This is a genomic window from Leptospira ryugenii, from assembly GCF_003114855.1.
Classification (GTDB): Bacteria; Spirochaetota; Leptospiria; order Leptospirales; family Leptospiraceae; genus Leptospira_A; species Leptospira_A ryugenii.
In genome coordinates, this window is sequence record NZ_BFBB01000002.1 from 57,672 (window position 1) to 115,342 (window position 57,671).

Consider the following 57,671-nt stretch of genomic DNA (forward strand, 5'->3'; position numbering starts at 1 on the left):
TATGGAGATCACCGTGGCCAATCTCCAATTATTGCAATTACCTGTTCCACCTCCATCGTATTATGCGGCAACGGGAAACGTACCATTGGCTGCGGCAAGCCTTGCTTCCTCTTTGGAAGTCAGCGGACTATCAAAAGAAATCCAAGCTGAAACGATCTTGCCTGAGTTCACTGACCGGATGGGAGACCAGGAGCTTGTGGATTACATTCTCTCTAAGGACCCTGACTTTTTAGGTCTTTCGCTTTACCTTTGGAATACTGAGAGAAGCCTCCATTTAGCAAAGGAGTTAAAAAAAAGGAATGCGGACCTAAAGATTCTGATTGGTGGACCTGAAGTAAACGAAGACAATCCTTTTGTTCTTTCTCATACTTCCTTTGATTTGGCCGTAAGAGGGGAATCGGAGCATCATTTTGGTTATGTAATGGAAGCTTTATTGGGGAAAAGAGAATTTTCCTCTTTATCAGACGTAGCCTATCGGACATTAGATGGAGGTTTAAGTCCTTTTCTTACTAGTAGGGCTGCTGACTTTCCACTGGCACAGTTCCCATCTCCTTACCTGACCGGTCACTTAGCAGTAGAAGGCAATCGATCTACCTATTTGGAAACTGTTAGAGGATGCAAATCACAGTGTACGTATTGTTTCTATCCGAAATCATCTCAAAATTTGCGAACTCTTGACATAGATGAAACAAAGAAATTGATCATAGGTTTAAAAGACAAAGGTGCGAGGGAGTTAGTCTTTCTTGACCCAACCTTCAACCATAGGCCTGGATTTGAAGCATTTTTAGATTCGATTGCGGAAGTTAATTCCGATGGACAAATGAATTTTTTTGCTGAGCTTCGATCAGAGGGTGTGAGTCCGAAACTTGCCAAAAAATTAGCCAAGGCAGGTTTCAATCGGATCGAATTGGGGATGCAGTCGATCAATCCTGAGACATTGAAACGAGTGAAGCGATATGGCGATCCCAATAAAGTTGCCGAAGTGGCAAAGATGTTAGTTGGTGAAGGCATTGAGCTGTTGTTAGATTTGATAGTGGGACTTCCTGGAGACAAACCTGAGGATGTCGAGAGGGGATTGCATTTTTTTGTCTCTCATGGTCTAGAGGAGTGGGTGCAAGTGTTTCCACTTTCTGTACTACCGGGAACTGCCATGCGGCGAGATGCACAAAAAGAAGGGATTACCTTCATTCCGTATCCTCCTTACCGTGTTGTGAAAACCCATACCTTTTCCGAAGAAGATATCATCCTTACTATGGAAAGAGCGGAAGAAATATTGGACCGTAGGGTAGATGAATACCCGAGGCCATACTTATGTTTAAGTGAAGAAACAAAAGAACCTACTTACGTTCCCTTAGATGAAATGAAACCTTCAGAAGCTATGGTCCTAGCAAGAAGACCAGGTGAGAGGCACCAGGCAGTATGGTTTGCCACAAAACATTGGGAACGACATATAGAGACCATCCTGCAATTCCTAAGCACAAGGATAGAATTGGATCCGTATTGCACCTTAGATGTGATCCTCTATACCGAAGTCGAGTTAGCTTCCCATTACTTTCAAAGAATAAAACAAGTATTAGATGGAATGAGCCCCAATTTTTTGACTAGAGCCTTGGCACACCGCGGTGAAAACCTCCAGAGGCGATTGCTCTGCATTGCAAAACCAGGATTACGTATGCAAAAACCTTGGATCAATGCAATGTTGGACCATAGTGATGTGAGACTATTTTTAGAAGCAGACTTTCACTCAATGCCAAAAGACTTGAGCCAAATCGGTATCAATCTTCCTTCCCTTTGGCTCACTGACCGGCAATTGGGAACCGAGCAGTGGCAGTATCTAAAAACAAACATTGACCCTGAAGGGATCTGTTTCAAAGAAACAGTATGGGAAAAACGCTGGTCTTTGGAAGTGTTAGGCTACGGAGAGGTTTAAGATTTTGAGGAAAGTTTCCTCATCGCTTCTACGTTTTCTAAAAATCGTTTCTTCTCTCCGATGCGGGATGAGTGACCTGCCAGGGCTAGCCCCACAGTCAAATGACCTTCCTCATCTTTTGTTATGGATTTGATATTTGCATAGGCTGTGAGAGGAGCCTGCATCTTGAAGAAAATATCAAATTGAAATCCATTCAATTTTGGAATGCTAAGGATCAGATCTGGGTGGTCAATTTTCACTTTCAAACCACCTTCTGAGATATCCAGGACTGGGTACTTTCCATCAGACTTGATTAAATTTGAGTTTCGAATTCTATCTACCATTTCAAAGGCAATCGTTTTTGTCTCTATGGCTTTCAATAGATCAAAATGTTCTGTCTTACTTTGCATTTGGATATAACCAATCGGAATGGATTCATCATCATCATTTAGATAAAGGACAGGAATGATCATTTCAGAGATGATCTTTTGGTTTCGGAATTGATTGATTTCTTTGCTGATCTCAGAATCTACTTCCTCTGAAAAAAGGATGAAATCTTCGTTTGGTGCTGAGTTGTAGGACGCTGGATTTTGTGCGTCGGAGATGAGAAGTAATTTCTTTGTCTTTTTTATCGTTCGAATTTTTTCATCATCATCATTGGTGAAGGTATTGATTTTGATAAAGTCACATTTATTTCGCAATTTATTTTCATAGTCTTGGAAATTGACCTTCACGGCAGTGGGTACATGGAACATATCTGTCTCAATTTTTGCTTTTGAAGAAACGATGTTGGTAATCCAAGCCTGACCTGGTTGTAGGTAAATCCTTTGTGCATCGCGGTCTTTTTTGGCGATTGCGATTTTATCAACGAGAAGGACATACTGAGAGTCACCTTTCTCAGATTCAACTGTGCATTCTAAGTGAAGGTACCTTCCCAAAATTTTGTAAAGAATGAGCTTTTGGCCCGGGTTCAGAGTGGTAGTGGGGCGCGTGGAGACTTGGACTTTACTTCCATCTCCGGAGACTTTTTTTAAGGTACAAACATCCCCAGCAGGTACTGAGTCTTTTATATTCAATTCTTGGTTCAGTAGAAATTTCGTCAGAACATGGAGTTTTTTCTCCTTATCAGAGAATACATCCAGAGATCTTTTGGAGCGTTCTATTGTTTCCATGCTTTTTACACCAGGCGTTTCACTACATTATCGACAGAGGAAGAGAGGAAATTCTCTTGCACGCATACTTTTCTTGCTTAAAGTAGAAAAAGGAAGGGAAATTATGTCAAATCACAGCCCATTCGGGATCGAACTCTTTGACGGAGTGAGTGGCGAGGAACTATTTTCAGTAAATATGGGCCTCACATACCGAGACTTTTTGGTTTTACCAGGCTATATCGATTTCAATCCGAGCGATGTCGAACTAGAAACCAAACTCAGCAAAAATATTTCCCTAAAACGACCTCTCATGAGCTCCCCTATGGATACGGTTACGGAAACCGATATGGCGATTGCCCAAGCATTGATGGGAGGAATTGGAATCATCCATTATAACAACAGTTTGGATGAGCAAGTGGAACTGGTTAAAAAAGTAAAGCGTTACGAAAATGGATTCATAAAAGACCCTATTCTTCTCTCACCTGAACATACGATTGCAGATTTAGATGCCATCAAAGAAAAACACGGCTTTAGCGGTATTCCCATTACAGAAGATGGAACCCAATCCGGAAAATTAGTGGGTATGGTCACCAACCGAGATGTGGACTTTGAACCAAACCGAAGCACAAAATTGGGAAAGGTGATGACAAAGGATCTCATCACTGCCTCTCAGGGAATTAGTTTAAAAGAAGCGAATGATATATTAAGAACGAGCAAAAAAGGAAAACTACCAATTGTGGACACTCAAGGTAGATTGGTTGCATTGATTTGCCGTAGCGACCTAAAAAAGAATAAAGAATTTCCATATGCGTCCAAAGACGACAGCAAAAAATTAAGAGTTGGTGCTGCGATTTCCACACTGCCTGAGTCTCGCGACCGAGTTGCCGCCTTATCTGCAGTAGGTGTTGATGTAATCACAATTGATTCTGCCCAAGGCAATTCCTCATATCAAATTGAGATGATTCAATTCATCAAAAAAAATTACCCTACGATTGATATCATAGCAGGCAATGTCGTCACCCAAGGACAGGCAGCCAATCTGATTGCGGCGGGGGCTGATGGCCTTCGCATTGGAATGGGTCCAGGTTCAATTTGCATCACGCAAGATACTATGGCAGTGGGGAGAGCCCAAGCAACGGCAGTTTTCAAAACAGCTCAATACGCGGCCAAACACAATGTTCCGGTCATTGCGGATGGTGGTATCTCAAACATTGGGGACATCGCAAATGCTTTGGCCATTGGGGCTTCCATGTGTATGATGGGCTCTATGTTTGCGGGTACAAAAGAAGCCCCCGGTGAGTATTTTTATGAGAATGGAATTCGTCTAAAAAAATACCGTGGTATGGCAAGTTTGGAAGCAATGAATAAAGGAGGAGACAAACGCTATTTCTCAGAATCCCAAAAGATCAAAGTGGCACAAGGTGTCTCTGGTTATGTTGTGGATAAAGGAAGTGTTCTAAATTTGATCCCTTACCTCATCCAAGGCCTTCGCCAATCCTTCCAGGACATGGGATACCGCACCATTCCAGAATTGCATTCAGCCCTTCGCCAAGGCAAACTACGTTTCGAACGACGAACAGAATCGGCCCAAGCGCAAGGTTCTGTACACGGTCTCTACTCTTACACAAAACCATCCATGAGAGTCGAGTAACAAGGCTTATGCGAAAAATCCTCCCACTGCTATTTCTACTCCCTCTCTTTTTTTCTGGAGAACCTCTTCGTTCACAAGAAAACACTCTATCCGCGCAAGAGTTACTGGCGAGGCTAGATAAAGAATTGGACTTTGGCAAAGGTCTTGTCAAAGGTACCTATACTTTGATCCGAAGAAATGGTCAGTCGGAAACTTGGAAGATGAATCGATTTTTCAACGGGGAAGATGCTCTCTATCTCTTTGACAGAAAGGGAAGGGGACTAGAAGCCAAATTACTTTCCAAGGAAGAAGGTGAAAACGTTTACTTTTTTAATGTTCTCTCTGCAAAGCTATTTCGCAAAACAGATGATGAAAAGTATGAATCTCTAATGGGGACTGGTTTTTTCTATGTGGACCTTTCTGGATATTCCTACCAGGCCAATTACAACCCTCTCATGAACTCCGACTTAGAAATTGCTGGAGAGACATTTTACCGTGTGGCATTGAAACCCATCCTTCCCTATTTCTATAAAAAGTTAGTCCTTTTAGTAAGCAAAAAAGACCTCAAACCTCAAAGGATAGACTTTCATGATAAAGATGGAATTCTTTTCAAAACGCTGAACCTTAAATATGGATCAGTGAAGATCAAAGAAGTTGGAAAGGTTGAGGATGTTGATAAAGTTGCACGTTGGGAAATGTTAGATTTGAATTCAGGTAGCATTACGGTCTGGGAAGTACAGGAAGTCGACAAAACAGTAAACCCAGATGCCTCTCTCTTTGCCGTTGATAATTTAGGTCGATGAGTGTCAGGCCGCCTCGTCTTTTTTCGAAATCCATTCAATCCCGAATCAAAACTTTCTCTCACTCGTGAAGAGGCTAGCCATGTGAAAGCCAGACGGTTGTCACCTGGTGACCAGATTGAATTCAGAAATGGTTTGGGTAGGTCCTTTCAGTATGAAATCCAACATGAGACTCTCGCAGTACGCCTATTAGGGCAAACAGAACATGCACTGCCTCCAAAACGAGAGATAGCCATTGCTCTGCCCAAAGGGCAACGGCTGGATTTCCTAATAGAAAAGGGCACAGAACTTGGTCTGACTCATATTTACTTTTTACTTCTGGAAAGGTCGATCCGAAAGGAGTTCAATCAGGAACGCGCCGAACGTTTGGTACGGGAAGCAGCATCGCAATCAAACCAACACCACCTTTTGCAATTCAGCCTTCTTTCCTGGAAAGATTTGGTCCAAGCCAAAAGGGACTCGCTTTTGGTCTTACACCCTCAGGCGGAAGAATTTGTAAAGCTTTCCGATTGGAAAGGAGGTATGATCCCTGTTGTTGGCCCAGAAGGTGGCTGGTCGAAAGAGGAAGAAGCATTGTGGAGAGGGGAAAAGATCCCTGAGAGGGCTTTGCCTGGAGGGATATTACGTACCGAAACTGCCGGCTTGGCAGCAGCTTCGTTTTTGTTGCTCTCGGGATAGTGCCTACCGATTTACGTAGTAGATGTAAAAACCAGTTAAACTGCAATAATTGCTACAGTTGGAATTGCAATTGGAGAGGTTGTTGAAGTTCTCTCCAGTCACAGTCGGGTAGGTACTTGCACAATTGGATTGGCAAGATGCTAGACTTCCCCCAGTGCAGCCTGCAATATAAGTCAGAAGGTTTCTTTCTAAAGAGCGATCTTCTCGTTTTTGACAACCGATAAACAAAAAGAGTGTAGCAACTAAGACGACGAAGCGGAACGAAAGACTCATACATCTACTCTCAGTTTGGGGTGGATTTCGTCAATCTTTCGATAAAACTCTTGACCTTAGAAAAAATCCCTATGCTCTGGAAGGAACGTTTCCTATGCCTGAGAATGCAAAGAAAGTATTAGAAAAAGTGGGACAGGGTGAATATGAATTTACCTCGTACGGTGAATTTCTTTGTTATTTCCATGCGCACATAGATATCTTCAAAAGACTATTAAAGGCTAAGAATGTAGAAGCAAATAAGGCAGATGCGCTTGTAAAATCTACCAAAGCATACATGACTGCCAATGTCAAAAAGACAGACCATTTTTTTGAACATCTACCCAATTTCGCATCCATGTTAGGTGTGCCTCAAAATGAAATCCAAAATTACTTAAACACAAATTTCATCGAAGTCCTAGGTAGAGTAAAAGACAAGCTCAAACAACAAGAATTGGAAAAACAAGAACAAGGTGTTCAGTACAATTCTATTCTTGAAGAAATTGTTGAAGGATTGCAGGTAACTTTACCAGCTGATCTCCGTTTTGCGGACAAGGGGATTCTCATAGTATTAGAAAATACAAAGACAGGTGAGATGATCGAACCGCAAGGACTCATGGCTGAATCTGCGAAGGCGGCTCTCTCTGTTTCTGGTCTGGCTCCAACTGAGAAATCAAATCCACCGAGTTTAACAGAGGCTTTAGCATCTGCGAATGCTCCTCCGCAAGTTGTTAAAAAAGTATCAGTAGTCAATGCCCCTGAAAAATCTATACTCCAGGAAATTGTAGAATCTTTCGGAGACCAGCTAACGGGCGAAAAGCTAAATATCCAAATCGGTCCACCTGGTGGCGAGTCCCAAATTGAAGACACGCCTAAACCCAAACAAAAATCCTCCGAAGAAGAATACGAAATCGAAGACTTAGAATTTGAGGAAGAGACAAACCAAACGACTGAAACCATACCAGACATGGAGCTCTCCTTTGAAGATACAGAAACCGAAGGAGATTTGCCGATTCCAGAAATCCAAGACCCCATGTTGGATCTGGTAAAGACTTTTACTGTAAAATCTTATCTAGAACTTAGCCAAATGATTGGCTCCTTCCAACAAAAAAACGACCAAGTTGGTTACCAAAATTGGCTTCGTAGCCAAGGGGAATTGGAGAAAACAGTTGTAGCCTTCCGAACACAATTGATGAAAGAGCAAAAAGGCGAGCCAGTGGATTGGCCAAACATTTTTGCTGGCATCATTTCCAAAACTCAGTTCCAAGAACCGAGTTTAGATATTTTATTAAAGAATACGCGTAATTACCAATGGGTAAAGTTAACATTGGATAGAGCTATTATTGAGTTAAAAAAAGGGTCTCCAGATTTTGTAAATTTAGTGCGCTTGGCTTGGCCACATATCCAAAAAGCATTTCTCGATGTACCTAACTTTGATTTGGTGCAAAGAACCTTGAAAGGTATACTGTCACGAGTAAATGATGAAAACCATAAAAAAGAATTCACGCGGATATTTTCCATGGCAATCAATTTTTTGCAATCCAAGTATCAGGTATGATTTTTAAATGGCAATTAACTTACGTTATCTTGCCATTTTCGCTGGTTTGATTTTTTTTGACCTTTTATTAGCATCAGATTCTTTGATCGTAGATCCTCTGCTTGAAAAACCTTGGATCCAAGAAAACCTCGAAGAAGAACGACGATCCTACCACCGGTTTCTTAAGATATCTTCTCAAATTCCAAAGACTGAGTACAGACAGGATCGTTTTGGAAGAAATTACTTTATTCTCCCTTCGCTTAAACTTCAATACAGTATAGATGACAGTTATAAAAGAGAGTTCCCACTGGAATCGGATGGAGATTTAGCTTTAGCTGAAATGAAAGCGCTCATTGAGTCTCGCAAAGACTTAGAAGCATTATTTTTAGGGAAAGGGATAGGTTTGTGCCAACGAATCCATTCTAAAAAAGAGCCTGGTTTTTTTCCTCCTTGGTCAACGGAAGCCTATCAACTTAGTTCGCAATTGTATTCGAAATACGAGGATAAGATAGAAGAACTTAGCTTTCGTACAGAGCCTTATGGTTGTTATGAGGAAGACGGTGGTAAAATTATCGCACTTCATTTGGAATCCGAGACATTTCGGTATTCTGTTGCCATTCCGGCAGAGCTCAGATATGAAGGTCTCTTTAAAAAGAAACCAGGAAAGTATCGAAAATGGAATCGTTCCCATATGAGACTCGTACGATTTGTTGAGTTCCTCCAACCAGACCGAGATGAAAATTGGGATGAGTTGCAGGAAGCCATGGAACTCCAAGAAACGGGCCTAACATCAAAAGAACCCAGAAAGATTATTTTGACAATCGGAAGTACCTTTGATGAGGAACCCTCCGTGCGCACGATAGACACTTACTTTCGGTTTTGGGATAGAGAAAGAGGGATCAACACAAAATCTATGTTTGATCGAAACTTTACCAGAATCCCTGATGGAAAGGATTATCTAAGCCGTTTCAAAGTTGTAGACGAATTGGGAAAAGTATCTTACTATATGATGAGAGAATACTACTACTATAATTCCCCGCTAGGATTTATGCTCTCTCTGTCGTATCCAGAAACAGAAAAAGCATTGGGGGATGAATACTGGCAGAAAATACGAAAAGACTTTCGTGTGAGAGAAAGGTAATGTTAGGTTTTGTAGAGTCCAAACCGAAAAGAAGGCCAGAGAGGCCCAACCGACAGCCAAATGAAAAATCTATGTTCTTTTGGGGACTATTGATGATTATAGGTTTTTCTATCGCCTTAGTTCCGTTTGGTGCTTATTTACCAGTTTCTATCTCGATTTGGGCACTGATCATTTTATTTCTTCCTCTCCTTTTAATTGGAATTTCTCTAATCTCGAAATATGGATACTCAATTCTATTTTCTGTCTTTTTTGCCATTTTTGGTGGAGCTACTTCTATTCTTTTTTTGGGAGACTTTGTAGGATATATAACTCAACTAACGGTTGCTAGAGAGATCAGTCCGGAAGAAGCCATACGATATGCCCATTACAAATATATCTTTCTCAAAGATTTTGATTTAGATGAAACAAAATCAGGATCATTTTTAGCACATATCAATGTGAGAAAAAGAGGAACAGGGACATATTACGGCCCTCTCTTGCAGTTTCGCTATGCACCCATCTATGCAAAGGGGAAAGAAAAAAAAGATTTGGGATTGTATGCACTATGTTACTCCAAACCTGAGGAGTCATGTGCCTTCGCCAAAGAAACCAAGGGAGGCAATGTCTTACGGGAGGCACTCTGGGAAACAGATAAGACAGATGCGAAGGGAGAAAGCCCCAAGGAACACTCCATTTTTTTGGTTTGGAGGGGTGAAAGTGAATCCGAAATTTTCAAAAAAGGAATGGGTTCTTTGGCTTACTTAGCAGTACTCATTTTGACTTGGTTCTATATTTGCTTTCGGCAGAGAAAAAGAAACCAATCCTCCAATCCATAGACGAGAAAATCCTTCCCAAACAAAGTCCCATTTCAGATTCTTTGGAAGATATGAAATTCCGAAAGATCTCTCGTCTCAGTTCATTTCTCTTCTGCTTCTTACTCTTTGTACACCAAAGTGATTCCCAATCAAATGGACTTAGTATTGAATTGTTCTCACCCACAGAATTCACAAAACAAGTGAAACAAGTTCAGGTTCGTTTTTCGGAACCAATGGTGAGCTTAGGAGACCCGAGACCGAAAGAAGATTTATTTGATATTGATTGTCCATTGCCTGGGAAAGCTCGTTGGTTAGATTCTTTGACTTGGGTCTATGAATTTGAACAAGAATTACCTGGAGGTGTTGTCTGCAAGTTTCGAGCAAAACAAACTGTCCTCTCACTCAAAGGAAAAGCACTAGTAGGGCAAAAGGAGTTTGGCTTTCATACTGGTGGGCCCTCCATCCAGTATACCCATCCTTATTCTGGAAATTCAGTTGATGAAGACCAGTACTTTGTACTACAGCTAGATGCGGAACCAGTGATTGATACTGTATTAAAGTATGCCTTTTTTTATTTACCAGAATTGAATTCACAAATTGGGATAGAGATGGTAGGCAAAAAAGAGAGAGAACTTGCTTTAAAAAGCCATGGATTCACCAATGATGCGAAGACTCTTGTCATCAAAGCAAAACAAAACTTTTTACCGGAAAAACCAATTCAATTGGTTTGGGGAAAAGGGATCAAAGCAAAATTAGGTGGAGAGGTCTCTCAAGAAGAAGTCCACCAATTCACTGTTAGACCAGCTTTCTCAGTAAATTTCTCATGTGAACGAGTTAATGCAAAAGCAAATTGTATACCGATTTTGCCAATGAGCCTTTCCTTTAATGCATCGGTACTTAGGAAGGATCTTCAAAAGATAAGTTTACGAGGAGCTGATGGTACAATGTATCCATCCTCTGTCTCAAAAGAGGTTCCAGGAGAGGAAGGTTCGTTTTATGTCAGTTTTGCGGGACCATTCCCAGAATCATCCGAATTTACAATTGAGATCCCAAATGAATTGCGTGATGAGATGGGCCGCAAATTGGCCAACCAAGAAAGTTTCCCTTTGAAAGTAAAGACAGGGGAGTTTCCCCCTTTAGCTAAATTTGCAGCACAATTTGGAATTTTAGAATCCAAAGCAAATCCTGCCCTTCCCGTAACAGTCCGAAATTTGGAAGCCCAACTTCCTCTCAAAAAACTCGGATTAGTTGTGAACGCAGCCAGCCAAAAGAGTTTAGATCCGCTTGAGATCATGAAAATGTTCCAGGCCATGAGTAAACACAAACGGGAACAAAGTATTTTTGCAAAAAAACTCTTTAAAGACAACCCGGAAAACCAAACCCTTCCCAAACCGAACGGAAAGAAACCCATGGAAGTTGTTGGAATTCCGCTTCCTGGCCCAGGTTTTTATCTCTTCGAATTGTCGAGTGATGTATTGGGAAACAATCTCTTAGAAAAAAAAGGGAAGATGTATGTTATCTCATCCGCTCTTGTTACCAATTTATCCATTCATTTCAAATGGGGTGGAGAGAGTTCTCTTGTGTGGGTAACGAGTTTAGACAAGGCAGAACCTGAGGCTTTGGCCATTGTGAAGGTAATGGACTGTAAAGGCAACATTCGTGCCAATGGAGTCACAAATAAAGATGGTATCTTCAAGTTTGGAAAGATAGTTGGTGAGATTCCCTACTGTGGTTACCATGAATTGGGAAGTGGTTTGACAATCTTTGCCGAGAAGTCTGGCGATATTTCTTTTGCTTCCAGCAATTGGGATAAAGGAATCGAAGCTTGGCGTTATAATCTACCTTCTTATTCATACCATGACGGAAGTGAAGTACAAACCGTTGTATTGGATAGGACTTTATTTCGATCTGGCGAAACTGTTCATTTAAAGCACATTAGACGCTCACATTCCATCCAAGGCTTATTAGCATCTGACCCAAACCGATATCCGAAAAAGGTTGTGATCAGCCATGAGGCTTCAGGAGAAAAGTTTTCGAGTCCATTGGTTTGGTCATTCCCAGGAAGTGCAGAATCAGAATTTCAAATCCCTAAAAAAGCAAAATTGGGAACGTACAGAGTCTACTATCCTGCTTCTATGGATGATGATAGCTACGGTGAGACGGTCGCCAGTTTTAAAGTAGAGGAGTTTCGATTGCCTGTCTTGAAGGGGGGCATACAAGTAATAACTGACAAAGCACATCTTGTCTCGCCTAACCAAATCAAATTGGATCTAAACCTTCAATACCTTTCAGGAGGTGGTGCTGCAAACCACCCCATCAAACTCCGCGCTCAAATCAATCCAAGTTATTTTCGTGTGAAAGATGAATATGAAAATTTTCACTTCCAACCAGAAAAGATCGAGGTGGGAAAGGTAAGGCTAAGTTCTTATGAAGAGGAAACAGAAGAAAGGACTGAAACAAAAAATGAGTTAAAAACCGAATCTTTTAACTTGGATGAGAAAGGATTTCTTTCCCATACCTACAAAGATTTAGGTCCATGGGAGGAAGAAAAACACTTCGACGTGGAGATGGAATATTTAGATCCGAATGGAGAAATACAGACCATTGCAAGACGATTTGAAGTACATGCAAATGATGTCCGTCTTGGTATCCAACCCAAAGGGTGGATGTTTACAAAAGAAAAAGTTGAGATGCAAATTTTGGCAATCGACTTAGACCAAAAGCCAAAAAGAAATCAAAAGATATTAGTCAAAGCTTACTCACAAGTCTATTATTCCAATCGCAAACGTCTCGTGGGAGGATATTATGCTTATGAACACTATCGAGAAGTGAAAGACTTGGGAAATTTTTGCCAGGGAAAGACAAATGAACAAGGCATTCTATTCTGTGAAGGAAAAGCACCGACTAGCGGAGAAGTTTTATTTGTCGCGGAAACAGAAGATGATCGCGGAAAGAAAACTAATTCTGGTTATTCGGTATACGTAGCTGATTCAGAAGAGATTTGGTTTGAGGCAAGTGATCACAATCGTATGGACATACTCCCAGAAAAGAATCACGCGGAGATTGGTGAAGTATTAAAAGTTCAATTGCGTTCTCCGTTTCGAGAAGCAAATGCCCTCGTAACAATCGAAAGAGAAGGAGTCATAGATTCTATGATAGTACCTGTTTCGGGGAAGGACCCTGTCATACAGATACCTATTAAAAAGGAGTATGCACCTAACATCTATATATCGGTTTTACTTTTACGAGGTCGAGTCGGTGAACCAAAACCAACAGGTTTAGTGGACCTCGCGAAACCTAGTTTTCGGCTTGGTTTAGCACCCGTACAAGTCGGTTGGAAACCCTTTCAGTTGCAAGTTCAAGTGGAGACTGAAAAAAACCAATACAAGGTGCGAGATTCTGTGACTGCCAAAATACAAGTCAAAGACTCTTTGGGTCGCATACCAAAGGCCGGTGGAGAGATCCTGGTTGCCGTTGTTGATGAAGCACTCTTAGAATTATCACCCAATCCTACCTGGAACTTAATAGAAAAGATGATGGGACTGCGTGGGCATGATGTAAGCACAGCGACGGCGCAGTCCCAAATCATAGGGAAACGGCATTTTGGTTTGAAAGCAAAACCTCCAGGTGGCGGAGGAGGCAAATCACCGACACGTTCTCTCTTCAATACTTTAGTTTTTTGGAAAGGAAAAGTTCTCTTGGACAAAGATGGTAAAGCAAGTGTCAGTTTTCCTTTGAACGACTCCTTGACTTCTTTTAAAATTGTAGCAGTTGCTAGTTCAGGGGTTTATGAATTCGGCACCGGCACAAAGAGCATCCAAACCAACCAGAACATCCAATCGTTCTCAAGCCTTCCAGAAGTGGTTAGAGAAGGGGATCGATTCCAACATGAATTTACACTACGCAATGCAGGGGAAGAAAGCCAAGCCGTGAAGGTGATTCTATCTGTTGTCGATACAAATCTTGGAACAGGAAAAAAGTCAGAAGCGAAAAAAGAGAGCCAAGAGGAGACTCTTCTTCCTGGTAGTACAAAACCTTTTGTTTGGCTATGGGAGGTTCCGAAAGGCATCCAAGAAAGAGAATTTCTCTTGGAAGTGAAGGATACTTCTGGCCAAATATTAGATAAATTATCAATAAAACAAAAAGTACAACCCGTACTCAAAGAATCAGTTTTTATGGCAGGGTTCCAACAGTGGGAGACAAAGATACAGGAAACTTTAAAATCTCCAGAGGACGCAGAAGGAGAGAGTAACTTCAAAGTATCAGTAAGCCCAACATTATTCGGAAATTTTAAGACTGTAGAGAGCTATTTCCAAACCTATCCATACCATTGTCTGGAACAAAGAATCTCTCAAGCGATTGGATTAAAAGATAAGAATCGTTGGTCATCGATCGATGATGAACTATCCTCATATTTAGACGAGAACGGCTTAGCTAAATTTTTTCCGAGCATGAACCATGGCAGCGAACTGCTCACAGCTTATGTATTAACTTCTGCAAAATTGGCCGGTTACGAATGGAAGCCAGAGGTCAGCCAACGAATGTTAGAAGGACTGAATGGGTATTTAGGAGGGTATGTACCGGGAGAGCCTTGGTCTTTTGGAGCCGATACGATTCTACGACGGATCATTGTAACGGAAGCAATTTCTCGCTACCATGTTTTAAAATGGGACCAAGTGTCCTCATTGGCAAACCAGATAGAACTATTGCCTACTTCTTCACTAGTGGACCTCTCCGAAATCCTATCTAGAACCGAAAACGTGAACCCAACTGTAAAAAGTCGTTTGGCCAATGCGCTCAGAAATCGATTGAATTTGCAAGGGAGTGAAATGGGAATCGCTGATCAAAATTTCCCATCACCATGGTGGATCCTTGGTTCTAAAGATTATACCAGTGCTAGGCTATTGATCTGGACTTTACGTGAGCCGTCGTATGAGAGAGACCGGTCACGTTTGGTCAAAGGGCTCTTAAAACGGCAGATCAGAGGTCGTTGGGATACCACTCTAGGAAATGCCTATGCGGTTCTTGCTTTAGGGATGGCAGCAAAACTTCTGGAGTCAGAAAAGGTAGAAAGTGGATTTTTGAAACTCAGAGAATCCAATCGAGAGATAGCTCTAGACCCAAACAAACGAGATAGTGTTTCCATAGCCGTAAAATCCCAGGAAAAATCTTTAGAGATAGACTATGATGGAAAAGGGAAACCTTGGGTGTTTTGGCAAGCAAGCTCTAAAATTCCACTCAAAAAACCATTGAATGCTGGTTATTCGGTAAATAGGACCATCCAAGCTGTCTCGCAGAAAACAGAAGGTAAGTTTACAAGAGGTGATGTCATTCGAATTCGTTTGGAAATCCAGGCAGACTCTGACAAAACGTGGGTGGTTTTGGAAGATCCCATCCCGTCTGGCAGCATACATATGGGACGAGGCCTTAGCCGCGAATCTAAGATGCTAGAATCTGGTTCCATTTCGCAAGTGGATACAGTCAGTCCTTCCTGGGAAGAGAGAACCTTTTCTCTGTATCGTGCTTATTTCGAATACCTTCCACAAGGCAAACATACGATAGAATACCAAATCCGTCTTGGGCAGGCAGGGAGCTACTCTTTGCCAAATGTAAGGGTAGAGGCAATGTATTCGCCAGAGGTTTTTTCGGAAAGCCCAGTTCCCGCGATGCAGATTTTACCCTAGTTTGGATTTGAAAAGTTTACGAATCTTCAGGCTCTGGAAACATGACCGCAATGGAAATGTTTCCAGCCAGATCCTTTCTAAAACACTTTTTAGTCCCTACATTCTATCTTTCCCTCTTTCTATATCTCTTCTTTTTGGCATTCAATACATCCTTTCATATCATGGGTGTAGATGTTTCCGAATACTTAAAAGAATATTTAGGTGATTTTTTTGGAGTATACTTCTTTTCCACATTACGTGTATTTGGTGCTCAGTTTTTAAGTATTTGTTTGTTAGGATCTGTTTACTATTTTGCCTTCTTTTGGAAAAAAGAAAGGATATACCTGAAAAATATAGCGCCCATTTTATTTGTAAGCTTGTTTCTCAGTTTATGCCACTCCATGGTAAGCTTTCCGCAAATTTATGGAGAATTTTTTTACTTCCGCCATATTTGGGCAAAACCTTTCTTATATTTTTTGACAAACCACTTCCACCCAAATCTGTTCTTGGTTGGACTATCACTTCTCTATCTCCTTCCTCTGCTGAAGATACTTGTCACTTTTTACCAAAAGAAAACAAAAGAATCTGCATTTTTTCTAATGCATTGCTTAGTTTCCCTATTAATCTTTAAACATGGGCAAATGGTTTTTGGAATTCTTTATGTTTTGTCTTTGCCGCTATTTTTGCAGAGGATAGAAGCCATCCACCGAAAGACCTATGTATTCTTTCTATCAGTCGTGATAGCACTCTTCTTTTTGCCATGGTTCAGTAGAAAATTAGATCGATTCACAAATTCTGGAAGTGAAAAGAATGTTCCTATCATTTTGATTTCTGCAGATTCACTGCGTTATGACAAATTAGGTTTTGTAAATGGAAATCCAAAGATCAGCCCTAGCTTAGATGCCTTTGCAAAAGAAGCTGTTGTTTTCCATGACCACCATACAACCATTCCGCGAACCTTTCCGAGTTGGACGGATCTACTCACGGGACATTTCTCAATGAGCCATTGGATTCGAGATATGTTCCCAGCCAAAGAGGAACAGATAAGAATCGGAAGGAGCCCCTTTGAAACCATTCCGCAGATTCTGAACCGAGAAGGGTATAGATCTTATGTGTTGGGTGGATTTGCAGCTGATATCTTTCCTAGAGCTAATTTTGGTTATTCGGAAACTTTGACACCAAATTTTAATGCGAGGATCATGACCGTCCAGAGAACACTAGAATCTCAACTCTTGCTTCTGCCTATCTTGACAGGTTCTTATTTCGGTATGGGCAAGTTTATAGAAGAAGTCGATGGGCTTTCGACTTGGGGTGATGGGACGAGGTATTGCCACTCCTTTGAGGAAATTCTAGACCGAAACCCCGACCATTCGGTTTTCATTACTTATTTTTCCAGTGTAGTTCATTTTCCCTATTCTCCACCATACCCACACTACCAAAAGTTTACGGACCCAGACTATTATGGAAATTATAAATACTTAAAATTTGTCGATCCATCCGTCGCCGAACATCCAAACCCGGAAGATGTAAACCAAATCCGTAATTTATTTGATTCCTCAGTGTATGCCTTTGATGAGGAATTCCGAAGGATGATGGAATCTCTGAAAGAGAGAGGTTTGTATGACAGATCTTTGGTCATAGTTACCGCTGACCATGGAGAAGCTTTGTTCGAAGACATTCATGGCCAAGGCCACGGAGAACACCTAAGAGGAGAAGCTGTCACACACATCCCCCTATTGGTTAAATTCCCCAAAGGCCACCGCTTAGGGGCTCCCAGAGATATCCATGTCCCGACTTCCTCCATCGATCTTTTCCCAACTCTCCTTGCCTTCCAAGGCTTGCCCCTCCCATCAGAACGACCCGGCAGCAATCTTTTGGGATTTTTGGAGGGAAATGAGCTACCCGCCGACCGAGCAGTGTATTCTGAAACTGGGATTTGGTTTTCCGACAAAGGAGATCATTTTTTCCAAAAACAAAGGATCCCGTATCCGAATATCCTACAACTGCACCGAGTGGTGGCAGAGGAAGACTACCAGATCATGATCACAGACCTTGGCTTTCGGGAAACCATTGCCTTTTCCAAACACCGAAGCCTCCAAACTAGCCAATACAAACTTATCTACATCCCCACCAGGCAGGGTGTGATTTGGGAACTCTACGACCGAAAGAAAGACCCTTTGAACCAAAAGAACCTCTACCCACTCGGAGAGGTGGGTCCGAAACTAAAACGCCAACTTTTTGGACTCGTGCAAAAATGGGAAGGCGGAGTCCAAGCGGGAGATTATTTACTTCCTGGATCATTGAGAAATACTGACCAATAGCGGAAAATTTTAAGAGCGGTGGAGCCATATGCCAAAACGAGAAGACCTTACATCAATCCTCATCATCGGTTCTGGGCCCATAGTCATTGGCCAAGCATGTGAGTTTGATTATTCGGGTACCCAAGCAACGAAGGCACTCCGAGAAAAAGGCCTCCGAGTCATTCTCGTCAACTCCAACCCGGCTACCATCATGACGGACCCGGAGCTTGCAGATGCAACGTACATAGAACCGCTGACTGTACCAGTACTAGAAAAAATCATCAAAAAAGAAAAACCTGACGCCATATTGCCCACAGTCGGCGGACAAACTGCACTCAATCTAGCCTTGTCCCTCCACAAGGAAGGCATTTTAGAAAAGTACAATGTAGAGTTGATTGGCGCAAAAGTTGAGGCAATCCGCAAGGCGGAAGACCGTGAGCTTTTTAAAAAGGCCATGGAAAAACTCGGTATCCGTGTGGCAAAGTCTTTCATGGTCTCCGACATGGAAGCAGCTAGAACTGCCGCAAAAGAGATTGGATTTCCCATTATCATTCGGCCAGCCTTCACCTTAGGGGGAACGGGTGGTGGTACTTGTTATACGCCAGATGAGTTTGAAGAAATTGCACAAAAAGGTCTATCTGCATCCCCCATCTCACAAATATTAGTCGAAGAGTCTGTTTTGGGCTGGAAAGAGTTTGAATTGGAAGTAATGAGGGATTTAGCGGACAATGTGGTCATCATCTGTTCCATTGAAAACATTGATCCCATGGGAGTACATACTGGTGACTCGATTACCGTAGCACCACAACAAACTCTCAGTGATAAAGAGTACCAAAGGCTTCGTGATATGTCTATTGACATCATACGAGAGATTGGGGTGGAAACGGGTGGTTCCAATATCCAATTTGCAGTTAATCCTGAGAATGGAGATGTCATAGTGATCGAGATGAACCCTCGTGTGTCTCGCTCTTCAGCCCTGGCATCAAAAGCAACAGGTTTTCCTATCGCAAAAATTGCTGCATTGTTATCCATAGGATATACACTTGATGAAATCAAAAATGATATCACCCGTGTAACTCCCGCTAGCTTTGAACCATCAATCGATTATGTTGTGACAAAGATTCCACGTTTTGCCTTCGAAAAGTTTCCTGGTTCTGATAGTACTTTGGGTGTACAAATGAAAGCTGTCGGTGAAGCAATGGCGATCGGCCGAACGTTTAAAGAAAGTTTTCAAAAAGCACTTCGCTCCCTGGAGATCGACAGGTTTGGATTTGGCAGTGATGGTTATTTAAAAGAGCTATTGGAATGGGAAAATATATCCGATGCAGAGAAATCGAATTGGTTAAAAGCAAAAATCAAAAGACCTACCGACAAACGGATATTTTATGTAAAACTTGGATACCAATATGGATTTACCAACGAAGAAATCCATGATCTCTGCAAAATAGACCCTTGGTTCTTATACCAATTTGAAGAACTCTATCTTTTGGAAAAGGAATTCAAAAATAAGGGTAGGGCAATGATACGCAAGATGAAGGAGGCAGGATTTTCAAATCGTCAATTGGCCTTCCTTGCAAAAGAATCTGAAATCATTAGCCAAATCCGTAGTGGAGCAAGCATTGATATTATTAAGGCCAAAGTTGAAAGTATTTTAAGGACAGAAGAGGAAAGCATAGAGTCATTTCTGCTTAGCTCCCAAATAAAACCTGTCTACAAGAGGATAGATACCTGTGCTGGTGAGTTCGAAGCATTTACTCCCTATCTCTATTCCACTTATGATGAAGAAGATGAAGCCGATATCACAAACAAAAAGAAGGTAATGATTTTGGGAGGTGGACCCAATCGAATCGGCCAGGGAATCGAATTTGACTATTGCTGTTGCCATGCTTCATTCGCATTACAAGATTCCAATGTGGAATCTATAATGGTAAATTCAAATCCTGAAACAGTATCTACTGATTATGATACCTCGGACAGACTCTACTTTGAACCTCTTTCCTTAGAAGATGTGATGAATATTTTCTACAAAGAAAAGCCAGACGGTGTTATCGTCCAATTGGGCGGCCAGACTCCCTTAAAATTAGCCAAATCACTCGAAAAAAGAGGAGTTCCCATTTTGGGAACAAGCCCTGACTCCATTGATAGGGCAGAAGATAGAAAGCGTTTTTCAGAAGTACTTGAAAAACTCAAGTTACTCTCGCCTGCCAATGGAATAGCTTCTTCAAAGGAAAAAGCAAGAGAGATTGCCTCACGTATTGGCTATCCCGTTTTGGTTAGACCCTCATACGTATTAGGTGGTCGCGCTATGCTTATTGTCAATGAGGAGTCAGAATTAGATAAGTATATGGAGGAAGCTGAAGAAGTTTCTGAAGATAGGCCACTTCTAATTGATTCCTTTTTGCAAGATGCAACTGAAGTAGATGTGGATGCGATCTGTGATGGAAAAGATGTCTTCATCGCAGGCATTATGGAACATATCGAAGAAGCTGGAATCCATTCGGGAGACTCAGCATGTGTTCTACCGCCACAGTCGATTTCTGAGAGAATGATCCAAGAAATTGAGGCAGCTACGCATTCTTTGGCTTTAGAATTGAATGTAAAAGGACTCATCAACATTCAATTTGCTATCAAAGAAGAAACACTATATGTTTTGGAAGTAAACCCAAGGGCATCGCGAACAGTTCCTTTTGTCGCAAAATCCATAGGCATACCTCTTGTGAAAATTGCAGTTCGTGTTATGTTAGGTGAGTCTTTAGCTAGCTTCAAATTAGGAAAAAAGTTCACTGCCCCTATGGTAACCGTGAAAGAAGCAGTCCTACCTTTTAATAAGTTTCCGGGTGTTGATACCATCTTAGGCCCCGAAATGAGATCTACGGGCGAGGTAATGGGTGTGGCACATTCTAAAGGTGAGGCCTTTGTAAAAGCTCAAATTATGGCTGGTGAAGAACCTCCGAAACAAGGTACTGTATTTGTGACGATCAATGACAAAACAAAACCTGAATTGTTAGAATCGATCAGAGCCTTATCCAATTTAGGTTATATTCTAATCGCAACGGAAGGTACACATAAGTTCTTGTCAGAAAACGGCATCTTATCAAGTAAAATTAATAAAATTTACGATAACTACTTTCCGAATGTTGTCGATTACATCCGTGAAAAGAAAATACATTTGATCATCAATACTCCTCTCTCGCGTGTGACACGAGAGAACGCCTTTACAATTCGCCAAGCAGCGATTAAATACAAAGTGCCATGTTTGACAACATCCCAAGCTGCGAAGGCTTTGATTGATGGGCTTGTCGAAATGAAGGACAAAGGGTACAGTGTGAACTCTTTACAGGAAATTCACGGAAAGAAGTAAATCCCCTAGATTTCCAAATCTTTCAGTAAGGCTTCGATGCGCTTTCGGTTCACACCTAGGTCTCCCTTTCCCAGGCGAGAGGCAGAGCGGAAGTGCAGTTTTTTATTTTTTTCATCTACATAAAATTCCACATCGTCCACAAAACGGAAGAGGAGAGAGGTAAACTCTGCATAGATATAATTACTTTCCAAAGTGATGATCTCTGCTCTCGGGTAGGATTCTATTTTTTTCTTTAGGTTTTCTATCGCTTGCTTTGCGTCGCCTTTGAATGGGAGAGCCTCTCGGAAATGCTCACTGTCTTTGGGATCTTCAAATGAGCTGACACAATTCGGAGTCTTTGGACAAGCATATAGCCTTCCCTCTTTTATACCTAAGATTTGAGGTCTCGTCCCTGTGCAGGAGACGAGTGCAATGGAAAACGAAATCGTGAGAAGACAAAACTTCATTAAAAATACTCCGCCAAATGAGAAAGTCCTACCATTCTGAACAGAATCGATTAGGAAAAGAGATCTTTCTTCGTCTATTCCAGGTATGCCAGCAAAGGCTATTTACAGCAAGTGTAGTTTTCAAAGTATGATTAAAAACTTGACTGATTCCATCGGATGTCTATTTTAAAACAGGTGTTCGATTAAGACGGTATCTATATGCCAAAGATTGTCGACCATGACCTTTATCGCATTGAGCTTTTAGAGAAGTGTATGCCCATTTTTGTGAAGAAAGGGGTTTCTGCTGTTTCCATGCGGGAGTTGTCACGAGAGTTAGGTGTTTCAACGGGAACACTTTATCATTATTTTCCGACCAAAGAGACTTTGTTTGGTGCTATGGTACGGTTGTTTGTGGGAAAGGATGCTGAGGAGATTGCAAAATTAAACTCTGCCTCCAAAAGTGCTTGGGATTTATTGAATTATCTTTCGGCCAAGGAAGCACACTTCATCAATCTCATGTTACTTGCCGTTGATGTGAACCGACACCATTCCGAATCTGAGGAGCTCACAGGTTTATTAGAGGAAAGTTGGAATTCGTACAAAACAGTACTGAGTGCATTCTTTTCGGAACACCTGGGAGAAAAAAATGAGAATGATGGTGAGGCATTTTTGTCCTTTGTTGTTGGTACTTTGTTTTTGAAACTATCTCGGAAACAGAATGCGACATGGCTCCATCTCTTTGAAGGATTGGGAGATATTTCAGGTTATTTCAAGAAAATGAGTTAAGGAGAGCGAATGAGTTTCTGGAAAAAGATTAGTTTTACCTTCCCTTTTGTCCTACCACCTGTGGGGTTAGTTTCTGCTTACCTCGGAGGGTTTTATTTACTCTCACTTCCAATTCTTATTTTTGTGATTCTACCTATCTTGGATATTTGTATGGGTGGAGACAAACACAATCCTTCCGAACAGGACGTGGAACATTTATCGGAACAAAAATACTTTAGATTCTTAACCTATGCCTGGGCCTTTTTGCAGCTATTTTATGTTATATGGGCCTGTCTCTTCCTTACGCATTCTCAATTGGCAATTTGGGAAATGGCTTTGTTTGCTTTATCCACTGGTTTAATCACGGGTGGCATCGGAATCACGGTAGGTCACGAACTAGGCCATAAGAATACAAGATGGGAACAATTTCTCTCAAAGATGATCTACATGACAGTATCTTATATGCACTTCTTTATTGAACACAACCGAGGTCACCATGTTCATGTTTCCACAATGAAAGATTCTGCTACCTCTAGGGAAAACCAATCTTTCTATTCCTTCTATCCACAAACCGTGATAGGTTCCTTCCTTTCTGCTTGGAAGATTGAGGCAAAACGACTGCAAAACCAAAACCGTCCTATTTGGTCATTGGCAAACGATATGATTGTGTATTTGCTTATCACATTTGGTTTTGTAGCATCATTGACTTTATTTGGTAGTTTCTATTCCGCAAAGTTTGTTTGGCAAATACCCGTTTTTTTCTTTCTTCAATCCTTCGTAGCCACTCTACTACTTGAACTCACAAATTACATTGAACACTATGGGCTTGAGAGAAAGGAAATCAGCCCTGGAAAATTTGAGAAAGTGGATATCACCCATTCTTGGAATCAAAATTTCTTTGTCTCCAATGCGTTTTTATTTCATTTGCAAAGGCACTCTGACCACCATGCGAATGCAAATCGTCGGTACCAAGTGTTAAGACATGTAAATGAAGCGCCTCAGTTACCATTTGGCTATGAGGTGATGATCGTAATCGCTTTGGTTCCTCCCTTGTGGTTTCGCTTGATGAACCCACGCCTAGAATCATGGCGAAAGTCCCTCCAACATTCGTAATCAAAAGCGAATTCCATGACTCCCTTTTTTAGTTCTAACATTTTCTTTTATTCCTTACTCTACGCATACATCGGATGTGTAACCAATTGGTTGGCTGTACAGATGATGTTTTATCCACTTCACTTTCGTGGATTTTTTTCCGTAATCGGATGGCAGGGTGTAATCCCCAAAAAAAGCCAAACAATGGCCTCCCATCTATGGAAGATAATCCAAAATTCGATTGCGAAAGACTCAAAATGGGAACTAAAGATACACGAAGTCCAAGCAGAAGAAACATTGAGAGAGCCTTTGTCCAATCTTGCCTGTGAACAAATTTTTTTGCATTTAGAAAGGAATTTTCCTAAGCAAACATCGGCAATGAGCACTGGCATTCGTATGGAAATCAAACAAAGGATAGTGATGGAGACGGAAAATTGGATTAACAAATATATGTTGCAGCTTCGAACTCTAGATGAGAGAGCATTGAATCTGCAAAATATGATGGTATCCCAGCTAACGGGTGATCATGTTCAGAAATTAAACCAAATCTTCCAAACTGTGGGCAGGACTGAATTTCGTTTTATTATTTTGTGTGGAGCTTTGCTTGGGGGACTGCTTGGTTTTGTATTGAGTCTGCAAGGAAAAGAAATGATTCCGATTTGGGCATTTGTTATTTTTGGTTCACTTGTTGGTTACATTACCAATTGGCTTGCGATCCAGATGATCTTCCGTCCCATACAAAAAGTAAAACTCTTAGGAAACATCCATTGGCAAGGGCTGTTCTTAAGACGAAGATTTCAAGTGGCAGATGATTTTTCACAATTTTTTTCGGAGGAGATTTTTTCCCCCGAACATCTATTTGATTTTATTTTCCTCCATTCACCTACGAATGAATTTTTGAAAGAGTGTTCTGCTACTATCCAGTTTCAAATCCAAAAACTGCAAAGAATCCTCCATCCTAATTTTGATGATATGACAGAGGCTCCCAAAGAAATCTCTTGGGGCATTGCGGTGCAAATACTGGAAGAAATCCAAAAAAGAAAACCAAGTCTTTTGCCTTGTTTTGATTTCCAAAAGGACTTAAGGCTGCGCCTCAAAGAGTATCTAAATGCACTACCCAATCAGCAGTTTGAAACCATCCTCAGATCCATTTTTAAAGAAGATGAGTCTTCTTTGGTATGGACTGGAGCTGTTTTAGGTGCTTGTTTCGGTTTGCTTCCTATCATTTATATTTGTTAGTTCTTTTTCATCCGTCTCTATCTTTCGATAAAAACGATAGCTCAAAAATGATAAAGCCAATAAACCGATATAGAATAGGGCAGAGGCCACATATCCAGAGATAGGTGGTTCGATGAGGGAATAGCCAAACTCGGAATTCTCTTTTTGTGGAGAGATTTGTAATCTCTCCATAGATTCTGAATTTTCTTCTGGTAGAAGGTAGGTATCAAACTCAGGAAATCTAGAGTAGCGATTGCCGTAATAGATTTTTAATTCAGGGGAACTACTTTCTGGCAAAAAGAATAAAAGTTCTTCTTTGGCTTTGGTTTGGGTTAAAGACTTTAGATGTACGAGAGGGTTGTCACCAGTAAAGATATGGATTCTGTAAGTGGAATACACCATCCGATCAAAATTGATTTCAAAGTCTGGATTCTCTTCTTGGTTGTAATCTATGTTTCCTGAAAATACAAGCTGCCATTCTTTTTCATTAAAAAACTCTTCGATTTCGATGTATCGATTTAGTTTTTGTTCTTCGAATTTGAGTTTGATTTTATTGAATGGACTTTTGCTAATATTTGAGATTGTATATGTCGTTTTTTCAGATGATGCAGTGAGATTAAATTCCGAAATTTCTTTACTCCATACTTGGTTACTTCCCACTCGTTCACGAGAAACAGAGGTAAATTTTATGGGTTCATTTCCTTTTACAGCAACTCGCACAAATCGATTCTTTGTTGGTCCTATGTTGAAAACGTTTTGTGCTTCTTCTCCATAAGAATAGGCATTTAGGGTCTGGGAATCGGTAAGGGCATTTGGATTTTGGCCAGTGGATACGGTTAGTTCTGCTTCATATTTTTCTTCGGAGCTGAGTTCTAGTTCGGTATAGACAAAATCTTTCGGGAGTTTGGGTAATTCGAGAACGTAGATGGTTTCTGTTTTGTCTTTTTTCTTAAACAATAGTTTTGGTTCTATCTTTTCAGGAGTACTTTTTGTTTGTTTCAATTCTCTTCTGATGTAAGGTATGAGCTGGCCTCCCGAGACAATTCGTAAATCCTCATAAAAAGAATGCAGATAAATTTCATCATCCAATAGAATGCTAACAACTTTCCCTTGCGTATCTTGGGTTTTTGGAGGTTCTATGTCTTTCAGATAACGGAAGTTCTTTTCTTGGAAAGGAGACGCAAGAAGTGAAAGATTACAGATTAAAAAAAGAATGATATGTTTCATAATAACCTACTGTTTTTCCAATTTTTTCTTTGATCGATTGTAAAAAATACCTGCAAGTACTAAACTCAAACCCAAGCCAAATCCAGCAAAAATACGGGCTATAGTCCCCATATTCCAAAAATCATAAAGATATAGTTTTAAGATTACCAAACTTAAAAAGAATAAACCAATCTTTCGTAAACGAGCATCGTAATTTATAAAACTATAAAAAGTAAAGATCAGTCCATATCCAGATATGATAGAGGTGTAAGCCAAAGTCTTGTACGGCGATGGAATAAAGTCATACACTTGAAAGAAAGATCCAATGACGAGAATGGGTATAGACGCATACAAAAACAAAGTTTTCAATGGATCTTCTTGCTGTAGGCGTATATGCAAATAGTAAAGAAGACCAGATGTTGCCAAAAAAAGGAAAAAGTCAACATTCAGGATGATGATGGCAGTGCTAGAGGGATAGGGATGCGCAAACACTAAATGTGTGATATGGTAAAGCCAAAATACCAATGCCACGATCTTGGCTGATGCCAAGTCCATCCGTGAGCCGAAAAGACTTAAAACACCTGCAAATGCCAATAGGATGATACTCAAGACTCTGTCTTCGAAGTTCAATGAGAGTGTCGCAAGTACGAGGAGAAAGAATAAAATCAAATTTCCATTAAAGATAAGGTCTGTTTTGATTTGGATCGAGTTCTTTTGGAAAGAATATAGATAGCCTACCAAAAATGCTACGAGTAGGAACAGGAGATGGACTGTTTGGAAGTTTGGGTAAAACAAATGGGAGATATAATAGGCCTGCAAATAGGCAAATACCAAATTGAGACCTGTGGTCGCGAAGGAAAAAACGGATTGTCTCTCTGATTTGAAATTAGGTATGGAAAATTCTTTGTATAGGTATAAGAAAAAAATAGATGTCTGGAATACCAAAGGGATCCAAAAATTAGAATCCACCAAACGATCCCATGCCCAGGCCGTGTAGACCAAATGGTTGCCGAGGAGAAGTAGGAGTGGAGTGATCTGCCATTTTGTTTTCTGCGAGAGCCAAACAAACAGTAGATTCCATAATAAAAGGTAGCTAAACAGAAAAAAATAGGAATTCTCTCCGGTGGATAGCAGGATAGGAACTAAAAATGTACCGAATAGTCCCAAACCAAAGATAGCCTCCTTGCGAAGAAAAAAGGATAAAGAGACCGAAAAAAGATTTAACAAGAGTAATCCGGCAAACGTTTCTTTGGATGTGTACAGATCGTACAGCTCATACCCTAAAAAATACGAGACAAATATAAATGAGATTCCTGTGCCTATCAGGGAAGGCCCGATCAAAGGCCAACTATTGGTGATCTTCAATCCATAAAGAACCATCCCTATACCAGAAATGATTCCCAACCAAATGCGAACGGATTCGTTGATCCAATACTCTTCAAAGGCTAAATTGATGAACCAGATAGCACCCAATAAAATGGTCGCAAGTCCTAGTTTGATAAATAGATTTTCTCCAATAAATGCCTCCCATTTTTGTAATAAAAAGTTGGGCTCTGGGGCTCTGGTTGGCTCTATGATGGATTCTGTCGCCAAACGGATGTTTTTTTCGGCAACCTTTGCTTTCTCTGGGCTTGTGTGTTCCCTGAGTGAAAGTTTCAGTTCATCTAGTTCTTTTTGTAAATCTTCAACGCGAGATTGGATTTCGGAAAGGCTTAAGGGCTTCTTTGCCATAGCTTTTGAAAGTATGCTCTGTCCAAATTCCATGTATACTTTTTTTTCTTTAGGTTCTGGTTCCTCCAAAAACCTTCATTAAGCACTTAGGCAAGGGTACCGAAACTCATAAGGAGAGAACCTTTAGTGGCACAAACAGGGAAAAGAACATTTCGATTGCAATCAGTGGATGGAGAAGGGCAAGCCATCGATGAGATTAGCTTTGAAAATGAGCTAGCCATCGGTAGAGCCCAAGGGGACCTCATTTTAGAAGATCCTTCTGTGAGCCGTGTGCACTGCCTCATCAGCTTCCAGGAGGGAAAGCTCAAGATCGAAGACCTCAACAGTAAAAATGGAGTCTTTGTTCGGATCACCGAGCCTTATGAACTTAAATTAGGTGACCAATTCCGCATTGGTAGAAAGATCTACCGCATCGTTTAATTCTCCCGAATTCGCCTCCGAAAACCCCCCATTCATTCTCTGAATGAGCACTGTTGAGTGCCAATTGGCTGGTAGTACTGCCAGTGCAAAAAGGGAAAAGTAAAGATTTTCGAAAATGACTTAAGGATTTTTGTGTTTTACCGATCCTCCAATTAGCCCCCACTCGCAAATTTTTTTAAAAAAAATTTTACTGCTAAAGTTGGTAAAAAATGCCAATTATTGCTAATATAGCCTAAAAAAAGTCAATTACATACTGAAATCGTCGGATTAATTTCCCATATTCCTTGGCCGACACTCTAAGGGAAGAAATAGAGAATTTTGGGCGCACTTAGGCCTAAAAACCAGACACAAAAAACCAGGAGGGGGAATGGATTCCCTCTCTGAACGATCAAGTTTCAAGGAGGAAACAAATGATCATCAATCACAATTTAGCCGCGATCAATTCACATCGTGCGCTCAAGTTTCAGAACGAAGAAGTTTCGAAGAATATGTCGAAACTCTCTTCTGGTCTTCGCATCAACAGTGCTGCTGACGATGCATCCGGTCTTGCGGTCTCGGAAAAACTGAGAACGCAAGTGAATGGCCTTAGACAGGCTGAACGAAACACGGAAGATGCAATGAGTTTCGTCCAAACGACTGAAGGATTCCTTCAGCAGACTGGCGAAATCCTGCAAAGGATTCGTGTTTTAGCAATTCAGTCGTCTAACGGTATTTACACTGACGAGGATCGACAAATGATCCAAGTAGAAGTATCTCAATTGATTGACGAAGTTGATCGAGTTGCTTCTCAGGCTGAGTTCAATAAAATGAATCTCTTCCAAGGTGATTTTGCTCGTGGTTCACGTGCGGCATCTATGTGGTTTCACATTGGTCCCAACATGCACCAAAGGGAAAGAGTTTACATTGCGACTATGACTGCAAAGTCATTGAACCTAAAGTCACAAAACAATGTACTCATGACCTTATCGACTGCTGACCAAGCTAACGACGCAATCGGAAGGATTGACGATGCTTTGAATCGAATTAGCAAACAAAGAGCTAACCTAGGTGCTTATTTCAACAGAATGGAGCATACTGCGAAAGGTCTTATGAATGCGTATGAAAATACACAAGCATCCGAGTCTAGGATTCGCGACGTTGACATGGCAGAAGAGACAGTGGCATTCACGAAGAATCAGATTTTAGTTCAATCTGGTACCGCGATGCTTGCTCAGGCAAATGTCCGACCACAAGGCGTTTTGTCTCTCCTTAGGTAATAATCGCTTCGCCTTGCTTTTGTAAGGCGAATTGAAAAACAAGGGATTGTGTAATCTTTAGAGTTAGTAATTAGATAATCGGCCGGCCTTTCCTGCCAGGTGGCAAGAGAAAGCTCATCCTTGACACCGGACAGGGATTGTCCGGCTAAGTGCATATATATACGCACTTGGTAATACACAAAGGAGTGTAGGCCAATGATTATCAATCACAACATGAGTGCGATCCAATCACATCGCTCTCTCAAGTTTACACAGTGGGATGTAGATAAGACGATGAGAAATTTGTCTTCCGGCCAAAGGATTAACCAGGCTGGGGACGATGCATCAGGTCTTGCCGTTTCGGAAAAACTACGATCACAAATTCGTGGTTTACGTCAGGCAGAAAGGAATGCGGAGGATGGACTTAGTTTCATTCAGACTGCTGAAGGTTTCCTCAACCAGTCGTCTGAAATCGTTCAGAGAATTCGCACCCTTGCGATCCAGACAGCGAACGGAATTTACACCCCGGAAGACAGGCAGCTCGTGCAGGTAGAAGTATCTGCGCTAGTGGATGAGCTCGATCGAATCGCTTCCCAAGCAGAGTTTAACCGTTTTAAACTCTTCGAAGGAGACTTCGCTCGAAACTCTAAAAAGGCGTCGATGTGGTTCCAAATGGGAGCGAACTCTAACCAAAGAGAGCGTTTCTATATAGGAACTATGACTGCAAAGGCTTTGAAATTGGGGAAGGGAGAGGTTTCTCTTTCAACTCCAGGTAAATCCGATGCGGCGATTTCTTTTGCGGATTTTGCTTTGACGAAGATCATGAAACAAAGAGCGGATATGGGAGCCTACCAAAATAGACTCGAAAGTTCCGCAAAAGGTCTCATGGGTGCATATGAAAATATGCAAGCATCTGAATCAAGGATTAGGGACGCAGATATGGCGGAAGAGATGGTAGCGTTTACCACGAAACAAATTCTGGTGCAAAGCGGTACGGCGATGCTTGCGCAGTCCAATCTTCGGTCAAATTCAGTACTGAGACTTTTATCTAACGCATAAAAGTCATAACAGGCAAGAGTTGCCAAAACATTGGACCTCTTTCTCAACGAGAAAGAGGTCTTTCTTGTTTTTGGGGGAAACAAATTCGTATTCTCTGCCTTCTACTTCATGCCAGATTGTATTGAATGGAAAGTCGGTAGTAAAGGGAGAGGGAGAGGGGGAAGGGAAAAAGGAAGAGGAAGTTTTTGGTTCTTCCTCGAGTAGATTTTTTTGGAGGGTTTTACTTTTGTAGGCTTATGTCCAAACAAAAGCCTAGCCTGTTTTTTTGCCAGTTGGACCTGGTCCAGTTTTTGTTGTGCTCTCTTCTTCATAAAATACTCCTTTGAAGATGATTGCAGATGAGAGCACTGGTTTGTTTGTTCTATTTTTTATCTAAGATTTGATTCCAATCCTCTACATTTGCTTTAGCTACATCTAAAACAGAATCAATGTCTCCTGATAGACTGATTGATTTGATTTGATCCCCTTGACGGATTTCATCTACCACTTTTTGGTCTGTCGCATCTACAACTTCTCCAAAAACTGTATGTTTTCCATCTAACCAAGGAGTAGGAACATGTGTAATGAAAAATTGTGAACCATTTGTACCTGGACCTGCATTTGCCATAGACAATCTGCCTGGTTTGTTGTGTTTGAGATCAGATGCAAACTCATCTCGGAATTTATAACCTGGACCCCCAGTACCAGTTCCCAAGGGGCATCCTCCTTGGATCATAAAATCTGAGATCACCCGGTGAAACTTTAAACCATCGTAAAACTTTCTTTTGGCGAGGTTGACAAAATTTGCCACCGTATTCGGAGTTTTGTCAGGAAACAGGTTCAAACGAATGTCACCTTTATTTGTATGTATAGTTGCGATTACATTGCCCATACGGACTACGTTCAAGGGCAAGCCAAGGTAGGCAAGTGAAAAAGGGGATTGAGATTCTCAACTTTCTGCTTTACAATCCATTTTAAAACTCCAAACTTAAACACTTGCGGAGGAAATGTTATGAGATATATCGTTTTGCTTTCCCTTTTTCTGGTAACTTTCGGAGCGACCCACGGCGAGAAAAAAAGAAAGACTTCCAAAATTCAAAAAAAAACGCAGATCCAAAATCCTTTGATCAATTATAATGACTTTCAAAAGATTGTGGACACATCCAATGTTGAGAGGGAAAAACACCGTTTAACGGAGGATCAATTTTTAAAAATGATGTCTGACCCAGAAACCATTATCCTGGATGCAAGGTCGGAACTTCGCTATAAAATGTTGCATGTCAAGGGTGCTGTAAATCTCCCCTTTACGGAATTCACCGAAAAGTCACTACAAAAAGTGGTCCCCAATAAAAAAACAAAGATATTAATTTACTGCAATAATAACTTTGAGGGGAGTCCGGAAGCATTTGCGGCTAAGGCACCTGCAGCCTCGCTTAACCTTTCCACATATACCTCTTTAAAGGCTTACGGATATGAATCTATTTTTGAATTAGGGCCACTTTTGGATATAAAGAGCACAAAGATACCTTTTGAAGGCAATGGATCTAGTCCAGATGAAGAACTGAACCATTCAAAATGATCCTCAAAAGGTTTTTTAAGTATATTAGTCTATTCTTATTAGCGATTCTTATTGTCATATCATTACTACTCATTGGTCTCAAACAAATTTTAGAGCAATCCACGATTAAGTCCTTTGTAAAAGTAAAAGTAGAAAATATTCTCAACATTACATTAAATTTTGAAACTGTGGATACAGTGATTTTTCCATATCCAGGTATCTCAATGCATGGGATAACTGTATTCGATGGAAAAGAGATTCTCAATATTGAAAATGTTACAGTTACATTTGATATTAGCCGTGTCATCAATTCTGAATTCCAAATCAGAAGTGTATCTCTTGAAAATGGATATCTATTGGTTGAAAGATTGCCGGATGGCAGTTTTCCATTGCAGACAAAGTTTAAATCAGATGCCGATGAGATTGAGAAAGGTAAAGAAACGGTAGAAAAAGGACCGAAAGAATTGTTTCGATTCTTACCCAAAACGATATCAATTCAGAATATTAGTATCCGTTACCAAGATGATTATTTCCAACAAAAATCCAATGTAGTGATTCAAGAATGCAAGGTATTCATCGACCGCGAGGATACGGAACTTAGCTTTACTTTTCTTGGTGACCTAAATCAAAATGCCTTAAACGTAGAATCCGAACTAACTTGGACAGAAAACCATTGGAAATTAAATTCTCTCGTAGCAAAGTCCCAGATTAAGTTTGTTGAATTCAAGATCGCTAATTTGGGTGATCTTTCACAGATCTTTCCCAAGGCGCATCTATCGGATTCTGTGTTGAACAGCGAAATCCATATCGAAAAAGGATTGGGAGAAACTGTCTCCATCCCTCTTTTGCAGGTATCGTTGCAAGGGATTAAAAACAAGCGCAATGAAGCATATCCTGAAATATCTCTCGAGTCCGATCTTTCCTTAAACGAAGTAGAGAACTATCTAAAAATAAACCGATTGAATCTTATCTACAAAGATGCTGCACATTTAGCAATCCAAGGTAAGTTATTAAAAGATGAGTCCAAACCATCAGAGTTTACCATAAAATCAAATGAGCTTGATATCGATAGATTGTCCCTTTTTTCCAAAGTATTTTCGGAGATGGACCTAAATCGGTCTGTCTATTTTCAGAAGCAGAGGAAAGAGGAAAGTATCGCACATAAATCTAGTCCAGAAGTTAAACCCTTTTCACCGACTATAAATTTCCTTTTGGATACAAAAAAAATAAAAGTTACAGGTAAGAATATCTCTTATCTAAAAGGATCAATTTCCTTGCAGAATCCAGTTCTCAAATTCAATCAAGTTTCTTTGGGAATATTTGAAGGAGAGGCAAATCTCACCGGGAATTTTCATCTGAAGTCTGGTTTTCTTTCGATGAATGCAAAGTTAGCTGGTATAAATATAGAAAAGGCGATCGGCTCAGTTACTTCCGATAAGCTACTGAAGGGAAAACTACGGTCCAATCTTTCTTTAGAATTGAATACGAAAGCAAAAGAGCCCAAACGTACCGTAAAACTAAGATCCGAATTTCACATTGGAAAAGGCCAGTTGTTAGGATATGCAAATTTTATCAAACCTGTCGCAGAAGTAGGAAAGTTGTTTAATTTTTCAGGAGCTAAAGGCGAAAGTACAGAATTTGAATCAATAGATGGCTCACTTTCGATGGCAAATCAGACTTTAACATTGCATTCATTTGAGATGCAAGGCATAGGACTCAATGCCCTTGGAAATGGTGTCTACAATGAAAATGGCAAAATTGATATGAAGTTTACGGTCGGGCTCTCAGGTATGGTGGGAAAGGCAGTAAAGCTTCCTATTATTTATAAGGGATACTATGGTAAAAATTTTGCCTATATAGATCCAGTTTGGCTTACTTATGTTTACACAGGAACTATGTTAGGTGGTCCAGCGGGCACCATTCTTGGCAGTGTTGCTGGAACTCGTGCCTCAGATGGCTTTGATAAATCCATTGACTTTGCAAAGGACAAACTCGGTGACCTTGGTGGTTTTCTGTTCGGAGATAAAAATTCAGAAATGAAAAAAGAAACTTCCAAAAAAAAATAGTAAAATAAGAGTATAGAACTAAATAAAAATTGAATTGGATGAATTGGAAAATGAAAAAACCCTTGCTCTTGTTTTTATTATGTTCTGCCTGCACAACCGTAGTGACAAATGTCAACAATACCACAAATTTGTCTGAGTTTAACGTAAAACAACTATCAAACTATAAGGTAGGGGAAACCTGTGCCATCTCGGTTTTGTCAGTTGGACCATTTGGCAATAGTTCTATCATCGAGACAGCCAAAACTGCCGACATTGGCAAAATCATATTTGTGGATACCAAAACGATCAATAACTTTGTCTATAAAAAACATTGTTTGGTCGTTTACGGTATTTGATCAGTTCACTCATGCCTAGGTTTTTTTTAGTCCAGTATACGCTACTTTTGAATAAATGAACCGAAGTCGAGTCGGAGTTTGTAGGCCTATTGTCCACACCCGCAAAAAGAGAAAAATGATTGTATAAAAGATAGAAGGGACTCAGACTAAAGGTAAATGGCTAGTCATTTAATTTCCATTATTTATTATCTATTTGGTGATCCGAAAAAGAATTCCTTAGAGCATCGTTTGTTCAATACCATTTCTCTTGTGAATGGGACATTGAACATATTCGGTGCGCTAGGTTCTTTTTATCTGGAGAATTTTTATATCATTTTTGCTCTGAATTTTATTTCAGGTCTCCTCTTGATTTACATGTACTATTTATCTCGTGTGAAGAGCATCTATTATGCATTGTATTGGCCTTTTAATTTAACGATTCTCATCTATCTCTCTGCTATGTGGTTTTTTAATGGTGGTTCCTTGGGTGGAAATCATTATTATTTCATACCAGCCTTGGTGATTGCAACGATACTCATTCGAGACCATAACATCTGGTTTTTATATGGATTTTACCTTTTAGTAACAACAGTGCTTTACAGTGTTGAATTTTTCCAAAGAAGTTGGGTGATCCCGTATAAGTCCGATCTGGATCGATATTTGGATGCTGGGGGAAACTATCTTTTTGTACAAATTTTAACTGGCATCTTAATTTTTATCTTAGCGCGAAATTTGAATATAGAACGAAAAAAATCAGATTCCTTACTCCTGAACGTCTTGCCAGAATCAGTGGCAGAAGAATTGAAACGCAATAACCATGTCGTTCCCGTTAGATATGATATGGTTTCCATTTTATTTACTGATATGGTTGGATTTACAAAACTTGCCGAGAAGATGAGTGCCGAAGAGCTCGTCAAAGAGTTAGATCAATATTTCAAAGGATTTGATGCAATTAGTACTCGCCACAATTTAGAAAAAATAAAAACCATTGGTGATGCTTATATGGCAGTGGGTGGTCTTCCCATACCCAATCCAACCAATGCCATAGATGCGGTGTTATGTGGGCTTGAGCTTCAAAATTATATGCTTCAGATGAAGCGAGAAAGAGAAGAGAAAAATCTTCCTGCTTGGGAGTTACGTTTAGGGATACACACAGGCCCTGTAGTTGCTGGTGTCATCGGTACTGAAAAATTTGCCTACGATATTTGGGGAGATAGCGTAAATATGGCAAGTCGCATGGAGAGTTCGGGAATCGTGGGAGAGGTCAATATTTCCCAAGAGACCTATGATCTAGTCAAAGACTTTTTTGATATTGAACACCGAGGTAAGGTCGCCGCCAAACACAAAGGTGAAGTAGATATGTATTTGGTAAAAGCAATTAAAAAGGAGCTGAGATACCCTGACCATCCGTTAAAAGCAAACGATGAGTTTCTCAAGCTATACATGTCGATTTAAATGAAAGTTTTTTTAGGATTCTTCGTTTGTTGCTTATATATATTTGGACAGGCAGCACTCTCAGGGGAATCTGTTTCACACTATCAGTTGGCAAACCACCACCTAGATTACATAGCTTGTCCAAAAAATAAAGTCCGATTGCTTGTCTTTATACATGGCTCCCCAGGAGCATCTTCTGATTATGAATCCTACTTGTTAGATACAGATTTGCAAAAGGAGTTTTGTTTGGTATCTGTGGACCGCCCAGGTTTTGGGAAATCCACTGCGAGTGATTGGAAACCCAACTTAGTTCAGCAAACAAATGCAATACGGAATTTGCTACTCCAATTTATCAAAGATAATAATCTAAGTCCGAAAGCCATCTATTTAGTCGGGCACTCATACGGTGGACCCTTAGCCTTTTTGTTGCGTGGATTCCATAATGAAGCTAGGTATGTCATCTTACTTTCTTCGCCTATGGACCCCAATTTGGAAGAATTGCATTGGTACAATCATCTGGCCGCCTATTCAGTGATCCAATTTGTTTTACCTAAGACCTGGATTCGTTCCAATGAAGAAATGTTTACTCTAAAATCGGATTTAATTTCCATTCGAAAGGATTCAAAACCTCTCCCAGAGGACATATTGCTCGTTCACGGGGAAAAGGATGGCTTGGTCCCTTTTCAGAACACGGAATATCTTGAGAAGCTTTATCCGAACTTGCCAAAACTTTTAATACCTATCTCGGGTGCTGGCCACCTCATCCCATGGCAGGAGTATGCTGCTGTTAAGGAGTCTATTTTAACATTTGTGAAACGCCACCGTTGATCTTGTAACTCTTAACCGAATTCTTTCGAAATAGGGTCTATCTGTTTTATATAATCCTGATAGGATTGCCAGAGAGCATAAAATTCTTTATAAGTAGCAAGAAGAGTCCCAGCCTCATGGTTTTTTTTGCCGATTTGGAACAAAAGTTTCCATTGTTGGAATAGGATGGAATAAGACTTCCAAATTGTAAACTTTGGATCATAGAGATTTGTGGATTCACTCATCGCTCCATTTAGTTCTATGATTTTAAATGAATGACCTTCTTTTAAATCGGATTCACTTTTATAACGAATGTCATACCTACCAAAGAAGAATCCATGGCAAGAAAGGGAAATAGTATCAATTGATCTTTCCAATTCTTTTGTTATCAAATCACTACCATCCTCAAACATACAACCTTGGATGTGATTACCAGTAAATCCAAGAGAAAATGTTTCACCCACTGAGAGGATCACATTTAGATGTTTTAGATTACGATCCAAGAAAGTATTTTTTTGGAACTTAAAGCGAGGATGTCTCTTTATCAACTCTTCTATCGTATGTTTGCCATCTCCAATCAGTACTGGAAACGTTTTCTTTGTGATCGAAAAGATTTTCCCTTGGTTTTCTCCTGGCATTCGGTAGTAGAATATACCAGCTTCAAAGGGGCCAGGGTGGTATTCTTGGAAGATATAATTTACATCGAGATTTTTTACAAAACTATCCAAATCACTTTGGTTTGCTATGAGTTTCAATCCTCTTCCTCTCTCACCTATATCGGGTTTTGCGATGATAGGAAATGGAGAGTTCAGTGTTTTTAAAAAATCATAAAGTTTGACGCTTGCATTATGTTTATCAGCCATCTCAAAGAGTGTGGCCTTTGCAATCCACTGAACAGGAAGAGATTTTAAGATCGAAAACTTTGATTCCATCATGATTCCTCCCATTGGAATGAGAGGATTGGACGCGGTAATCAATCGAATGGATCCATATCGAATGATAAGATAACAAACATAAGGAATGAGTGGAGTATAAAAAATGACGCTCGGCCAAAACTCAAGTTTAGGGATTTTCTGTATGCGAATCCAAACATCTTCTCTTCGATTCTTTTGTATGAGGAGAAGAACCATTTGGTAGAGAAGATAAATCGAGAAGATGGCAAGTAGAATCGATGCTGTCAATGAGTTGGAGGTATAGAATTTTTTAAAGGCTTGGCCATATAGAAAGGATAGGTAGATCAGAATAGGTGTCCAAAGCAAGGAAGCGATGAATGTGATGAGTAAGAAAGGTCCAGAGGACTTTGCAATCATTCCGGAAAATGTATAGATGGGAAGCCTTGTACCAGGAACAAAACGAGCAATGAATAGAGTGCTTAGAAATCGATGTTTAAGGCCATCAGCTAATCTTTGGTAAAGTCTTGAGTTTTCCAAAGCCTCTTTACGCTTCTTTTTCTTCAGAAGGCTTAAGATTTCTCGCCCAGTTAAAAAAAGAAGGTAATCTCCTAGAAAGATACCCAAAGTACAGGCAAGTGTTGCAGAGACTGGTTCCAGTTTGCCAGCCTGCACCAAAATCCCTACACTGATGCAGGTCAGGTCTTCGGAGAGCAGAGTGCTTAAGAAAATGAGGAAGAGTTTTTCAAACAATGGATTTGAAAATGGAACAAGGAGCAAAGAAATTGCTCCTTGGCAAATAGATTAAAAGGAACAACTAATCCCAGAGGGTGAGCTTGCCGTGGCAGGAGGACTACAGTTCCCGATAGATTTGCAATCTCGGTTTACCCAATCACTGTTGTTGGCAAGCATACCGCGGAGCCAAGTGAGGAGAGAGGACCCACCGGAAGACTCTGTATAAAAATTTGCACTCGTTGTGATGGTGTGTACATCCCCACCAGCAATGTAGTACCGGAAGTTGGAACTTTGCCCAGACCGAGTGATTATGTTGGTTCTTGCTTCAGTCACCCAGGTGCAAGAAGTACTGTCATCCACCTGTGATCCATCACTTTTACCCCATAGGTCAGTTGAGTTCGTATAACTTACGTTTGCTTGGATTCTTTTTTGGACATTAAAGAAGTATCTTTGGTTTCCATCAAAGTTTGTTGTATATTGCGCAACACGGCTTGATGGGTAGAAGTTTGCTACTTGTTTATAGAAATCACCCAATTGGATGGTGGCAAAGCTAGTGCTTGATACCCCAACCCAAGTGGGCACGTTTGCATCCGCCCCCCATTTATCCACGGGACCTTGCGCTTGGAAGTTTGTAGGGATCACTCCAGCACCAGCATCTCCTAGAACATTGACTTCATTATTAGGAAAAATTTCTTTGATGTAAGGGAAGTTATAGATAGCACCATAGGCACCCGCTGACTGACCTGTTACAAATATTTTATCGCCTGTGCCAGGTTTCCAATCCGTAGTTTTGGAAACGTAATCAATACTAGCAAGGAAGTTATCGAATCCTCTATGTTGTAAGGTTGTTGCCGTGTTTGTCGTCGGGTCCGTGTAGGTAGTTGCCTTGGAACCCCAAAATAAATCACCAGAGCAATAGGGAATGAATAGAACATTCCAATCTTTGAAAGGGTTGTTTGCATTTCTTTCTTCCAGGATTCCGTTGAAGGCAAGGCGCACGGCTAGTTCAGAAAGAATCTCCATCCGATTGAAATAAGTCGTTGTATTGGACCCAAAACAATTTTTCCCATCCCAACAAGCTCCTCCCCCCATGAAGTTGACGAGTAGATTTTTGCTAGTTCCTTTCTTTAAGTAAAATTTGAATGTCTGGTTGCCACTGACACCCGTACATTTTGGATCGTAGGTGATGGTTCTGTTTGCGTTTCCTCCGATCGTAATCGATCCTCGTGTGGGAGTTATTCCAATGTAGGGAGTTTGCAGAGCGGCAAGAAGGCCTAGAGCAAGCAATTCCTTATCGTCATTGTCTTTTTCCTTTTTACAAGAAGCCAAACTCAAGACGACTGATAAAACTGTGATCGATGTACGTATCTTCATAGCCGTAATCTTCTACAATTCAATTGGATTGGTAACATTTTTTTTTGACTCATTAAAAAAAATGATAAATGGATTGAGGAAACAGGAACAGCAATCAATTTCGTTAAGATTTAGATGAAGAAGATATTACATATACTGGTGCATCCAAACTTTGAATCATCTAAAGCAAATCAAATGCTCCTAGACTACATCCCTGACGTGGATTGTATCACAAAACATGATTTATATGAGAGTTATCCCGATTTTTTCATTCAGGTGAAAAAAGAACAGGAACTGTTGGTCGACCATGATTTGATTCTCTTCCAACACCCTTTGTATTGGTATAGCTCTCCTCCGCTTTTAAAGCAATGGATTGATCTAGTCTTGGAATTGGGTTGGGCCTATGGCGAAGGTGGAAGAGCTTTGGAAGGGAAGATTTGGAAACAAATCATCACGACTGGCGGCTCGGAGACCGCGTATACGCCAGAGGGCTTCCACAAAGCCTATTTGCATGATTTTTTGCTTCCTTTCAAACGTACGGCAGAATTATGCCGAATGGTCTATGAACCCCCCTTTGTCTTATACGGTTCTTACCAAAAGGGAGAAAAGGAACTTCACGAAACGGGCCAAGCCCTAGCTTCCCATTTACAACAAATCATTGAAGAGGGTTCGTATGGAAAATCTTAGTTTTTTCTTCCAAGCTATGGTCTATTTGGGCGCTGCCATTGTGATGGTGCCGATTGCACATCGCCTCGGACTTGGTTCCGTTTTGGGCTATCTCTTGGCAGGCATCCTTATCGGTCCCAGTTTTTTTGGCTGGGTGGGAGAGGAGGGTGAACATCTGCTCCACTTTGCTGAATTTGGAGTGGTGATGATGTTGTTTGTCATCGGACTCGAACTTGAAATTGATCTTTTGTTAAAACTCAAAAACTGGCTGATCGGTTTGGGTGGTTTGCAGGTGCTTGTGACCACTTTGTTTTTCACAGGGATTTCTTATCTTTTTACCAATCATTGGAAGGCATCGCTTGCGATTGGAATGATCCTTTCCTTGTCTTCAACTGCCATCGTCTTGCAAACCTTAAAAGAAAAAGGATTGATGAAGGCTGTTTCGGGCCAAGCTTCTTTTTCGGTTTTGCTTTTCCAAGATATGGCCGTCATTCCTATGCTTGCTATATTTCCATTCCTAATTCCACATGATCAAGTATTAGGCGATAGTCACTCTTCTAGTTTAATTGCTCACCTACCAGCTTGGTTACGTACTGTACTTATATCAGCTTGTATTTTGAGCATTGTATTTTTAGGAAAATTTGCTCTTAACCCACTCTTTCGTGTGATTGCTAAAACAGGACTACGAGAAATTTTTACTGCCGCAAGCCTTTTACTTGTGATTGGGATTTCACTTCTAATGACAAGCATTGGATTATCGCAAGCCTTGGGGACTTTTTTAGCGGGCGTTGTACTTGCTTCTAGTGAGTTCCGTCATGAATTAGAAAGTGATATTGAACCCTTTAAGGGACTCTTATTAGGTCTATTTTTCATTAGCGTGGGCTCTTCTATGGAGGTAGCCTTAGTGCTTTCATCCCCAGGGAAAATTTTGCTTGTGGTTGCAATGATGATGATAGGCAAGACCATCATTCTTTTTGTATTGGGAAAATTATTTTCATTCCCAAAAGATCAAAATTTATACTTCTCTTTAGCTCTTTCTCAAGTGGGGGAGTTTGCCTTCGTTCTCTTTAGTTTTTCGGAACAAAATGGAATCTTGGATAAAAACACAGTTTCACTCCTAGTTGCTGCTGTTGCGATTAGTATGGCTATGACACCCATATTTCTTTTGTTATACGAAAAGTTGTACCTTCCAAAATTGGCCACAAATTCTCAGAGTTCCAGAAAACAAGACCATATAGAAAACGAAGAGAACCCAGTCATAATCGCGGGATTTGGAAAGTTTGGGAATATGTTAGGTCGATTCTTGCGAGGTTCAGGTATACATCTAACTGTCCTTGATTATGATGCTGACCGAGTTGAAATGCTCCGTAAATTTGATTTTAAAGTCTATTTTGGTGATGCAACTCGTTATGAGCTTTTACTTGGTGCAGGTGCAGAAAAAGCTAAACTGATGATCTGTGCTTTAGATAGTTATGAAAAGCAGGTAGAGTTAATCCATACCGTCAAAAAACACTTTCCGAATTTGAAAATTTTAGCAAGGGCTGGAGACAGAGAAGAAGCATACGAGTTAAAATCCTTAGGTGCTGATTCTGTATTCCGTGAGACCAGGGAAACAGCCGTCGAAATGGGTATAGAGGCCTTGAAGTCTTTGGGATTTCGATCTTACCAAGCTAAAAAAGCAGCACTTACATTTTTGGACCATGACACACAAACGTTTGAAGAGCTTTACAAACACAGAAACGACCGTAAAACCTATATTAGTTTGGCTAAACAGAGGACTGCCGAGTTGGAAAGGCTGATGAAAGTGGATACTGTTAAAGACATCAGTGAAAATTCTGATATTTGGGGAATACTTGCGGATGATGAATTGCCAGTTTCTTGAACTGGCAATTCCAGGTAAAGTTTAGCGATTTTTAAATTCTGCTTCCACTACACCTCGTTTTGAACTTTTTATACTCAAAACTTTTTTAGAAAGGAACCGGAAACTAGAGTCTTTTTTATACATCAATTCTTCTGCAAACATGGACTCTTTCCCAGGGTAAGTCAATTCCCACTCTGATCCACTGGCTTCTGTTTTGCGATCATTGATTTGTTTGACGGAGGTATACTCACTCAAATCATTTTTAAAGTTAATTGCATCCTCTAAGTCAAGACCAGTAAATCTAAAGATCACAGTATTTTGTTCGGTTAATTTGAACCATTCATCTTTGATTTGTTTGGCGACTTTTTCTGATACCAAACTAGACCAATCTTTAGTGGCTTGGATTCTTGCAACATCTTGAGTGATGTCGGCACCTCTCCCTTCTACAGATCCAGATCCAAAGATTTTTCCATCTCCCCATAATTGTATGACACGGAAAGGACCAGTAGCTGCTGCACTTAAAAAGTCAGTTTTTTTGCCTCCTGGTAAGACGATTGGCTTTTGGTCCACTGTCTCCACCTTTCCGATGATAAGGACCTCAGCACCTGAATCTTGGGCAAGTGTAAGTAAAGGGCTACCTTCTTCTACAGACGTAAGATCCAATTTTGCAAGCGCTGGGTTCTTTTTTAAGAGTGCAGTCAATTGGGAGCTATCTACAACCTTGTTCCCTTTCTTTCTTAATTTCTCAATGAGCTCCGCCTCTGCCGTGTTTGTGGAAGAGCCTATGGGAAAATTTTTGCCTTGGATGCTAGATTGAACCAAAACTGCAATTCTAGGGTTTCCAACGTCATCAAGGAGGGCATCGACCGCTGTAGACAATTTGCTTGCCTCGACTTCACAGCGAACATTCAATCGGATCATATCTTGGGTGTCTAGTTTCCAAGTCTCTTCGCTGATGATTTCATATTTTTTAACAAAGGAGTCTGTTTTGCTGTACAACTTGGAGCCCAAGGATTGGCCATCGGCAACACCTGATTTCTCTGTCACTTGTTCCCCTACAAGTTTTCGGACGGCATTTAACTTTGCATCTTTCAAAGCCTTATTCCGAGCCAATGCCAAGTCTCCTTGGTAGATTGGAGCTTCACCCATTGCTGTGACTACATTTTCTGGGAGGGAAGCCGTCTTTTCCGCTGATGTGGAACTAACGCAACCAAAGAGGACGGTAAGTCCAAAAGCGGTTAAGAGGGAAGGAAGGTTTCTTATGAGCATAGAGAGCAATTCTCCTTGAAGATTTGCTATATTTTAAAATCTTCTCCTTACATGACCAAATACTTTTTTAGGTTTTTCTTACTCTTTCTTTTGGCTTCCTGCCAAGGGAATACCAGCCCACAATTCAGGATCCACCCTCAGGATGCAAAGGTGCGCCCGAGTTCTGAGGCATTTTTCTCTGAGGTTTTGCCCAAATTGTCTGGGAAAAAGGTGATGCTTGTCACAAACCCCTCTGGTATTGGAAACCAACCCCTACGCCTTGCCCAGGAATTTAAAAAACACCAAATCAAACTCGAACATCTGATTGGATTGGAGCATGGCTTTTTAGGTTTAGAAGAGGAATTTAGCCAGACTCCCGTTACGGTGGACCCAATTTTTTCCAGGCCACTCTATCATATTTATAAAATAAAGGAGGCCGAGTTGAAAGAACTAGTCAGGGAAGTGGATATTGTTCTCTTCGATGTGCAAGATGTTGGAATGCGTTGTTATACATATCTAAGTGTTTTAAAACGTTTGTTAGACGCTATGGACAATACAAATTCCCAAATGATTTTGTTAGACCATATTCATGTTGCAATGCACTTGGGTCCGAGGGGAGAACGCCTCAATCCACAACATAGCAATTTTGCAGCCGAATTTCCATCACTTCTCATCAGCGGAATGACTTTGGGTGAATCAGCAAAATTCTACAGCAAAGAGTACTTAAATGAACGTGTGCAAGTACAGGTGATTCCCGTTTCGGGCTATAAACGAGGGATGTATTTTGAGGAAACGGGACTTGCTTGGTACACTCCATCTCCCAACTTACCTATGTTAGAGACTGCTAGAAATTACCTTGCCCTTGTTATGTTGGAAGGAGTAAATGTTTCGGTTGGTCGAGGAACGCAAGCCCCCTTTGTGTATTTTGGCGCTCCATGGATGGCGGAACCACAAAAGCTTGCGGAGAGATTAGAAAAAATTGGAAACAAATCATATTATTTCACAAATGTATACTTTAAACCCACATTCGGTCCGCACAAAGGAAAGATTTGTTCAGGGCTTCGCATGAATTTGGTGCGCGCTGATTACGATCCCGTCGAACTTGCCTATGAGTTGATACGGATTATGAAAGAAACCTATCCCAATGACTTTCGTTGGAATAAAGGAAGCCAATACCATTGGGCTGATCAACTCTGGGGGAGTGACCACTTTCGGGTTTCCATCAATGAGGGGAAATCATACCAAGAGTTTGCCCAATCCTTACAAAAAACAGAAGAAGAGGAAAGAAATAGGATCAAACCTTATTTGATGTATTAAGATATGAAACCAAGATACCTTCCCTTTTACTTATTATTTTTTGTCTTTTCTCTATTTGCGACGGACCGCAGCTACCAAATCCAAGATATACCTCTTCAAAAACTCTCTAGTCAATTGAAGTCCATTGCCTTTGCAACGATACGCACTTCGATTCTGAGAGAGTATACTTTTTCTGATACGATAGAATTTAGATACGAACCTTGCCCTGATCACTTTCCTCGTCTGCCCGGAGATTTGCCGTGCAATCTCTTTCATTCAGAGATCAAACCAGAACCGGAACCAGAAAAAAATAAAGAAGAAAAGGATTCATCTCTGAATGCTTTAGACCCCGAAGTGCCTGAGTTAGAAGGAGGTCGGGTGAATCTTGTTTTTTCTAAAACAAGGTCACCAAATCTGAACGGTAAAGTTGCTAAGTTAGGTGAAGATGAGGACAAACTGTTACTCTTTTACTCAGACAAAGGTATACTCTCGCATTATCTGTATTTAGATGAGGTTGTGGTGTTCCGCTATCGAGCGAGTACAGAATCTCCTCAAATTGAAAGTATCTATCTTATCCAATTGGGTAAAGATCGCTTTCCTATCTCAGCAAAGAAGATATTATTTCCCTGAAGATGCAACAAATCAGCGGTTACATAAGGATGATGGACCATACTGGAATCAATCCGGTGGAATATAAATTTTGTTATGTGACGTACTCCGATGAGGCATCTGGCAAAAAGAAATCTGCCTGTCCGGCAACAGAACATAGTACAATGGAAACGGTTCAATCATGGATTGGCAAAAAAATCCGAATCCAGACAAATGGACAGATTCGCTGCACTATATGTGGAAAACCCACGTCAAAATCCTTCGGCCAAGGTGCCTGCTTTAGCTGTTTTTCGGAGAAGGCGGAAACGGATCTCTGCATCCTAAGACCAGAAACCTGTCATTTTCATAAAGGGACTTGTCGAGAACCTGATTGGGGAAAAACAAACTGTTTTAAGACTCATACGGTTTATTTTGCAAACTCAAGCGGATTGAAAGTTGGTATCACTAAAGAAAATCCTGTCTCAAACCGTTGGGTAGACCAGGGTGCAAGTTTTGGAATCCCTGTTTTGACAGTTGACTCACGTTATGCGGCAGGTGTGATCGAATCTTATTTATCTCAATTTATGCCTGATAAAACCTCATGGCAAAAAATGATCCAATCTGAGCCAGAATTCATAGATTTGCTGAGAGAAAAAAATAAATTTTTGGCTCACCTCCAGAAACAAACCTTTTATTTGAATACAACAGAAACTAAAAAATCGGAATTGATCTTCCAACCGGCGCCCGATTCTACGCTAACAGAGATTCGTTATCCCATCCAGGCATATCCCAAAAAAATCAAATCCTTAAAATTGAGTCCTGATTCTATGATTTTTGATCGGCTGACTGGTATCAAAGGTCAGTATCTTTTGTTTGAATCGGGTGCCATCAATATCCGCAGCCAAAGTGGACTTCAGTTTAGTTTAGAAGTATTAGATGAGTGAGACCACAAAAAACGAAATTCTTTGGCAAAACGAAATTTTACTATTTGCCAATAAACCAGAGGGCATTCCCGTTCATGAAACAAAAGACCCTAAACGAAAAGATTTTACAAGGTATCTCCAAGAAAAGTATTCCCTAGCTTATTTAAGAACTGTAAATCGACTGGACCTTGGAACAAGTGGCATTGTTATGTTCAGCAAAGACCCATCACAAAATGTATTTGTAGACGCCTGTTTACAAGCAGCAAAAAAGAAATATATTTTTATAGCTTCTGGACATCCGGAATGGACAGAACGTACGGAAAAAATTCATTTGAAAGAGACTCAAAAAAAAATGAAACTTGTCCATAGTGGAGGCAAACAGGCAATCACTCATTTCAAAGTCCTTTACCAAGAAAATGAGGATCTGTTTCTGGGAGGGGCAGAACTAGTCACAGGTAGAAGGCACCAAATCCGTATCACCTTAGCCCATTTAGGTCATCCTATCCTCGGTGATCCATTGTATGGGGACACAAAACAAAGTGAGAAAAGAATTTATCTACATTCCTACTCATTTTCTTCTGAATTCAATGGTGAAAGTCTCCATATCCTTTGTCCCATACCTTCTAGCTTCCAAGAAAGAATCAAAATCCCTGAAAGTTTGAACACGGAATAACAATGACCCCCACCTTCCAATCCTATCTCGACGAAAAGAAAAAAATCAAAAGATTGAATGCAATACGATTGTATTTCTATTTTTTGCTTTTGGCTGTTTTCTTTTACTTTTTATTTTCTGTTTCCTATATGGCAAGTCCAGTGATTGTACTATTCAATTATTTAGCCGTATGTACTTCCATCTTTGGGATTTTACAGTATAAGATGTATGAAATTCCTCGCTTGCTCCTGGAAGTTCAAACCAAAGGCAAAGAGGCAAATTTCTTTTTACTAAGCGAGACAGAGCGTCTCCAAATCCTATCAGCTCTTTCAGATTCTTTGAATTTGGAAAGAAAAGATATGGCTCTTTTGGCTCATGATCCAGAAGAGATCATCCAACACTTTCAACTCCATCTCAGAAAACCTTGGTACAAAATAGGACTATATGGTTTTTATCTCTATGCGTTTGCGATTTCATCTGGCATCTTCTATTTAGTATATGAGTATTGCCAGACTGGCTTTGATCGCTATTGAACTGAGGCATTTTTCCTTGTCTTAGGCACTTCCTAAAAAAATCTATCCCCATGGCTCTAAATTGTGGTATCGTAGGTCTCCCCAACGTCGGCAAGTCGACGATTTTTAATGCTTTGACAAAAGCTGGTGCTCAAATGGCAAATTATCCATTTTGCACGATCGAACCAAATACTGGGATCGTAGAAGTCCCTGACTCCAGGCTTGACCGTTTAGCGGCGATTTACAAACCCAAAAAGATCATTCCTACCACAATGGAATTTGTTGACATTGCGGGGCTAGTAAAGGGAGCAAGTGATGGTGAAGGCTTGGGAAACCAATTCCTCTCACATATACGGGAAGTTGATGCCATCTGCCATGTCGTGCGCGCTTTCGATGATGAAAACATTACACATGTGCATGGTAAAGTAGATCCGATAGAAGATATCACTGTGATCAATTATGAGTTGATTCTCTCTGATCTGGATAGTTTGGAGAAACAGCACCAGAGAATAGCAAAGAATGCGAAAGCAGGCAATAAAGAAGCCCAGGAAACAGTTTCCGTAATGGAAAAAATCATCGATGCCTTAAAAAAAGGTGAGCGTGCTGCCTCTGTTAGTCTTAGCGAAGAGGAGAAAAAAATTGCAAAGAAATTCAATCTGATCACCATTAAACCCGTACTATACGTTGCCAATATCAAAGAAAATGATGTTAAAAATTCGAACAATCCTCATTTAACAACTATTAAAGATTATGCTAAAAAAGAAGGTGCGGAGACAGTAGTTCTTTGCGGTAAGTTCGAAGAGGAAATATCAGGCCTCGAGCGAGAAGACCAAAAAGCATTTTTAGAAGAAATCGGTGAGACTGAGTCAGGTCTTACACGGATGATTCAAGCTGCCTACCGTTTGCTCGGCCTAGTCACCTTCCTCACAGCTGGTCCAGAAGAGGTGAGGGCCTGGACTACCAAACTGGGGAGCACTGGACCGGAAGCTGCTTCTGTCATCCATTCGGATTTTGAGAAAGCGTACATCAGAGCAGAGGTCATGCGGTTTGAGGATTTGGACCGAACTGGAGACCCACAAAAGGTAAAGGAAGAGGGGAAACTCCGCATTGAAGGCAAGGAATACACAGTTTCGGATGGGGATGTGATCTACTTCCGCACAAATGCCTAAAAAAAAGCCCGAACCTGAGGCTCGGGCTCTAATGAACTAGTTTGGAAAAGAAAGTAGGAACTTTCTTCAATTACGAACAAAGCCTACATTTATCCATTTCCGCTTGTTCTAGGATTATTGCATCGGTAAGAAAAAAAATTTCAAAAAGTTTCAAACAAAAGCTGGAGACGCGCAATCTCTCGGTTTTTTTCAAAGAAAACGAGCTCCGGGGAGGCTTCTTGGAGGATGGGAGTCTCGAAACTGGTCTCACGGCTCAAATCGGCTAGTGTCTCGATGGTATCTCCATCCAGTTTTAACTTCACTCGGTAAGGTTTTGGCTTCTGCATCTCGAGTGAGAGCTGTACTTCCGAGAGGCTGGGATTGGCAGTAAACAGAAGCGCAATGGTATCTTGCAGGAGTGGCCTTTCTAGGCGGTATACTTCGGTGCTTGTCCCACGGAACGCAATCTGAGTGGGTGGAATTTGGAAGGTTGCGAAGGAAGGGCCTAGCACCTCCATCAAACGATCTCGGAACCGAAAGAGGATGGTCTCTCGGTTGGACTCTTTGGGAAGGATCTGGTCTAAGATTTTCTTAGTGGTTTCAGGGTCTGCATCCTGGCCCTGGTCCATTAGATAGAGCGCTTCTTTCCATTTGAGTCGATTCATAAAGGATTCTAGATCACCTGCTTCCATTTAATCAATTTCCTTTTCTTGCGACTTTATTTCATCTTGGACGATTTTTTTTAACTTTTCTTTTGCTCGTTTTGCACGTGCTAATACGGTTCCCAGTGGTTCTCCTAAGATCTCCGCTATGTCTTTGAATTTATAATTTTGTAAACGAAGTAGGAGAATCTCTCGGCTGTTTTCATCGAGTCTCTCCATTTGGCGAAGGATCTCATCTTGCTCTTCCAATACAAAGTACTGGTCTTCAGGTTGGATCCTTTCGTCAAGAATCTCAATGGTTTCGTCCAAACCAATGCCTTCTCTGTAGTCCTTCTTTCGCAAAACACGTGTTTGGGATAGACTAACATTCTTTGCAATCTCACTTAAATAAATGATAAAGGCAGGCGGGCTTTCACCTTTGAATCTTCGGAGCAATTGGTAGTCGTTGTGTGTAAGTCTTAGGTAGACAAGTTGCACAGTATCAGAAACTTCTAAGGATGGTACGTAATGGGCTACAGTACCCGTGATCAATCTATGAAACCGTCCAATGAATTCTTTCCAGGCAAATTCTTTACCTAGAACACAATCATCGATGAGTCCTCTGATCTCCTCTTTCTTTACTTCCATAGGATGCTAACTTTCTACAGGTTTGTAAAGATTCCTGAATTCGTCGTGTAAAATGATGAGAAGAAAAGAGATTTTTGTGCAAAAATTGACTGACCTGAAAGAGTTCCTTTGGTTTGGCCTCTGAGGCTAAGTACGGAAACCGTTGGTAGTCCTGTAAAAAGCCAGAGAAGACAGATAGACGGATGCCAGGTGCATCTAATTTGATCTCATTTAGGCAGTCCTTCCATTCTTTTATTTCGGTTTTTAAAGGTTCTTGCAAAGCAGGATGGCTTAAAAAATAAGCGAGTAAAGTTTCTAAAGTTTCCTTGTTTCGTTGATTCTCTAAACTGCGCTTTTGAACAGAGAAAAGATTTTGGTGAGAGTAGAGGAATGTTTGGAAGAGTGATTCTTCTTCCTCCCTTAGATCCTTTACCATCTTACGTAGCAAAGAGAGTTTGCGCTCAGGGTTCATGTCAACATACACCAGCTCGTTGATCGTTTGTGTGATCGCTTTCTCTTTGGAAAGGTAAGAAATTTGGCCAGTCTGGTAGAAGTTTGAAAATCGGTAGACTCGCTCTTCCCAAGCAGAGTATAGTTTTTCCAGGATTTCCTTTGCATCTGCAGTATCTTTCAGTGAACCAATGATTTCCAATTTAGGGAACTTTGTGATTTCAAAGAGCTTTTGTTTTGCCGCTGTTTCCAATTGAGGCCATTTTTTTTTGGGACTTATGCGGCATTCTTTCAATAGGATCATTGATTCTACATGAGAAAGATGGTACATCATGTTCGCGATGGATCGTAAGGAAGAGGACTCACATCTACTCAGTAAAAATTCTCTTTCGGAACGAATTTCTGTTTCAAGATCTTCCGAGAAAGCCTCTCCATACACTTCACTCACCTCGGAAAGGGGTAGATGGTTTTCCAGATAGTCCTTCCATAAAATGGAGAAACTATCCTCTGCAAAGACCGCATGGGCCAAAACGAAAAGAGTGAAATAAAACCAAATCCTCATTCTTGGCCTGTCGTCATCTTAAACTGATAGAATTGCATTTCTTCATTCATATTTGAGCCAAGGATGTCTTCAATGATTTCTATCCTTTCTTTTTTTGAGTAAATGGGATGTTCATCTGTCAAAAAACTGCGTAAGGCATTTCTAAACTTTGTCAGATTGACTTTGCTAATTCTTTTCTCTAAGCTAAGATTTGCCTGAGATTCTTTTGGTTTGGCCTCTTCTAGCAAAGGTCTTTCTTCTTTTTTTGGTTCGTTCAATTCATTCTTTTCTTTTGGCAGAAAATACACTCCCAAAAGAAGCAATAGCCCCAATAAAAATCCGAAGACATACTTTCGATTTGTGCTTTTTGTTTCAGGAGCAAAAAAAACTAAAGATAACAGTGCATGGGCATTTTGATATGGATCAGAGACTAGTATATCTTTTGTTTTGCGGTATGCTTGGCTGATACTTTGGGAGATTAGATATTCTCTCCAAAACTTAAGGCTTATTTCTTTTGCTGTCTCTGTTTCGATAGGGGTTAAAAAGCCGATCACATACTTAGCTCCTGCTTTTAAAAACTGGCTCGCGAGTCCAGATTGTTTTGCTCCTTCATAGGCAGAATAACAGCTATTGATGTATGCACAATGGATATGGCTTAAATTTGCTTGCCCAATCTCATTTTGAAGTGACTTTCCTTCTGAAGGAAAGGGAATGCCATTGATATCGCTGTGACCTGTGTAGTGAATAAGATCAGAAGAAAGAATTTCTTCCCAAAATTTTGAAATCTTACATTGCTCTTTGGGGATTCTTTTATATTGGAATCTGGTATCATCCTCGAATAGGAGGGACAGGGATTTTGCTTCTTGTTTGACCGACTCCTCTAAGTTTGGTAGCACTGGGTTTTCCAAACACAAAAACTTCTTTGGTTTTGCTTGGGAATGGCCAATCGCCTGTCCCCGTATCCCTCGGTAGAAAAAGGGGTATTCATAAAAGTAGGCTTTTTTTGTCTTTAGGATCTCAAAGGGTATAGAAAAAAACTCAGGGTCTGATTGCAGAAATATTGGTTCACGGAAGTTCTTTGACTTCCAGGGAGGAATTTTTTTACCAAATAATATTTGTTCTAAGGTGTCTGATTTTTTTTGCAATAAGTTAAACCATTCTTCGCGCTTAGGTTTTATAGATTGTGTTTTTTGGTAAAACCGTATCCATTCTTCATAGAAACTCCAGAGTGATAGCCCATCAATATAGTGGACTTCTTCAACCGGTGAGAAGAGAGAAAGATCATCCCAAATCAATTCTCCATCAAACGAGTTTGGTTCACCAGAACGGCTCGGTTTAGCAAGTACTCGTACAATCATGATTAAGAGAGGCGTTCCAGGATTTCTTGGCTTGATCTTAAAAAAGTTTCTATCTCTTCTTCCTTTGAAAAAATTCCCGTTGAAACACGAATACAACGCAATGCCTCTTCTTCACTATACTGCATCGCGAGGAGAGAACGGGATGCTTCTCTAGATCTGGATTTGCAGGAACTTCCTGTTGAGACTAGGATTTGTCTTTCTTCCAAACCCATGAGGAAGAAGTCGACCGCCTCTATGGGTAGGAGGATGAAACTGGTGTTGGGTACTCTCTTCTGGTCTTTGGAAATGATCTCCGCCCCCATAGATTCAAAAGTCTCTTCGATTTTCTTTTGAAATCCTCGGAGTATTTCATTTTTTGTCTGCAATTGGCTGAGTGTTCGTTCGCTTGCGAGTTTCATCCGCAAAATGGCAGGCCAATTTTCTGTGCCTGCTCTATGGTTATTCTCTTGGTTCCCGCCAGAAAAAATAGAAACATTCTCCGGTAAGCCTTTAAAACCAGTGAGGGCCGCACCCATTCCTGCTCCTATCTTATGCCCTGAAAAACTAAAGCCTGCCAGAGCATCGAAGGGAACTTCTATTTTTCCAAAGGCTTGCATCAGATCAGAATACCATTTTGTTTGGTAGACCTTTGTTAAATTTTGAAGAAAATCTGCATCTTGTACAACACCAGTTTCATTTCCAACAAGGCTTATGATAAGGGGTGCTTTTTTTTCCTCCAAAAGATTTTGGAGGTGTATATCGTCTAAAATTCCGTTACGATTTGTACGTATGATACGAAAGTCACCAAAGAAATGTTCTACGGCAGAAAAAACACTGGGGTGTTCAAACGGACTGACTATAGGTGAGGCACTTTTGCCCCATTCTTTTGCGATGGCTGACAGCAGTAGGTAGTTGGACTCTGTTCCCGTTGATGAAAAAACTAAATCTTTTTCGATAAAGCCAGTAATCTGAGAAAAATACTTGCGAGCTGATTCAATTTTGCCTTGGTTTTTTAGAGAAAATCGAGTCATTCCCGAAGGGTTATAAAACTCTTCCGTATATTCCTTTTCGACTGATTGGTAAATATCAGCAAATGGAGGGTGCGTGGCATTGTAATCCAAATAGATCAGATTATTTGGTATCGAGGAGTTCATCTGCTTCTTCGTATCTTTTTAGATTTCTAAGTACAGAAACTTTTGTTGCATTGTATAAATCTAAGATCCTGGGTTTTGCTCCGCCTACACTACGTTCGTCGACATTTCGAAGTTTGGGTTTTAAAGAATCTAAAATTTTTAAAGATTCTTTGTTTTCATTTAATTTGGAATGGCAGATGGCAATGTTTAATTTTGTTTCAAATTCATGTACGAGAAGGATATGTTCAGGCACATCATCTGCATCGCTTAATTTACTGATGTTTGATGCGGTGGTATATTCCTGTATCGCCTTTCGGTAGTAATCAGGATTTTCTTTGCCGATTTGGAAAAAAAGGTCAGCTCTGCGCTGGGTGAATTTTAAAAATTCTTTACCTTCGTTCCCGACAAGGAAGAGAATTCTTGCATACACGGCGTCCATCTCATATGGCGAAAATTGTTTCATTCCAGTGAGGAGGATTTGGCGGAGTAGGCTCTCTAAGTAAGCGTTTTGATCGACATCGGAAAACGATCCTGATTTGATAATGGATAGGATCATAGCCAGTTTTTGGAATTCAGATCCTTCTACGATCTTTGTAGGAATTTTTCCCTCTTTATCTAACCTCTCATAGATAATCTTTTCTGTTTCCAACATATGAGTTTTGTAAGCGAGGAGGATTTCGCTCGGTCGACAAACTGCCCAGGCAACCTTTTCAATTTTTTTCGGGACTTCTAGCTCCGGTCCAGAGAAGCGTAAGGCACGTTTGTAATAGTCCAGTGCTTCTAAAACTGCTTCTAGGTGTGAGTTCCAATACTCTTTCGGATGTGGACCAAGCGATACTTGTCCACTTGCTTCTCTCTCAGACTTCGGAAATAATTTTGAGTCCCAAGTTTGTGATTTTTCAAGCCATGTTGGCTCTAAAAAAATTTCACTTATGTGTTCGTGGGTCGTATAATAGAGGCAAGCTTTTTCCATCAAACCCAAGTCAAGTGGAAGGACTTGGCCACTCTGGCTCTCATCTCCTGAAAACAGATTGGAGATGGATTTGTACCAAGGATCGTTAGCCTTTGCCCGCCCTTCGATGATCTCATCCCCTTTTTGCATCAATTTGTGAGCGATTCTCGGATTTGGGTAGCCTGCAAAGCGGTTGTACCAGGCATTGATCGTTGCTAGGATAACGTCATTGTTTTGAAGAATGATCGGGAAAGTGATTGCCCAGACAATGAGAACAGCAACTATGTATTTTATATTTTCACGGAATATCTGGTTCAAGGAAGATTCCTTTACCCGATGTTTACCGAGAACCACTCATGTTTCAAGCAATTAAACACAGCACTATCCTAATCCCATTCATTTTCTTCTTATCGGCAGCCACGGTCTTTTCTGCCCCGCTCACAGAGGAAGAAAAACCCTGTTCGAAAGGCGAGAGAGGAATTCCCCTCTCTTACTACCTTTCCAGAGCCTACCAAGCACAAAGATCTGGTTTTCACAAAACTGAAGAGAGAAAAACAGAGGAAGCAAAAAAGCAACATAGGCAAGCCATTGAATACTTCAATCTGTACCACTCGTGTTTGGAGGAAAGAGGGCAAGGGCCAAGTCATCTTTCGGCAAGGTCTTTGGCGTCTAGCCATTTGGAGTTGGACAATTTTGCAGAAGCAGAGTCCTGGGCTGATAAAGCGATCACCATCCAAAAAGCAAAGGAAATACCTTCCCGAGAATTGTTGCTACTAAAGAGTCGAATTCTGTTGAAACAAGGTAAGTTGGAACCGGCAGGCCTTTTGTTGAGAACATACTTAGCCGAGTATCCCAATGACCCGGATTTTCTCTACTATCTCGGCAATATCTATTTTGATTTAAAATCTTGGAATCGGTCGTATTTGTATTTTCTCTCCTTACGAAATGTACTCCTAGATCGAGATCGAGGCTCTCGCATTTTGCCTATCGTGGCAAAGTATTTAGGAGAATTAAATTACAAACTCGACCATTCTGAAAAATCTACACAATACTATGAAGAGTATTTGGAATCATCGCCGAATGATACTGAAATCCGATATAAACTCGCCCAGATTTATTTTACTTTGGAAGATTTTTTTAAAGCAAAAAAACATCTAGCCTACATCCGCCAGATCAACCCACGTGAAATTGATGCTTCACACATGTTAGGTGAGATGTACTTCTTGTATAGCCGAGTGTTTGCACCCAATTTTTTTGCAGTCTTAGAAGCAGAGAAAAAAATCCCAAGAGATGGTGTAGTTCTCTTTCTCCATAGATACCTAAGAGGGGATACAGAGGGCCTCTTGCCCCTTGTCGCAAAGTACGTAGAAAAAAATCCCAATCGACTGAGTACACAAATTCTTTTTGCCGATTTGATTCCAACATCTTACGCAGAAGAAAGGTATAAGGCTTACGTCAATGTAGCATCTATGTCCTACCAATACAGACAGTATGAATTAGCAAAGAAGTACTTTGCAAAAGCACTTAGTTTGAGTGGCGAAGTTGATTCCTTAAAAAAGGAATCAGGAAATTTATGGGAAAGGATATCCCAATGTGAAGAGATGCAAAAAAATTACTACTCAGCTCTTTTAGACTTGAGGGAGGCATTGAGATTCATTCAGGACCCAACAATGGAAGATCTCATGAACCATAAACTCGTGTATTTACTTCTAAATCCAAAAATCAATCGTATTGAGGACGCCGAAGTCGTGATCAACAAATTGATCCAAAAAGATGCAAACAAGGCCGAGTATTTTTACACAAGAGCGGCGATTGAATCGCAAAAGGAGTTACATGCAAATGCACTTAAGTCTTTCACAAAAGCAAATGAACTCAAAAAAAACGATCCTAACTTTATTTTCTTTTTGGCAGTTGCACATGACCGCGTTAAAGACCAAAAAAAGTCGGATGCAATTCTCGAACAATTGATCCAAAGCCATCCAGAATACCCTAATTCCTACAACTATTTAGGATATTCATACGCAGAACGAGAGATCGAGAAAGAAAAGGCTGAGAAATATTTGGTAAAGGCAAATGATCTAGAACCTGACAATGCGGCCTTTTTAGATAGCCTCGGTTGGATCTATTTCAAACAAAACCGTAGAAAAGAGGCGATGTTGTATTTACATTTTGCTGAACTTGTTTCAGAGGAAAAGAAACAAGAAGACTTTGTGATATTTGATCACCTAGGAGATGTATATCGTTCAGATAAGGACTTAGTGAAAGCACAATACTACTATAAAAAAGCGGAAGAAAATGCGAAGACTGATTCTCTGCAAAAGAAAATTCAAACAAAATGGAAACAAGTCAGCAAGGAACTTTCTAAATGAAGTATTTCACTCTACTTTTATTCTTACTACTCTTGCACTGTGAGTCAAGTCCTGACACCGATGTAAATTTCATTGGCAAGGATGGATCTAAGTATTCTTCTGCAAAGGATCCAAATGCCATCCTTTTGCTGAAAGGGATATCGTCTAATTCATCCCTTTACACATCCTTTCGGGGTGAGTTTACGATGAAAATCCAGGTGCTCGTTCCCAAGAAAGAAACCTTTCTCGTGGACGGAAAGATATTTTTTTCTAAAGAAAAGGGGCTCCTAAAAATCCAGCTAATGGATACTTTTTTCGGGCTGATTTTTTCTGAATTGATTGCTTCACCCACAGAGATTTCGATCAAACCGAGTGGTTCAAATAAAGCCTTCAACCAACCCATGGGTGATATTGTGATCCAAGATCCAAATACAAAAAAAAATATCCAATTGCCCTTCCCAGTCATATACCAATACCTTTCTGGGACGTTTCAGAATGAAATCACTTCACCTAAGGCTCGTTTTATGGCAAAAGAAGGGAGGATATTGTTAGAAAAGAAAGACGGAATCTACGAATATTTCTTTGAAGAATCGCTTCCGATTCGGATTGAATTGTCTAGCCCCGCACGTGGTTTAAAAGCTGTGAGCATCGTACAAGAAAAGGATAGGGTAAATGCACACCCAGCCAAAGCAGTGCTTTCCAAGGTAATTTCCTTGAGCGATGACAAAGAGAATGCATTGATATTACTAACCATGAAAAAAATCAATAAAACGGAAGTACCGATCAACACCTTTACCTTTTGATCTATGCGATCTAACTTTTGCATACTGGCTGTCATTTGTGTTTCATTTTCTTTTTTAGGTGCAGATGACCCAGATCCTATAGAACCTCCTGAGCCGAACATTCAGGCTCCCTACGAAGATTACTATCGTTTCCAAACTAGTTCTGGAACGGGGTATCGTATCGAGGGTACAACCAAAATTTGGGTGGGGGGGGATGTGATGTTCAATTGGGCAGTGAGAGACTCGATGAAAGGTGAGGACCCTTTACTTCCTTTTCGTTCATTCACATCCTTGCTTTCGAATATGCACTTTCGAATGTTGAATCTAGAAACACCTATCTTGGAAAAAAAACCAAACCCTGATAAGTTGAAGTCCTATGTTTTTTATGGAGTAAAGTCCGATCTCCAGATCCTAAAAACTATGGGCATTGATTCTGTTTTTTTGGGGAATAACCACACCATGGATT

46 protein-coding genes and 1 pseudogene (1 of these 47 only partly in view) are annotated in these 57,671 nt (G+C 40.6%); 32 read left to right on the plus strand and 15 right to left on the minus strand.

Annotation, left to right across the window (positions count from 1 at the left end):
• The first annotated feature begins 13 nt into the window (after positions 1-13).
• Positions 14-1,930 (plus strand): B12-binding domain-containing radical SAM protein, encoded by a 1,917-nt coding sequence (locus tag DI060_RS00975; RefSeq protein ID WP_108973952.1) that lies wholly within the window; start codon positions 14-16, stop codon positions 1,928-1,930.
• Here DI060_RS00975 and DI060_RS00980 read toward each other — a convergent pair.
• Positions 1,927-3,081: a DUF1577 domain-containing protein gene (locus DI060_RS00980; RefSeq protein ID WP_108972780.1), complete on the minus strand. Its 1,155-nt coding sequence runs from the start codon at positions 3,079-3,081 to the stop codon at positions 1,927-1,929. The two genes, DI060_RS00975 and DI060_RS00980, sit on opposite strands and share 4 nt — an antisense overlap.
• Before the next feature lie 103 nt (positions 3,082-3,184).
• Between DI060_RS00980 and guaB the strand changes: the two genes are divergently transcribed.
• The 9 genes from guaB to carB all read left to right on the plus strand — a co-directional run bounded on the left by guaB (position 3,185) and on the right by carB (position 21,213).
• Positions 3,185-4,711, plus strand: coding sequence for an IMP dehydrogenase (gene guaB, locus DI060_RS00985; RefSeq protein ID WP_209451967.1), 1,527 nt, complete (start codon positions 3,185-3,187; stop codon positions 4,709-4,711).
• Positions 4,712-4,719: 8 nt separating this feature from the next.
• A complete protein-coding gene (locus DI060_RS00990; RefSeq protein ID WP_108972782.1) occupies positions 4,720-5,493 on the plus strand; it encodes an outer membrane lipoprotein-sorting protein in 774 nt (257 codons plus the stop codon).
• Positions 5,494-6,168 carry an RsmE family RNA methyltransferase gene (locus tag DI060_RS00995; protein ID WP_108972784.1) on the plus strand — a complete coding sequence of 225 codons (675 nt, stop codon included), beginning with the start codon at positions 5,494-5,496 and terminating at the stop codon, positions 6,166-6,168. It abuts the gene before it with no gap.
• Between the two features lie 367 nt (positions 6,169-6,535).
• Complete coding sequence (locus tag DI060_RS01005; RefSeq protein WP_108972789.1) at positions 6,536-7,975, plus strand: hypothetical protein; 1,440 nt, start codon at positions 6,536-6,538, stop codon at positions 7,973-7,975.
• A gap of 7 nt (positions 7,976-7,982) precedes the next feature.
• Complete coding sequence (locus DI060_RS01010; protein ID WP_108972791.1) at positions 7,983-9,095, plus strand: LIC10775 family protein; 1,113 nt, start codon at positions 7,983-7,985, stop codon at positions 9,093-9,095.
• A complete protein-coding gene (locus DI060_RS01015) occupies positions 9,095-9,910 on the plus strand; it encodes a hypothetical protein (RefSeq protein ID WP_108972793.1) in 816 nt (271 codons plus the stop codon). The genes DI060_RS01010 and DI060_RS01015 overlap by 1 nt, the downstream gene beginning before the upstream one ends.
• Positions 9,856-15,573 carry an alpha-2-macroglobulin family protein gene (locus tag DI060_RS01020; protein WP_244594241.1) on the plus strand — a complete coding sequence of 1,906 codons (5,718 nt, stop codon included), beginning with the start codon at positions 9,856-9,858 and terminating at the stop codon, positions 15,571-15,573. Before DI060_RS01015 ends, DI060_RS01020 begins: the two co-directional genes overlap by 55 nt.
• Positions 15,574-15,629: 56 nt before the next feature.
• Positions 15,630-17,873: a sulfatase family protein gene (locus tag DI060_RS01025; RefSeq protein ID WP_244594242.1), complete on the plus strand. Its 2,244-nt coding sequence runs from the start codon at positions 15,630-15,632 to the stop codon at positions 17,871-17,873.
• A 28-nt stretch (positions 17,874-17,901) separates the two neighbouring features.
• Complete coding sequence (carB, locus tag DI060_RS01030; RefSeq protein WP_108972795.1) at positions 17,902-21,213, plus strand: carbamoyl-phosphate synthase large subunit; 3,312 nt, start codon at positions 17,902-17,904, stop codon at positions 21,211-21,213.
• 5 nt (positions 21,214-21,218) lie between these two features.
• Here carB and DI060_RS01035 read toward each other — a convergent pair whose 3' ends face one another.
• Positions 21,219-21,659 (minus strand): DUF1499 domain-containing protein, encoded by a 441-nt coding sequence (locus DI060_RS01035; RefSeq protein WP_108972797.1) that lies wholly within the window; start codon positions 21,657-21,659, stop codon positions 21,219-21,221.
• A 198-nt stretch (positions 21,660-21,857) separates the two neighbouring features.
• Between DI060_RS01035 and DI060_RS01040 the strand changes: the two genes are divergently transcribed.
• From DI060_RS01040 to DI060_RS01050, 3 genes are read left to right on the plus strand one after another with little or no spacing between them, the layout of a single operon-like run.
• Positions 21,858-22,424, plus strand: coding sequence for a TetR/AcrR family transcriptional regulator (locus tag DI060_RS01040; protein ID WP_108972800.1), 567 nt, complete (start codon positions 21,858-21,860; stop codon positions 22,422-22,424).
• Between the two features lie 9 nt (positions 22,425-22,433).
• Entirely contained in the window at positions 22,434-23,516 is a 1,083-nt protein-coding gene (locus tag DI060_RS01045) for an alkane 1-monooxygenase (RefSeq protein WP_108972802.1), read from the plus strand.
• A 15-nt stretch (positions 23,517-23,531) separates the two neighbouring features.
• Positions 23,532-24,734: a DUF445 family protein gene (locus DI060_RS01050; protein WP_108972804.1), complete on the plus strand. Its 1,203-nt coding sequence runs from the start codon at positions 23,532-23,534 to the stop codon at positions 24,732-24,734.
• Here DI060_RS01050 and DI060_RS01055 read toward each other — a convergent pair.
• Positions 24,690-25,940 carry a hypothetical protein gene (locus DI060_RS01055; protein WP_108972806.1) on the minus strand — a complete coding sequence of 417 codons (1,251 nt, stop codon included), beginning with the start codon at positions 25,938-25,940 and terminating at the stop codon, positions 24,690-24,692. The two genes, DI060_RS01050 and DI060_RS01055, sit on opposite strands and share 45 nt — an antisense overlap.
• A gap of 6 nt (positions 25,941-25,946) precedes the next feature.
• The gene (locus DI060_RS01060) at positions 25,947-27,683 is read right to left on the minus strand and encodes a DUF2339 domain-containing protein (RefSeq protein ID WP_135354966.1); all 1,737 of its coding nucleotides are present in this window, start codon (positions 27,681-27,683) and stop codon (positions 25,947-25,949) included.
• 93 nt (positions 27,684-27,776) lie between these two features.
• On the opposite strand from DI060_RS01060, the gene DI060_RS01065 reads away from it, so the two are divergent.
• The 3 genes from DI060_RS01065 to DI060_RS01075 all read left to right on the plus strand — a co-directional run bounded on the left by DI060_RS01065 (position 27,777) and on the right by DI060_RS01075 (position 30,364).
• Positions 27,777-28,070, plus strand: a complete 294-nt coding sequence (locus DI060_RS01065) for an FHA domain-containing protein (protein ID WP_167836872.1) — start codon at positions 27,777-27,779, stop codon at positions 28,068-28,070.
• A 410-nt stretch (positions 28,071-28,480) separates the two neighbouring features.
• The gene (locus tag DI060_RS01070) at positions 28,481-29,326 is read left to right on the plus strand and encodes a flagellin N-terminal helical domain-containing protein (protein WP_108972813.1); all 846 of its coding nucleotides are present in this window, start codon (positions 28,481-28,483) and stop codon (positions 29,324-29,326) included.
• 195 nt (positions 29,327-29,521) lie between these two features.
• Positions 29,522-30,364 (plus strand): flagellin N-terminal helical domain-containing protein, encoded by an 843-nt coding sequence (locus tag DI060_RS01075; RefSeq protein WP_108972815.1) that lies wholly within the window; start codon positions 29,522-29,524, stop codon positions 30,362-30,364.
• Between the two features lie 361 nt (positions 30,365-30,725).
• Here the strand turns inward: DI060_RS01075 and DI060_RS01085 are convergent, their stop codons facing one another.
• On the minus strand, positions 30,726-31,235 hold the full coding sequence (locus DI060_RS01085) for a peptidylprolyl isomerase (protein WP_108973960.1): 510 nt from the start codon (positions 31,233-31,235) through the stop codon (positions 30,726-30,728).
• A 120-nt stretch (positions 31,236-31,355) separates the two neighbouring features.
• Here DI060_RS01085 and DI060_RS01090 point away from each other — a divergent pair, with 120 nt between their 5' ends.
• The 5 genes from DI060_RS01090 (at position 31,356) to DI060_RS01110 (ending at position 36,543) form a co-directional block, all read left to right on the plus strand.
• Positions 31,356-31,922, plus strand: a complete 567-nt coding sequence (locus DI060_RS01090; RefSeq protein ID WP_108972819.1) for a rhodanese-like domain-containing protein — start codon at positions 31,356-31,358, stop codon at positions 31,920-31,922.
• Complete coding sequence (locus tag DI060_RS01095; protein ID WP_108972821.1) at positions 31,919-33,967, plus strand: AsmA-like C-terminal region-containing protein; 2,049 nt, start codon at positions 31,919-31,921, stop codon at positions 33,965-33,967. The genes DI060_RS01090 and DI060_RS01095 overlap by 4 nt, the downstream gene beginning before the upstream one ends.
• A 50-nt stretch (positions 33,968-34,017) precedes the next feature.
• Positions 34,018-34,302, plus strand: coding sequence for a TRL domain-containing protein (locus DI060_RS01100; protein ID WP_167836873.1), 285 nt, complete (start codon positions 34,018-34,020; stop codon positions 34,300-34,302).
• Positions 34,303-34,458: 156 nt separating this feature from the next.
• Positions 34,459-35,736, plus strand: a complete 1,278-nt coding sequence (locus DI060_RS01105; RefSeq protein ID WP_108972825.1) for an adenylate/guanylate cyclase domain-containing protein — start codon at positions 34,459-34,461, stop codon at positions 35,734-35,736.
• Positions 35,737-36,543 (plus strand): alpha/beta fold hydrolase, encoded by an 807-nt coding sequence (locus tag DI060_RS01110; protein ID WP_108972827.1) that lies wholly within the window; start codon positions 35,737-35,739, stop codon positions 36,541-36,543. It begins immediately after the preceding gene.
• Positions 36,544-36,554: 11 nt separating this feature from the next.
• Here DI060_RS01110 and DI060_RS01115 read toward each other — a convergent pair whose 3' ends face one another.
• From DI060_RS01115 to DI060_RS01120, 3 genes and pseudogenes are all read right to left on the minus strand, one after another.
• Complete coding sequence (locus DI060_RS01115) at positions 36,555-37,652, minus strand: ATP-grasp domain-containing protein (RefSeq protein ID WP_439956882.1); 1,098 nt, start codon at positions 37,650-37,652, stop codon at positions 36,555-36,557.
• Between the two features lie 111 nt (positions 37,653-37,763).
• A pseudogene (locus DI060_RS19355) lies at positions 37,764-38,192 on the minus strand (DedA family protein); the annotation flags it as partial.
• Positions 38,193-38,216: 24 nt separating this feature from the next.
• Complete coding sequence (locus DI060_RS01120) at positions 38,217-39,521, minus strand: pectin acetylesterase-family hydrolase (protein ID WP_108972831.1); 1,305 nt, start codon at positions 39,519-39,521, stop codon at positions 38,217-38,219.
• A 114-nt stretch (positions 39,522-39,635) separates the two neighbouring features.
• Between DI060_RS01120 and DI060_RS01125 the strand changes: the two genes are divergently transcribed.
• Both DI060_RS01125 and DI060_RS01130 read left to right on the plus strand, forming a co-directional pair.
• Entirely contained in the window at positions 39,636-40,187 is a 552-nt protein-coding gene (locus DI060_RS01125) for an NAD(P)H-dependent oxidoreductase (protein WP_108972833.1), read from the plus strand.
• A complete protein-coding gene (locus DI060_RS01130; RefSeq protein WP_108972835.1) occupies positions 40,174-42,048 on the plus strand; it encodes a monovalent cation:proton antiporter-2 (CPA2) family protein in 1,875 nt (624 codons plus the stop codon). The genes DI060_RS01125 and DI060_RS01130 overlap by 14 nt, the downstream gene beginning before the upstream one ends.
• A 21-nt stretch (positions 42,049-42,069) precedes the next feature.
• On the opposite strand, the gene DI060_RS01135 is transcribed toward DI060_RS01130, so the two are convergent.
• Positions 42,070-43,296, minus strand: a complete 1,227-nt coding sequence (locus DI060_RS01135) for a lipoprotein LipL46 (protein ID WP_108972837.1) — start codon at positions 43,294-43,296, stop codon at positions 42,070-42,072.
• A gap of 51 nt (positions 43,297-43,347) precedes the next feature.
• On the opposite strand from DI060_RS01135, the gene DI060_RS01140 reads away from it, so the two are divergent.
• Genes DI060_RS01140 through ychF form a run of 6 tightly spaced genes read left to right on the plus strand, consistent with a single transcriptional unit; the run spans position 43,348 to position 48,415 of the window.
• Positions 43,348-44,592, plus strand: coding sequence for an exo-beta-N-acetylmuramidase NamZ family protein (locus tag DI060_RS01140; protein ID WP_108973962.1), 1,245 nt, complete (start codon positions 43,348-43,350; stop codon positions 44,590-44,592).
• A gap of 3 nt (positions 44,593-44,595) precedes the next feature.
• Positions 44,596-45,201, plus strand: coding sequence for an LIC_11883 family protein (locus tag DI060_RS01145; protein ID WP_108972839.1), 606 nt, complete (start codon positions 44,596-44,598; stop codon positions 45,199-45,201).
• Between the two features lie 2 nt (positions 45,202-45,203).
• Entirely contained in the window at positions 45,204-46,103 is a 900-nt protein-coding gene (locus DI060_RS01150) for a DUF2797 domain-containing protein (protein ID WP_108972841.1), read from the plus strand.
• Positions 46,096-46,755, plus strand: a complete 660-nt coding sequence (locus DI060_RS01155) for an RluA family pseudouridine synthase (protein WP_108972843.1) — start codon at positions 46,096-46,098, stop codon at positions 46,753-46,755. Before DI060_RS01150 ends, DI060_RS01155 begins: the two co-directional genes overlap by 8 nt.
• Positions 46,756-46,757: 2 nt before the next feature.
• The gene (locus DI060_RS01160; RefSeq protein ID WP_108972845.1) at positions 46,758-47,267 is read left to right on the plus strand and encodes a hypothetical protein; all 510 of its coding nucleotides are present in this window, start codon (positions 46,758-46,760) and stop codon (positions 47,265-47,267) included.
• 50 nt (positions 47,268-47,317) lie between these two features.
• Positions 47,318-48,415, plus strand: a complete 1,098-nt coding sequence (gene ychF / locus DI060_RS01165; RefSeq protein ID WP_108972847.1) for a redox-regulated ATPase YchF — start codon at positions 47,318-47,320, stop codon at positions 48,413-48,415.
• 140 nt (positions 48,416-48,555) lie between these two features.
• Here ychF and DI060_RS01170 read toward each other — a convergent pair whose 3' ends face one another.
• The 6 genes from DI060_RS01170 to DI060_RS01195 are packed head-to-tail and all read right to left on the minus strand — an operon-like array spanning position 48,556 to position 54,393.
• A complete protein-coding gene (locus DI060_RS01170; RefSeq protein WP_108972850.1) occupies positions 48,556-49,086 on the minus strand; it encodes a hypothetical protein in 531 nt (176 codons plus the stop codon).
• Entirely contained in the window at positions 49,087-49,683 is a 597-nt protein-coding gene (locus DI060_RS01175; RefSeq protein WP_108972853.1) for an RNA polymerase sigma factor, read from the minus strand.
• Positions 49,643-50,674 carry a hypothetical protein gene (locus DI060_RS01180; RefSeq protein WP_108972855.1) on the minus strand — a complete coding sequence of 344 codons (1,032 nt, stop codon included), beginning with the start codon at positions 50,672-50,674 and terminating at the stop codon, positions 49,643-49,645. Before DI060_RS01180 ends, DI060_RS01175 begins: the two co-directional genes overlap by 41 nt.
• Complete coding sequence (locus DI060_RS01185; protein ID WP_108972857.1) at positions 50,671-52,011, minus strand: CHAT domain-containing protein; 1,341 nt, start codon at positions 52,009-52,011, stop codon at positions 50,671-50,673. Before DI060_RS01185 ends, DI060_RS01180 begins: the two co-directional genes overlap by 4 nt.
• Before the next feature lie 2 nt (positions 52,012-52,013).
• Entirely contained in the window at positions 52,014-53,144 is a 1,131-nt protein-coding gene (locus DI060_RS01190) for a cysteine desulfurase family protein (protein ID WP_108972860.1), read from the minus strand.
• Positions 53,122-54,393 carry a hypothetical protein gene (locus DI060_RS01195; protein WP_108973964.1) on the minus strand — a complete coding sequence of 424 codons (1,272 nt, stop codon included), beginning with the start codon at positions 54,391-54,393 and terminating at the stop codon, positions 53,122-53,124. Before DI060_RS01195 ends, DI060_RS01190 begins: the two co-directional genes overlap by 23 nt.
• Before the next feature lie 38 nt (positions 54,394-54,431).
• Here DI060_RS01195 and DI060_RS01200 point away from each other — a divergent pair, with 38 nt between their 5' ends.
• The 3 genes in view from DI060_RS01200 to DI060_RS01210 are tightly spaced (at most 3 nt apart) and all read left to right on the plus strand, a layout consistent with a single transcriptional unit that may run on beyond the window.
• Positions 54,432-56,444 carry a tetratricopeptide repeat protein gene (locus DI060_RS01200; protein ID WP_108972862.1) on the plus strand — a complete coding sequence of 671 codons (2,013 nt, stop codon included), beginning with the start codon at positions 54,432-54,434 and terminating at the stop codon, positions 56,442-56,444.
• Positions 56,441-57,226, plus strand: coding sequence for a hypothetical protein (locus DI060_RS01205; RefSeq protein ID WP_108972864.1), 786 nt, complete (start codon positions 56,441-56,443; stop codon positions 57,224-57,226). Before DI060_RS01200 ends, DI060_RS01205 begins: the two co-directional genes overlap by 4 nt.
• 3 nt (positions 57,227-57,229) lie before the next feature.
• Positions 57,230-57,671, plus strand: the beginning of a protein-coding gene (locus DI060_RS01210; protein ID WP_108972867.1) for a CapA family protein. Its footprint extends 716 nt past the window's final position; the window shows 442 of its 1,158 coding nt (coding positions 1-442); it begins with the start codon at positions 57,230-57,232; its stop codon lies beyond the right edge, outside the window.

What these genes read in the sequence shown, in the direction of transcription:
- DI060_RS01125 (WP_108972833.1), top strand. Translation starts at nt 39,636, where the DNA reads ATGAAGAAGATATTACATATACTGGTGCATCCAAACTTTGAATCATCT.
- DI060_RS01010 (WP_108972791.1), top strand. Translation starts at nt 7,983, where the DNA reads ATGGCAATTAACTTACGTTATCTTGCCATTTTCGCTGGTTTGATTTTT.
- carB (WP_108972795.1), top strand. Translation starts at nt 17,902, where the DNA reads ATGCCAAAACGAGAAGACCTTACATCAATCCTCATCATCGGTTCTGGG.
- DI060_RS01115 (WP_439956882.1), bottom strand. Translation starts at nt 37,652, where the DNA reads ATGGTTCTTCTCCTCATACAAAAGAATCGAAGAGAAGATGTTTGGATT.
- DI060_RS01035 (WP_108972797.1), bottom strand. Translation starts at nt 21,659, where the DNA reads ATGAAGTTTTGTCTTCTCACGATTTCGTTTTCCATTGCACTCGTCTCC.
- DI060_RS01050 (WP_108972804.1), top strand. Translation starts at nt 23,532, where the DNA reads ATGACTCCCTTTTTTAGTTCTAACATTTTCTTTTATTCCTTACTCTAC.
- DI060_RS01105 (WP_108972825.1), top strand. Translation starts at nt 34,459, where the DNA reads ATGGCTAGTCATTTAATTTCCATTATTTATTATCTATTTGGTGATCCG.
- DI060_RS01130 (WP_108972835.1), top strand. Translation starts at nt 40,174, where the DNA reads ATGGAAAATCTTAGTTTTTTCTTCCAAGCTATGGTCTATTTGGGCGCT.
- DI060_RS01205 (WP_108972864.1), top strand. Translation starts at nt 56,441, where the DNA reads ATGAAGTATTTCACTCTACTTTTATTCTTACTACTCTTGCACTGTGAG.
- DI060_RS01170 (WP_108972850.1), bottom strand. Translation starts at nt 49,086, where the DNA reads ATGGAAGCAGGTGATCTAGAATCCTTTATGAATCGACTCAAATGGAAA.
- DI060_RS01120 (WP_108972831.1), bottom strand. Translation starts at nt 39,521, where the DNA reads ATGAAGATACGTACATCGATCACAGTTTTATCAGTCGTCTTGAGTTTG.
- DI060_RS01045 (WP_108972802.1), top strand. Translation starts at nt 22,434, where the DNA reads ATGAGTTTCTGGAAAAAGATTAGTTTTACCTTCCCTTTTGTCCTACCA.
- DI060_RS01175 (WP_108972853.1), bottom strand. Translation starts at nt 49,683, where the DNA reads ATGGAAGTAAAGAAAGAGGAGATCAGAGGACTCATCGATGATTGTGTT.
- DI060_RS01185 (WP_108972857.1), bottom strand. Translation starts at nt 52,011, where the DNA reads ATGATTGTACGAGTACTTGCTAAACCGAGCCGTTCTGGTGAACCAAAC.
- DI060_RS01025 (WP_244594242.1), top strand. Translation starts at nt 15,630, where the DNA reads ATGTTTCCAGCCAGATCCTTTCTAAAACACTTTTTAGTCCCTACATTC.
- DI060_RS01160 (WP_108972845.1), top strand. Translation starts at nt 46,758, where the DNA reads ATGACCCCCACCTTCCAATCCTATCTCGACGAAAAGAAAAAAATCAAA.
- DI060_RS01180 (WP_108972855.1), bottom strand. Translation starts at nt 50,674, where the DNA reads ATGAGGATTTGGTTTTATTTCACTCTTTTCGTTTTGGCCCATGCGGTC.
- DI060_RS01075 (WP_108972815.1), top strand. Translation starts at nt 29,522, where the DNA reads ATGATTATCAATCACAACATGAGTGCGATCCAATCACATCGCTCTCTC.
- DI060_RS01070 (WP_108972813.1), top strand. Translation starts at nt 28,481, where the DNA reads ATGATCATCAATCACAATTTAGCCGCGATCAATTCACATCGTGCGCTC.
- DI060_RS01135 (WP_108972837.1), bottom strand. Translation starts at nt 43,296, where the DNA reads ATGCTCATAAGAAACCTTCCTTCCCTCTTAACCGCTTTTGGACTTACC.
- DI060_RS01055 (WP_108972806.1), bottom strand. Translation starts at nt 25,940, where the DNA reads ATGAAACATATCATTCTTTTTTTAATCTGTAATCTTTCACTTCTTGCG.
- DI060_RS01085 (WP_108973960.1), bottom strand. Translation starts at nt 31,235, where the DNA reads ATGGGCAATGTAATCGCAACTATACATACAAATAAAGGTGACATTCGT.
- DI060_RS01015 (WP_108972793.1), top strand. Translation starts at nt 9,095, where the DNA reads ATGTTAGGTTTTGTAGAGTCCAAACCGAAAAGAAGGCCAGAGAGGCCC.
- guaB (WP_209451967.1), top strand. Translation starts at nt 3,185, where the DNA reads ATGTCAAATCACAGCCCATTCGGGATCGAACTCTTTGACGGAGTGAGT.
- DI060_RS01150 (WP_108972841.1), top strand. Translation starts at nt 45,204, where the DNA reads ATGCAACAAATCAGCGGTTACATAAGGATGATGGACCATACTGGAATC.
- DI060_RS01155 (WP_108972843.1), top strand. Translation starts at nt 46,096, where the DNA reads ATGAGTGAGACCACAAAAAACGAAATTCTTTGGCAAAACGAAATTTTA.
- DI060_RS01005 (WP_108972789.1), top strand. Translation starts at nt 6,536, where the DNA reads ATGCCTGAGAATGCAAAGAAAGTATTAGAAAAAGTGGGACAGGGTGAA.
- DI060_RS01060 (WP_135354966.1), bottom strand. Translation starts at nt 27,683, where the DNA reads ATGGAATTTGGACAGAGCATACTTTCAAAAGCTATGGCAAAGAAGCCC.
- DI060_RS01145 (WP_108972839.1), top strand. Translation starts at nt 44,596, where the DNA reads ATGAAACCAAGATACCTTCCCTTTTACTTATTATTTTTTGTCTTTTCT.
- DI060_RS01100 (WP_167836873.1), top strand. Translation starts at nt 34,018, where the DNA reads ATGAAAAAACCCTTGCTCTTGTTTTTATTATGTTCTGCCTGCACAACC.
- DI060_RS01040 (WP_108972800.1), top strand. Translation starts at nt 21,858, where the DNA reads ATGCCAAAGATTGTCGACCATGACCTTTATCGCATTGAGCTTTTAGAG.
- ychF (WP_108972847.1), top strand. Translation starts at nt 47,318, where the DNA reads ATGGCTCTAAATTGTGGTATCGTAGGTCTCCCCAACGTCGGCAAGTCG.
- DI060_RS00990 (WP_108972782.1), top strand. Translation starts at nt 4,720, where the DNA reads ATGCGAAAAATCCTCCCACTGCTATTTCTACTCCCTCTCTTTTTTTCT.
- DI060_RS00980 (WP_108972780.1), bottom strand. Translation starts at nt 3,081, where the DNA reads ATGGAAACAATAGAACGCTCCAAAAGATCTCTGGATGTATTCTCTGAT.
- DI060_RS01110 (WP_108972827.1), top strand. Translation starts at nt 35,737, where the DNA reads ATGAAAGTTTTTTTAGGATTCTTCGTTTGTTGCTTATATATATTTGGA.
- DI060_RS01090 (WP_108972819.1), top strand. Translation starts at nt 31,356, where the DNA reads ATGAGATATATCGTTTTGCTTTCCCTTTTTCTGGTAACTTTCGGAGCG.
- DI060_RS01190 (WP_108972860.1), bottom strand. Translation starts at nt 53,144, where the DNA reads ATGAACTCCTCGATACCAAATAATCTGATCTATTTGGATTACAATGCC.
- DI060_RS01140 (WP_108973962.1), top strand. Translation starts at nt 43,348, where the DNA reads ATGACCAAATACTTTTTTAGGTTTTTCTTACTCTTTCTTTTGGCTTCC.
- DI060_RS01095 (WP_108972821.1), top strand. Translation starts at nt 31,919, where the DNA reads ATGATCCTCAAAAGGTTTTTTAAGTATATTAGTCTATTCTTATTAGCG.
- DI060_RS01200 (WP_108972862.1), top strand. Translation starts at nt 54,432, where the DNA reads ATGTTTCAAGCAATTAAACACAGCACTATCCTAATCCCATTCATTTTC.